We start from the raw sequence: 41,643 nt of genomic DNA on the forward strand, positions 1-41,643 counted from the left end.
AGGGCCCACCGGCGGCCGAGCCGATCGGCGATGACGCCGGCGACCAGGGCGCCGATCATCGCGCCGAGGGTGACCCAGCTGGTGATGATCTCGATGACCAGCGTGCTCGGGCTCCGGCTCCGGCTCCGGCTCCGGCTCGGCCGGGGCGGCCGCGGGGGCACCCGAGCCGATCACGGCGAGCGCGGCGCCGACCTCGACGGTCTCGTCCTCGGCCGCCTTGATCTCCAGCAGCGTTCCGGCCACCGGCGACGGGATCTCGGTGTCGACCTTGTCGGTGGAGACCTCGAGCAGCGGCTCGTCCACGGCGACGTCGTCGCCGACCTGCTTGAGCCAGCGGGTCACGGTGCCCTCGGTGACGGACTCTCCGAGCGCGGGGAGGGTCACCTCGGTGCCCTCGCCACCGCCGGTGGGAGCGGCGGGAGCGGCGGGCGCCTCCTGCTGCGCGGGCGCGGGCTCCTCGGCGGCGGGCTCCTCGGCGGCCGGCTCCTCGGCGGGGGCCTCCTGGGCGGGCGGCTCCTCGGCCGGGGCGTCGCCGCCGGCCGGTGCCTCCTCGGAGTCACCGATGACCGCGAGCACGGCGCCGACCTCGACGGTGTCGTCCTCGTTCGCCTTGATCTCCAGCAGCGTTCCGGCCACCGGCGACGGGATCTCGGTGTCGACCTTGTCGGTGGAGACCTCGAGCAGCGGCTCGTCGACGGCGACGGTGTCGCCGACCTGCTTGAGCCAGCGGGTCACGGTGCCCTCGGTGACGGACTCTCCGAGTGCCGGGAGGGGTACTTCGGTGGCCATGGATTCCTCGTCTTCGCTTCTAACTTCGTGTGGACGGATGGTGCCGTACTTCTGTAACTACTGGGTGACCTGGGTGTGGTCGGTGGCTGACGGGGTCAGCCGTGATTGTGGAGTGGCTTCCCGGCGAGCGCCAGGTGCGCCTCGCCGAGCGCTTCGCTCTGGGTCGGGTGGGCGTGCACCAGTGGCGCGACGTCGTCGGGGTGCGCCTCCCAGCCGTAGATCAGCTGGGCCTCGGCGATCAGCTCGCCGACCCGGTCGCCGACCAGGTGCAGGCCGACGACGGGCCCGTCGGTGACCCGGACCAGCTTCACGAAGCCCTGGGTCTTGAGGATCTGGCTGCGGCCGTTGCCGGCCAGGTCGTAGGTGAGGGTGGTGACGCCGTCGCCGTACCGGTCGCGGGCGGCCGTCTCGGTCAGCCCGACGGAGGCGACCTCGGGGCGGGAGTACGTGATGCGCGGGATCCCGGCCTCGTCGATCGCGGCCGGCGCCAGCCCGGCGATCTCCTCGGCGACGAAGATCCCCTGCGCGAAGCCGCGGTGGGCCAGTTGCAGGCCGGGCGTGATGTCGCCGACCGCCCAGACGCCGGGGAGGTTGGTGCGCAGCCGGTCGTCGACGGTCACGAAGCCGCGGTCCAGCGCCACGCCCTGCTCGTCGAGGCCGAGCCCCGCGGTGCGGGGTCCGCGACCGACCGCGACCAGCAGCAGGTCGGCCCGCAGCTCCTCGCCGCCCTCGAGGGTGACCGTCACGCCGTCGGTGTCGGCCACCGCGGAGGAGACCGGCGACCCGGTCCGCATCCCGATGCCGCGCTTGCGGAAGGCCCGGGCGAGCGCCTTCGAGGATGCTTCGTCCTCGGGCGGCAGCAGGCGGGGGAGCGCCTCGACCACGGTCACCTCGGCGCCGAAGCTGCGCCAGACGCTGGCGAACTCGCAGCCGATCACGCCGCCGCCGAGCACGATCGCCGAGCCCGGCACCTCGTCCAGGCGCAGCGCGTGCTCGGAGGTGATGATCCGCTCGCCGTCGACCTCGATCCCGGGGATCGACCGCGGCTCGGAGCCGGTCGCCAGGACGACGTGGTCGGCGGTGTACGCCGTGCCGTCGACCGTCACCTCGCGGGGGCCGGTGAGCCGACCCCGGCCGGGGACGACCTCGATGCCGCGTCCGGAGATCAGCCCGGTCAGGCCCTTGTGCAGCCGGGAGACCACGCCGTCGGCGTACGCCACGACACCGGCGGCGTCGATGCCGTCCAGGGTGGCGCGGACGCCGAACTGCTCCGACTCGCGCGCCGCGTCGGCGATCTCGGCCGCGTGCAGCAGCGCCTTGGTCGGGATGCAGCCGACGTGCAGGCAGGTGCCGCCGACCTTGGCCTCCTCGACCAGGCGGACGTCCATCCCGAGCTGCGCGGCGCGAAGCGCGCAGGCATAGCCGCCGGACCCCGCACCGAGGATCAGAACGTCGACCACGGCGCCCATCCTTGCACCTCGCCCGAGGAGCCGGGCAACGGCCCGCCCGACGCGGGCAAGTGACCGGCGAGTAGCCGCCGGTCGACGCCTCGGTGCGTTGCCCGTCGCAGGTCAGGGGCCATCGGGCACACTGGGGGTATGGGTTTGTTCGACCGTTTCCGCCGTGGTCAGCGGATGAGTGGTCCCGCGAAGGATGCGGCGCGGACCGGCTCGACGCGCGTCCGCGCCGCCGACCGCACCGATGAGCAGCACCTCCGTGAGTGGCTCGGGGCGCGCCGCGGCGTCGAGGGGTTCGTGGAGCCGCGGACGGCCGTCAGCGAGGTGACCCTGCTGCTCGTCGCCCACGACGGCGAGTGGACGCGGCGCCGGGTCCCCGGCGTGCAGTGGGCCCACGACTTCTGCAACCGCAACCAGGTGCCGTCCTACGACGCGGCGGTGGTCGGCGTCCCGCAGCGGATGCGGGACTACAACTCCCGGCAGCGGGCGCTCAGGAAGCAGCAGGGGCTGTAGCGGCGCCGGCGTCGCCGCCGGCCCGGGCCTTGAGGAACTCGACGAGCGTCGCCACGCCGTAGCCGGTCGCACCGGCCGTCAGGTGGCCGCTGGCCCCGCCCGAGACGAACGTGGGGCCGGCGATGTCCAGGTGCGCCCACGGCACCTCGCGCCGGAACTCCCGCAGGAACGCCGCGGCGAAGAGGCCGCCGCCCCAGCGGATCCAGTCGTGCTGGGCCAGGTCGGCCACGGTGCTCGACTTGATCCGGGAGTCCATGTAGTCGGGGATCGGCATCGGCCAGGCGTCCTCGCCCGCCGTCTTCGCGGCGGCCAGCACCTCGCCGACCACCTCGTCGTCGCCGAGGATGCCGGCCATCTTGTCGCCCAGCGCGATCACCATGTGGCCGGTCAGCGTGGCCATGTCCAGCAGCACGTCGGGCTCCCGCTCGGCCGCCCGGCCGAGGCAGTCGGCCAGCACGAGGCGTCCCTCCGCGTCGGTGTTGGCGATCTCGACCGTGGTGCCGCCGTAGATCGTGACGACGTCGCCGGGACGGTACGACGACCCGGCCACCATGTTCTCGGCGAGCCCGACGATCGCGGTGATCGCCACCGGCAGGCCGAGCCGCGCCGCCGTGAGCGTCGCCTGGACCACGCCGGCCGCGCCCGCCATGTCCTCCTTCATCGTGGTCATGCTGCCCGCGGGCTTGATCGAGAGACCGCCGGAGTCGAAGGTGATCCCCTTGCCGACCAGCGCCACGTGGGCCACGGCGTCGTCCGGGGCGTAGGAGATCTCCACGATCCGCGGCGCCGCGTGGGAGCCCTGGCCGACCGCGAGCGTGCCGCCGCAGTCGAGCTCCTCGAGCCGGTCCTCGGCGAGCACGTCGACGCTGAGCGCGGTGGCGCCCTTGTCGAGGCCCTTGTTGGTGGCCTGCACCGCCGCCTCGATCGCGTCGGCGAAGACCGGCGGCGTCAGGTCGCCCGGCGGGGTGTTGACCCAGTCCCGGGTCGCGGCCACGGCCTCGGCGAGGACCTGCGCCTCCTCGACGGCGGCGGCGACCTCCTTGCGGCGGGCCGCGGGGGAGAGCAGCACGAGCTCCGCCGGTGCGGTCTCCTCGGCCGGGGCGCTCTTGTAGCGGTTGAAGGTGTAGCCGCCGAGCCGGAAGCCCTGGGCGACCGCGGCCGCCAGCTCCGGCGTGTCCGCGGGCAGCGCGAGCGCCACCGAGGCCGCGTTGGTGACCGCGCGCGCCGCCGCGCCGGCCGCGCGGCGTACCGCCGCGGCGTCGGGGTCGGCGCCGAGGCCGACGAGGACGAGCAGCGGCGAGTTGATGGTGCCGCCGGTCGGGATCTGCGTCACCTCCCCGGGCTTGCCCTTCACCCCGAGCGTCGAGAGCAGGCCACGGAGCTTGCGTCCGTAGGCGTCCCCGACGTCCTCCCCGCCGGGGGCCAGCGACGGTCCCGGGACGACGCCCACGACCACCGCCTCGGCGCGGGTCTTGGCGGGGCTGGCAGCGCGGAGGGCGAACGACGTCACCGCCGCAGGATATCCACCGGTCACAGCCGCGCGGGCGGCGCATACGATGCCGCCCATGGATCTGCGTCGCTCTCCGCTGCATGACCGTCACGAGGCCCTCGGGGCCAAGTTCTCCGAGTTCGGCGGGTGGCAGATGCCCCTGGAGTACGCGGGCGTGGTCGCCGAGCACACCGCGGTGCGCACGGCGGTCGGCGTCTTCGACGTCTCGCACCTGGGCAAGATCGTCGTCCTCGGCCCGGGGGCGGCCGAGCTCGTCAACTCGACCCTCAGCAACGACCTCGGCCGGATCGGGCCCGGCCGCGCGCAGTACACGCTGTGCCTGGACGACGAGACCGGCGGCATCGTCGACGACATCTTCAGCTACTACCGCGACGAGGAGCACGTCCTGCTGGTGCCCAACGCCGCGAACAACGCCGAGGTGTACGACCGGCTGGCGGCCGCCGCGCCCGAGGGCGTCTCGGTCACCAACGAGCACACCGACTACGCGGTGATCGCCGTGCAGGGGCCGAAGTCGGAGACCGTGCTGCACGTGGCCGGCCTCCCGGTGGGCCACGACTACCTGACCTTCGTCGAGGCGGACGTCGACGGCGCCGAGGTGATCGTGTGCCGCACGGGCTACACCGGCGAGCACGGCTACGAGCTGATCGCGCCGGCCGCGGTCGCGCCGGCGCTGTGGGACCGGCTGATGGAGGCCGGCGAGAAGTTCGGCATCGTCCCGGCCGGCCTCGGCGCGCGGGACACGCTGCGCACCGAGATGGGCTACCCGCTGCACGGCCAGGACATCGGCCCGGACGTCACGCCCGTCGAGGCGCGGCTCGGCTGGGCGGTCGGCTGGAAGAAGCCCGCGTTCTGGGGCCGCGACGTCGTCGTCGCCGCGCGCGAGGCGGGTGCCGGCCGCAAGCTGGTCGGCCTGGTCTCCACCGGGCGCGCCATCCCGCGCCCCGGCATGGGCGTCTACCTGCACGGCATCCCCGTCGGCAAGGTCACCTCGGGCACGTTCTCCCCGACCCTCAAGAAGGGGATCGCGCTGGCGCTGACCGACGCCGCGGTGCCCGACGACGCCGAGGTGGCGGTCGACGTCCGGGGCCGCCACGAGGCGTTCGAGGTCACCCGGCCCCCGTTCGTCGACCCCTCGGTGCGCGAGGGCTGAGCGTGGCTCCAGGCTGAGGCGCTGGCGCGGCGGTCGGGAGCCGCGGGTCGGACCCGTCGGGCACACTCGGGGCTGTGAACCTCCCCGAGCCTCCGCCCACCTTCGCCCCGCCCACTCCCGCCGAGCGACCCTGGCGCTGGCGCCTGGAGGACCCGGCCGGCGCGTCGGTCACCCTGCCCGGCGCACTCGCGACGGCCTACGACCAGCGGTTCCCGACCCGCGCCGACGCCGAGTCCTGGATCGGTGAGACCTGGTCCGAGATGTCCTCGGCGGGGGTCGCGCAGGTGACGCTGTTCGAGGGCGAGCGCGAGGTCTACGGACCGATGTCGCTCTCCGCGTGACGTCCGGTACGACGGGTCCCGGCACGGCACCCCGGCCGTTCCGCCAGGTCGACGTCTTCTCCGACGAGGCCCTCGGCGGCAACCCGGTCGCGGTGGTCCATGACGCGGCGGGCCTGGGTGACGACCAGATGCAGGCGTTCGCCCGGTGGACGAACCTGTCCGAGACGACCTTCCTGCTGCCGCCGACCACGCCGGGCGCGGACTACCGGCTGCGGATCTTCACCCCGGGCAACGAGCTGCCCTTCGCCGGGCACCCGACGCTCGGCTCCGCCCACGCCTGGCTGGAGGCCGGCGGCCGGCCGGCCGGGGACCACGTGGTGCAGGAGTGCGGGGCCGGGCTGGTGCGGCTGCGCCGCCGCCACGGGCGGCTCGCGTTCGCGGCACCGCCGCTGGTGCGCTCGGGACCCCTGGAGCCGGACCTGCTGGACGGGATCCTGTCCGCCCTCGGCATCGCCCGCGCCGACGTCGTCGACGCGGCCTGGGTGGACAACGGGCCCGGCTGGACCGGGATCCGTCTCGCCTCGGCCGACGCGGTGCTGGCGCTCCGTCCGGACTTCGCCGCGCTGCCCGCCGACGTCGGCGTGGTCGGCCCCTACCCGCCGGGCGCCGAGTGCGCCGTCGAGGTGCGCGCCTTCTGCCAACCGTCGATGGGGCTGGCCGAGGACCCGGTGACCGGGTCGCTCAACGCCTCCCTGGCGCAGTGGCTCGCCGGTTCGGTGCTGCCGTCGTCGTACGTCGCCGCGCAGGGGACCGCGGTGGGGCGCAGCGGTCGGGTCCACGTCGAGACCGCTGAGGACGGCACGATCTGGGTCGGCGGCGCGACGCGCACGACGATCCGGGGCCACCTGGACCTCGGCGGGGGTCGCGCCGACTAGTCTTGGCGCCGTGCAGGCCTACCACGACCTCGTCCGTCGCATCCTCGACGAGGGCGCCGAGAAGGGCGACCGGACCGGCACCGGCACCCTCAGCGTCTTCGGCCACCAGATGCGGTTCGACCTCGCCGACGGCTTCCCGCTGGTGACCACGAAGAAGATCCACACCCGCTCGGTCTTCGGCGAGCTGCTGTGGTTCCTGCGCGGCGACACCAACGTGAAGTGGCTGCAGGACCGCGGCATCTCGATCTGGGACGAGTGGGCCGACGATAACGGCGACCTGGGACCCGTCTACGGCTACCAGTGGCGCTCGTGGCCGACCCCGGACGGCGGCCACGTCGACCAGATCGCCCAGATCGTCGAGCAGATCAGGCGCGACCCCGACAGCCGCCGCCACATCGTCTCGGCGTGGAACGTGGCCGACATCCCGCAGATGGCCCTCGCGCCCTGCCACACCCTCTTCCAGTTCTACGTCGCCGACGGCAGGCTGAGCTGCCAGCTCTACCAGCGCTCGGCCGACGTCTTCCTCGGCGTGCCGTTCAACATCGCCTCCTACGCGCTGCTGACGCACATGGTCGCCCAGGTGACCGGGCTGGCGCCGGGCACGTTCGTGCACACCCTGGGCGACGCCCACCTGTACTCCAACCACCTGGAGCAGGCCCGCCTGCAGCTCACCCGGGAGCCGCGGCCGCTGCCGACGCTGTGGCTGGACCCGTCGGTGACCGCGCTCGACGCCTTCGACCTCGAGCACATCCGGGTGGACGGCTACGACCCGCACCCGGGCATCAAGGCCCCGATCGCGGTCTGAGCCCGAGGTACGAAGAGATGACGACTCCCGCCGGACGGCGGGTCACGATGGTGGCCGCGCTCGCGGAGAACCGGGTGATCGGCGCCGGGGGCAAGATCCCCTGGCACCTGCCCGCGGACTTCACCCACTTCAAGAACACGACGATGGGCCACGTGCTGATCCTCGGCCGCACGACCCACGAGGGGATCGGGCGGCCGCTGCCGGGCCGGCAGACCATCGTGCTCACCCGCGACCCGGACTGGTCGGCGGAGGGGGTGCGGGTCGCGGCCGACGTACCGTCCGCGCTGGTGCTGGCAGACGAGCTGCTCGAGGGCGCCCCGGTCGACAAGCACGTGATGATCGGCGGCGGGGGTCACGTCTACAAGGACGCGATGCCGTACGCCGACGAGCAGATCCTCTCCGAGGTCCCGATGAGTCCGGAGGGCGACGCCCACTACCCGGAGTTCTCCGCGAAGCGGTGGACCGAGGTGCGCCGGGAGCCGCGCGAGGGCTTCACCGTCGTCTGGTGGGAGCGCGTCTTCGCCTGCGGCGGCGACTGAGGCGCGAGTCGGCAGAGACTCACCGCCGACTCGGCGCCGCGGCGGGCCGGGTGGGCGTGACCGGGGGTCTGCAAGGGTGGCCCCATGGAGCTGCGCGTCTTCACCGAACCCCAGCAGGGAGCCACCTACGACGATCTCCTCCGGGTGGCGCTGGCCGCCGAGGAGCTCGGCTTCGGGGCCTTCTTCCGGTCCGACCACTACCTGACGATGGGCGGCGACGGGCTGCCCGGCTCCACCGACGCCTGGACCACGCTGGCGGGCCTGGCGCGGGAGACCACCTCGATCCGCCTCGGCACGATGATGACGTCGGCGACGTTCCGGCACCCCGGCGTGCTGGCGATCCAGGCCGCCCAGGTCGACCAGATGAGCGGCGGCCGGGTCGAGTTCGGCATCGGCGCCGGGTGGTTCACCCAGGAGCACACGGCGTACGGCATCCCGTTCCCCGACACCAAGGAGCGGTTCGAGCGCTACGCCGAGCAGCTGGAGCTGATCACCGGGCTGTGGTCGACCCCGGTGGGGGAGACCTACGACTTCGCCGGGACGCACTACCGGCTCGCGGACTCGCCGGCCCTGCCCAAGCCGGTCCAGCTGGCCGGCCACCGCGGCGGGCCCCCGGTCCTGATCGGCGGCCTGGGGGCGAGGAAGACGCCGGCCCTGGCGGCCCGCTACGCCGACGAGTTCAACCTGCCGTTCGTCGACCTGGAGACGACCGCGACGCAGTTCGGGCGGGTCCGGGCCGCCTGCGAGGGCGTCGAGCGCGACCCCGCCGACCTGACGTGGTCCAACGCGCTGGTCCTGTGCGTCGGCTCGGACGAGGCCGAGATCTCCCGCCGCGCCGCCGCTATCGGCCGCGAGGTCGACGAGCTGCGGCTCAACGGCCTCGCCGGCACGCCCGAGGAGGTCGTGGACAAGATCGGTCGGTACGCCGAGCAGGGCGCGCAGCGGATCTACCTGCAGACCCTCGACCTGACCGACCTCGACCACCTGCGGCTGGTGGCGGCCGAGGTGATGCCGAAGGTCAGCGGCCTGAGGGCCTGAGGCGCGAGCCGGCAGAAACTTTCTGCCGACTCGGCGCGCCGGACCGCGAGCCGGCAGAAACTTTCTGCCGACTCGCGGTCGGTCGCGGGTCGAGCCGGGGCAATACGGGTGGTTTGCGGACCTCCCGCACCCGGTAGCCTGCTCGCATGACTCCTGCACCCTTCGGCACCGTGCTGACCGCCATGGTCACGCCGTTCCACGCGGACGGCTCCGTCGATCTGGACGGGGTGCAGAAGGTGGCCAAGCACCTGGTCGACCACGGCCACGACGGCCTGGTCGTCTCCGGCACCACCGGCGAGTCCGCGACCACCACCAAGGAGGAGGACGGCGAGATCCTCGCCGCGGTCCGGGACGCCGTCGGCGACCGCGCCAAGCTGGTCGCCGGTGTCGGTACCAACGACACCTCCACCTCGATCTGGCTGGCCCAGCAGGCCGCCAAGAACGGTGCCGACGGCGTGCTCCTGGTGACGCCGTACTACAACAAGCCCGGCCAGCGGGGCGTGCTGCACCACTTCCGCCAGGTGGTCGAGGCCGCCGAGCTGCCGGTGATGCTCTACGACATCCCCGGGCGCACCGGCACCCAGCTGCAGATGGAGACCTACGAGGCGATGGTCGGCTGGGAGCCGGTCGTCGCCGTCAAGGACGCCGTCGGCGACCTGGTCCGCGGCCTGCGCATCCAGCAGCTCGGCTACCGGCTCTACTCCGGCGACGACGCGCTCAACCTGGCGTGGCTCGCGCACGGGGCCGACGGCTTCGTCTCGGTGGCGGGCCACGTCCTCGGCGACCGGCTCCGCGCGATGCACGACGCCTTCCCGACCGACCCGGGCCGCGCGCGCCAGATCTTCACCGAGATGCTGCCGGCCATCGACGCCATCATGGGTGCCGCGAACTACGGCGCCACGACCGCGAAGGCCTCGCTGCAGCTGACCGGCGTCCTGGAGAACAGGCACGTGAGGTCCCCGCTCATCGAGCTCGACGACGACGAGCTCGCCGCGCTGCGGACGGGCCTGGCGGCGGGGGGCGTGCTGTGAGCCACCCGCACCCCGAGCTCAGCACCCCGCCGGAGCTGCCCGAGGGCGGCCTGCGGGTGATGCCGCTGGGCGGCCTCGGCGAGGTCGGCCGCAACATGACGGTCTTCGAGTACGACGGCCGGCTGCTCATCGTCGACTGCGGCGTGCTGTTCCCCGACGACCACCAGCCGGGCGTCGACCTGATCCTCCCCGACTTCGGGCCGATCCGGGACCGGCTGGACGACGTCGAGGCGCTCGTCCTCACTCACGGCCACGAGGACCACATCGGCGCGACGCCGTACCTGCTCCGGGAGCGGTCGAACATCCCGCTGGTCGGCTCCGAGCTGACGCTGGCGCTGGTCAACGGCAAGCTCCGCGAGCACCGGATCAAGCAGACGCCGTTCTACACGGTCAAGGAGGGGGAGAAGATCACCTTCGGCCCCTTCGAGCTGGAGTTCGTCGCGGTCAACCACTCGATCCCCGACGCCCTCGCGGTCGCGATCCGCACCGGCGCCGGGCTGGTGCTGCACACCGGCGACTTCAAGATGGACCAGCTGCCGCTGGACGGCCGGATCACCGACCTGCGCGCGTTCGCCCGGCTGGGGGAGGAGGGTGTGGACCTCTTCCTGACCGACTCCACCAACGCCGAGGTGCCCGGCTTCACCACCGCGGAGAAGAAGATCACCCCGGTCCTGGACCAGGTCTTCCGCGAGTCCGAGCAGCGCATCATCGTGGCGTGCTTCGCCTCGCACGTGCACCGCGTCCAGCAGGTGCTCGACTCCGCCGTGGCGCACGGTCGCAAGGTGGCGTACGTCGGCCGCTCGATGGTGCGCAACATGGGCATCGCCCGCGACCTCGGCTACCTCACGGTCCCGCCGGGCGTGATGGTCGAGGCCAAGGAGCTGGCCCAGCTGCCGCCGGAGAAGCAGGTGCTGATCTCCACCGGCTCCCAGGGCGAGCCGCTGAGCGCGCTGGCGCGGATCGCCCAGCGCAACCACAACTTCGTGCACCTCGAGCCCGGCGACACCGTGGTGCTGGCCTCCAGCCTGATCCCCGGCAACGAGAACGCCGTCTACCGCGTGATCAACGGCCTCGCCCGCCACGGCGCCCGGGTGGTGCACAAGGGCAACGCCCTGGTGCACGTCTCCGGCCACGCCAGCGCCGGCGAGCTCCTCTACTGCTACAACATCGTGAAGCCGCGGAACGTGCTGCCCGTGCACGGCGAGACCCGGCACATGCTGGCCAACGGCGCCCTGGCGACGGAGACCGGCGTCGAGAACGTCGTCTACGCCGAGGACGGGGTCGTCGTCGACCTCGTCGACGGCGTCGCCGCGGTCTCCGGCAAGGTCGAGGTCGGCTACGTCTTCGTCGACGGCCAGACCGTCGGCGACGTCGGCGAGGCCGAGCTCAAGGACCGCCGGATCCTCGGTGAGGAGGGCTTCATCTCGGTGATCGTCGTCGTCGACTCGGTCTCCGGGAAGGTCTCCGCCGGCCCCGAAATCCACGCCCGCGGCCACGCGTGGGACGACTCGATGTTCGGCGACATCAAGCAGCCGATCATCGACGCCGTGAACTTCCAGCTCGCCGAGGGCAACACCGACACCTACCAGCTGCAGCAGGTGGTGCGGCGCACCATCGGGCGCTGGGTGAGCGGGGCGCACAAGCGGCGGCCGATGATCATCCCGGTGGTCGTGGAGGCGTGAGGCCGCGCGGGCGGTGGGAATCACCGGTCGACCGGTGATTCCGACGCTTGACAGGCGTTGCAATGCCTGTCAAGCGCATGAATCACCTGTCGACCGGTGATTCATGGGGCCCGTGTGACGACCACAACCCACGCCCCACCACCCCCGCGTGTTGCCCCAGTGACGCAAGTTCCGCGTGATTAGGTTGTCAGCATGGCGACCCGTACGTCTTCCCCAACGGCGTCGCGCAGCCGGACCACGTCGACCAGTCGCTCCTCGAGCGCCCGGAAGGCATCCAGCTCGCGGTCCAAGACCTCCTCCAAGAACGCCCGCTCCCGTGCCAAGAAGGGCACGGCGAAGCGGCCTGCCCCGCGGGCCGTCCGCAACGGCACCGGCCCGGTCGCGGGCTTCTTCTCCGCGCTGGCCCGCGCGCTGGCCGCCGTCTGGCTGGGCATCGCCCACGGCGTCGGCGCGGTGGTGCGGGGGATCGTCGGCGGCGCCAAGGAGATCGAGCCCGAGCAGCGCCGCGACGGCATCGGCCTGCTGCTGGTCGGCCTCTCCCTGATCATCGCCGGCGCCGTCTGGTTCGAGGTGCCCGGCGCGGTCATGAACGCCACCCGGGCGATCGTCTCCGGCAGCGTCGGCAAGATCGGCTGGCTGGTCCCGCTGCTGGTGATGCTCGCCGGCTGGCGCGTCATGCGCGACCCGGTCCACAACGGCCCGGTCGGCCGCCAGGTGATCGGCTGGAGCGCGTTCGCCTTCGGCATCCTCGGCATCGTCCACATCGCCAACGGGATGCCCGAGCCGGTCGACGGCGACACCATGGCGCTGCGCCAGGGCGGCGGCGCGATCGGGTACGTCGTCTCCGCGCTGCTCCTCGACCTGCTCCGCTCCGAGTACGTGGTCGTGCCCCTGCTCGCGCTGCTCGCCTTCTTCGGCGTCCTGGTGATCACCGCGACGCCGCTCTACCGGGTGCCCGACCGCCTGCGGGACCTGTCGAACCACCTCTTCCACCACGAGGCGGACGACACCGCCAGTGCGTCGCGCAGCGACCTCGAGGACACCTTCGAGCGCAGCGGCGACCCGGCGTACGACAGCCCGGTCATCGCCGAGCCGAAGAAGAAGCGTCGTCGCGGCAAGGACGCCAGCCCGGCGGAGGAGTCGATGGAGCTGCGCGAGCCCATCGACTTCGACCTCCTGGACGAGGCCGGCGGCTCCACCCCCGGGATGACGACCGAGGGACTCTCGGCTCTGGAGGGCCGAGCGGTCGGCGCCGCCGGTGCCGCCGCGGCGGCCGCCACCGCCGCGTCGATGAAGGCCGCCGCGACCGAGGAGACCGGCGAGCTCGAGCCGCCGCCGCACGCCGAGCTCCCGCAGCGCGTCGAGCAGCTCGCGCTCTCCGGCGACATCGCCTACTCCCTGCCCAAGGGCGAGATCCTCAAGTCCGGCTCCCCGCACAAGGCCCGCTCCAAGGCCAGCGACGACGTCGTGGCCCGCCTGCAGGGCGTCCTCGAGGAGTTCAACATCGACGCCGAGGTCACCGGCTACACCCGTGGCCCGACGGTCACGCGGTACGAGATCGAGCTGGGCACCGGCGTGAAGGTCGAGAAGATCCTCGGCGTCCAGAAGAACATCTCCTACGCCGTGGCGTCGGAGGACGTGCGGATCCTGAGCCCGATCCCCGGCAAGTCCGCGGTCGGCGTCGAGATCCCGAACTCCGACAAGGAGATCGTCTCCCTCGGCGACGTGCTGCGCTCCAACGCGGCCCGCAACGACCACCACCCGATGGTCTCGGGCCTCGGCAAGGACGTCGAGGGCGGCTTCGTGGTCGCGAACCTGGCGAAGATGCCGCACCTGCTGGTCGCGGGCGCCACCGGCTCCGGAAAGTCGTCGTTCATCAACTCGATGATCACCTCGATCCTGATGCGGTCGACCCCGGACGAGGTCCGGATGATCATGGTCGACCCGAAGCGGGTGGAGCTGAACGCCTACGAGGGCGTCCCGCACCTGATCACGCCGATCATCACGAACCCGAAGAAGGCCGCCGAGGCGCTGGCCTGGGTCGTGCGCGAGATGGACATGCGCTACGACGACCTGGCCAACTTCGGCTTCCGCCACATCAACGACTTCAACAAGGCGGTGCGGGCCGGCAAGGTGGAGCTGCCGCCGGGCAGCGAGCGCGAGCTGGCGCCCTACCCGTACCTGCTGGTGATCGTCGACGAGCTCGCGGACCTGATGATGGTCGCCCCGCGCGACGTCGAGGACTCGGTCGTCCGGATCACCCAGCTCGCCCGTGCCGCCGGCATCCACCTGGTGCTGGCGACGCAGCGGCCCTCGGTCGACGTCGTCACCGGCCTGATCAAGGCGAACGTGCCCTCGCGGCTGGCGTTCGCCACCTCCAGCCTCGCCGACAGCCGGGTCATCCTCGACCAGCCGGGCGCGGAGAAGCTGGTCGGCCAGGGCGACGGCCTGTTCCTGCCGATGGGTGCCTCCAAGCCGATCCGCGTGCAGGGCTCGTGGGTCACCGAGGAGGAGATCCACCAGGTCGTCAAGCACTGCAAGGGGCAGCTGGAGCCGACGTACCGCGAGGACGTCACGGCACCCGCCGGCGGCAACAAGGTCCTCGACGACGACATCGGCGACGACCTGGACCTCGTGGTCCAGGCCGTGGAGCTGGTGGTCTCCACGCAGTTCGGCTCGACCTCGATGCTGCAGCGCAAGCTGCGGGTCGGCTTCGCGAAGGCGGGCCGGCTCATGGACATCATGGAGAGCCGCGGCGTGGTCGGCCCCAGCGAGGGCTCCAAGGCCCGTGACGTGTTGATCAAGCCAGACGAGCTCGACTCCGTGATCGCGACCATCCAGGGGGAGGCATGACCCAGATCACCGACCAGCTGGCCGGCACCGGCGACGGCGACGGCGACGGCGACGCGGAGCGTCCCGACGACACGGTGCAGGCGGAGGAGCGGACGGCGCCGCCGGTCGCCGACGACATCGAGGTACGCCGCCACGTCGCCCTCGCCGCGGCGGTCGGCGGCCTGTCGGCGGCGCTCGCGGCGGCCTTCGCGGTCCGGGCGTTCGGCGGCGGCACCACGCTCGACTGGTGCTCCTTCGGTCTGCTGACCGCCGTCGCGCTCGCCTACCTGGCCTCCCTGCTGGACAGCCGGGCACCGCTGATGGTGGTCGACCAGCACGGTGTGCGCCTGCGCAGCGGCAGCCGCTGGCAGGGCATCGCCTGGCCGGAGATCGACTGTCTGGAGCACCTCCCGCGACGCTTCCTGCGCGACGGGCACCTGCTCGTGGTCGGCTACGACGACCGGCAGCTGGTGGTTCCGCTCACGCTGGCGACGCGGGTCGTCGGCGCCTCCACCGCCACGCTCAGCGACGACCTGGCCGCCCTGGCGGCGGGCCGCGCGGACGTGGTCGAGGTGGTGCCGGGCCTGGCGCACGGCGACCTGGAGGAGTCGGCACCCGCCGAGGACCCGGCCGCCGAGGCGGGACCAGAAGCGGGACCAGAGGCCGGTGGTAGTGCGGTCGACGCGACCGAGGACACCACCCCGGTGACGTTCCACGCGCCGCCCGCGGGCGCGCCCGACGCCCCGGCGGTCGATGCGACGGCCGAGCGCCCCGCGGTCAGCTGGCAGGACGCCACCGGCCTCGGTGGGTCCGGCGTCGACCCCGTCGGCTCCGCTCCTGACGCGGCTCCGCCCGCGCCCGGGCGCCCGACGGTCTACCCGGCCCGCGTCGAGCACACCTCGGCCCACGCGCCGCGCAGCGGCGAGGCGGCGTCGTTCGGCGCCGCCGAGACGATGACGGTGGTGCTCGACGACCTGGCGGTGCGCCCCGCCGACGAGCCGGTGATCGGCCCCCAGCTGGCGGCCGCCCGCGACCGGCTCCGCCTCACCGTCGACCAGCTCTCGGAGCGGACCAGGATCCGCCCGCACGTGATCGAGTCCATCGAGGTCGACGACTTCAGCCCGTGCGGGGGCGACTTCTACGCCCGAGGGCACCTGCGCACGATGGCTCGCGTGCTCGGCATCGACGCCTCCGACCTCGTCGCCACCTACGACGAGCGGTACGCCGACGCGCCGCTCGACCCGCGCCGGGTCTTCGAGTCCGAGCTGGCCACGGGGGTCGGCGGGTCGATCCGCGGCACCCGCGGTGGCCGCAACTGGTCGGTCCTGATCGCCGCGGTGATGGCGGCCGTGCTGGTGTGGTCGCTCGCGCGGCTGCTGATGGACGGTCCGGTCCCGGTCGGCCCGACGCAGGTGCTGCGCCAGACCGGCAGCGGCGGCATCTCGGCCAAGACGCAGCAGGCGGACGCGCTGCCGCTCACGCTGACCGCGGCCGGTGGCGGCGCGCAGCTGGTGGTCCGGGACGGCTCGGGTGACATCGTCTTCCAGGGACCGCTGGCGTTCGGCCAGAGCTCCGAGCTGGACGTCGTGCCGCCGGTCCGGATCTCGAGCAGCGACGGCTCGGTCACCGCGGCCTTCGCCGGCGAGCCAGCCGAGGCGCTGGGGCAGACCGGGCGCGAGGTCACCAAGACGCTGATCGCCCCCTGATCCCCGTCCACGATCGCTCGGCCGAGGCCGCGGTACCCGCCGGGTGCCGCGGCCTCGGTTCGTCCCGGACCCGCCCAGCGCGCCATACTTCGAGGTAACCATGACCTCCACCGCCAAGCCGCCCCTGTCCGTCGCGCTGCTGACCCTCGGTTGCGCCCGCAACGACGTCGACTCCGAGGAGCTGGCGGGCCGGTTGGCCGCCGACGGCTTCGCGCTCGTGGACGACCCCGAGGCCGCCGACACCGTCGTCGTCAACACCTGCGGCTTCGTCGACGCCGCGAAGAAGGACTCGATCGACACGCTGCTGGCCGCCTCGGACCTCAAGTCCAGCGGGCGCGCGCAGGCCGTGGTCGCGGTCGGCTGCCTGGCCGAGCGCTACGGCGAGCAGCTCGCCGACTCGCTGCCCGAGGCCGACGCGGTCCTCGGGTTCGACGACTACGTCGACATCGGGGACCGCCTGCGCTCCATCCTGGCGGGCGACCGGCCCCACCCGCACACGCCCCGGGACCGGCGGCTGCTGCTGCCGATCTCGCCGGTCGAGCGGCAGGCCGTGGACGCCGGGGCGGCGCCGGTGGCGGGCGTCTCCGGCACGCGGGCGCGCCTGGACAGCGGCCCGATGGCGCCGCTGAAGCTCGCCAACGGCTGCGACCGGCGGTGCACGTTCTGCGCGATCCCGATGTTCCGCGGCTCCTTCGTCAGCCGCCGCCCCTCGGAGGTCCTCGACGAGGCCCGCTGGCTGGCCGGCGAGGGCGTCAAGGAGCTGTTCCTGGTCTCGGAGAACTCCACCTCCTACGGCAAGGACCTGGGCGACCTGCGGCTGCTCGAGACGCTGCTGCCCGAGCTGGCCGCGGTCGACGGCATCGAGCGGGTCCGCGTCTCCTACCTGCAGCCCGCGGAGACCCGCCCCGGCCTGATCGAGGCGATCGCGACCACGCCGGGCGTGGCGCCGTACTTCGACCTGTCGTTCCAGCACGCCAGCGCCACGGTGCTGCGCCGGATGCGCCGCTTCGGCGACCCGGAGAGCTTCCTCGGCCTGCTCGAGCAGGCCCGGACGCTCGCGCCCGCGGCCGGTGTGCGCTCCAACGTGATCGTCGGGTTCCCCGGCGAGACCGAGGAGGAGTTCCAGACGCTCTGTGACTTCCTCGTCGCCGCCCGCATGGATGTCACCGGCGTCTTCGGGTACTCCGACGAGGACGGCACCGAGGCCGAGACCTTCGACGGCAAGCTGGACGAGGACGAGATCAACGCGCGCGTCCAGCACGTCACGGACCTGGTCGGCGAGCTCAACGCCCAGCGTGCCGCCGAGCGGATCGGTGAGCAGGTGCTGGTTCTTGTCGAGGACCTCGCCCCGGAGGACGCCGACGCCGGTATGGTCGAGGGTCGCGCCGCCCACCAGGGCCCCGAGGTCGACGGCACCACGCGGCTCCGCGGCGCCGACGGATCCCCGGTCACCGACATCGCGGTCGGCGACCTGGTCGCCGCCGTCGTCGTGGACTCCGACGGGGTCGACCTGATCGCCGAGATCCCGGAGGGACGCCGATGACGGAGCAGACCGCCCCGAGCAACTGGAACCTGCCCAACGCGCTGACCACGCTGCGGATCGTGGCGGTGCCCTTCTTCGCGTGGGCGCTGCTCTACGACGGCGGGGAGTCGGTCACCTCGCGGGTGATCGCCTGGGCGATCTTCTTCGTCGCGATGGTCACCGACAAGATCGACGGCGACATCGCCCGCTCGCGCGGCCTGGTCACCAACTTCGGCAAGATTGCCGACCCGATCGCGGACAAGGCGCTGACCGGCATGGCCTTCATCGGCCTCTCCATCGTCGGTGACATCTGGTGGTGGGTGACCATCCTGGTGCTGCTGCGCGAGTGGTCGGTCACGATTCTGCGGCTGTCGGTCGCCAAGCGCGTGGTGATCGCCGCCAAGGACCTCGGCAAGCTCAAGACCGCCGTCCAGGCGCTGGCGCTCGGCCTGCTGACCCTGCCGCTGCGCCTGCTCGACGGCGTCCTCGGCGACATCGGCATGGTGGTCTTCTACCTCGCCCAGGGGCTCCTGGCCGTCGCGGTGGTGCTGACGCTCTGGTCCGGCTGGGAGTTCTACCGCGACCTCTGGAAGCAGCGGCACGAGCTCCGGGAGCCCGCCGCCGGCTGAGCCGCGGGCACGACGGGCGCGGAGGGGGATTCGTCACCTATCCGTCGATCCGAGTTCGCACCGAACCCTTGCGGACCCACCCCGGCTGCGGTCTAGGGTCGGGGCGTCCCGCCGGAGCGACGGAGAATCGTCCGCGCGACGGCTCTCTCGGTGTGCTGACCTCTCGGAGGAAACGCCTTGTCGCGTTCTTTTTCCCGTCGTTCCCGATCCCGGCGCATGGCTGCGCTGGCCGTCTCCGCAGCGCTCTCCGGTGGCGCGCTGGTCGCCGCGGGCTCGGCGCCGGCCCACGCCGACCCTGCGGGCACGGGCCTCGTCATCTCGGAGGTGTACGGCGCCGGCGGCAACAACGGCGCCGTCTACAACGCCGACTACGTCGAGCTCTACAACCCGACCGATGCGCCGCTGTCGCTGAGCGGGCTCGCGATCCACTACCGCTCCGCCGGCGGCGGCAGCGGCGGGTCGCCGTACGCACTCTCCGGTGAGGTCCCCGCGGGCAGCCACTGGCTGATCCAGATGGGCAGCGTCGGCACCAACGGCGCGGCCCTGCCGACGCCGGACCGCGTGGCCTCGCCGTCGTTCTCGATGGCCTCCGCGGGCGGCCAGGTGGCCCTCCAGGAGGGCACGACGATCATCGCGACCTCCGGCGACGTCGTCGGGGTGAGCGGGCTCGTCGACTTCTTCGGCACCAGCGGCGCCGCGAGCTACGAGGGCGCACCGGCCGGGGCGAGCGCGAGCTCGTCGGTCTCGCTCAACCGCGACGCCGACGGCACCGACACCGACAACAACGGCGCGGACTTCACCCAGGCCGCCCCGAGCCCGACGGCGAGCGGCACCGACCCGGAGCCGGAGCCCGAGCCGGAGGAGCTCGCGATCGCCGAGATCCAGGGCACCGGCGACACCACGCCGGTCTCGGGTCAGGAGGTCATCACCAGCGGCGTGGTCACCGCCGCCTACCCGGTCGGCGGCTTCTACGGCTTCTACCTGCAGACGCCGGGCACCGGCGGCGAGGTCGACCTCGCCACCCACGACGCCTCCGACGGGATCTTCGTCTACCAGCGCTCCTCCGCGGGCGCGGTCACCGTCGAGCCCGGCGACCACGTGGAGGTGACCGGCCTCGCCGGTGAGTACGCCGGTGCCACCCAGCTCACCGTCGACGCCCCCGAGGACATCGTCGAGCTCGCCGAGCCCGCCGACGCCCCCGAGCCGATGACCGGCGACTGGCCGGCCACCGACGCCGAGAGGGAGACCCTCGAGGGCATGCTCTTCGCGGCCGAGGACGCCTTCACGGTGACCAACACCTACTCGACGAACCAGTACGGCGAGGTCGGGCTGGCGCTCGGCGACGGCCCGCTGGTGCAGCCGACCGACGTCGCGGCGCCCGGCTCCCCGGAGGCGGACGCGGTCGCGGCGGACAACGCCGCCCGCGGGATCGTGCTCGACGACGGCTCGTCGTGGAACTACCTGAACTTCTCGCAGAACTACGACAACACGCCGCCGTACGTCTCGAACGCGACGCCGGTCGTGGTCGGCGCCGCCGTGGAGTTCACCGCCCCGGTGATCCTCACCGAGGGCGGGTCCCCGTCCTCCCCGACCTACCGGTTCCAGCCGCTGGCGCAGGCCACGGACGACACGGCGACGTGGCCCGCCACGTTCGAGGACATCCGCACCCCCGCGCCGGACGAGGGTCTGCTCTCGGCGTCCGGGACGCCCGACCTCAAGGTCGCCTCGTTCAACGTGCTGAACTACTTCACGACGCTCGGCGACCCCGACGACGACAACGTCAGCGAGGACGGCTGCCAGGCCTACACCGACCGCGACGGCGACGGGAACAACGTCCGCACCGGGTGCGACCAGCGCGGTGCGTGGGACCCCGAGGACTTCGGGCGGCAGCAGGAGAAGATCGTCGCCGCGATCAACGCCCTCGACGCCGACGTCGTCGGCCTGATGGAGATCGAGAACTCCGCCGCCCTCGGCGAGGCGACCGACGAGGCCACCGAGGCGCTGGTCGCGGCCCTCAACGCCGACGCCGGCGGCGAGGTCTGGGCGGCCAACCCGTCCTCGGCGGAGCTGCCCGACGCCGCCGAGCAGGACGTGATCACCAACGCGATCATCTACAAGCCCGCCGCGGTCGAGCGGGTCGGCGAGGCCCGCGCGCTGGGCGACCAGAGCGGCGCCGACCAGGCGTTCGGCAACGCCCGGGAGCCGATCGGCCAGGTCTTCGAGCCGGCCGCCGGCGGCGAGCCGTTCCTGTTCGTGGTCAACCACTTCAAGTCGAAGGGGTCGGCCGGCCCGTGGCCCGGCGACGTGGACGCCGGCGACGGCCAGGGGAACTCGAACGAGTCCCGGGTCCGGCAGGCCACGGCGCTGCGGGACTGGGTCGCCGCCCTGGAGTCCGAGGTCGGCGTGGAGGACACCTTCCTGGTCGGCGACTTCAACGCCTATACCCAGGAGGACCCGCTCCACGTCCTCTACGACGCCGGGTACGCCGACACCGAGTCCTACTTCGGCAATGGCGAGTTCAGCTACTCCTTCAGCGGGCTCTCCGGCTCGCTGGACCACGTGCTGGTCAACGCCGGCGCCCTGGAGCGGCTGACCGGCACCGACATCTGGAACATCAACTCCGGTGAGTCGGTGGCGATGGAGTACAGCCGGTACAACTACCACGCCACGGACTTCCACACCGCCGAGGTGTACCGCTCCAGCGACCACGACCCGGTGGTCGTCGGGCTCGACGACGAGGCGCCGGAGACGGGTGACACCCCGTCGCGGACCTCCGTCGTGGTCACCCCGGGCAGGATCGTCGCCGGGAGGACCGAGGCGACGGTACGGATCCGGGTCCGCAGCGAGCACCGCCCCGCGAGCGGCGAGGTCGAGGTGTCGGCCGACGGCGCGACGTACACGGCGACGCTCAGGCACGGTCGTGCGACCGTGGAGCTCCCGGCGTTCGCCGAGCCGGGGGAGTACGAGGTGGTCGTGCGCTACCTCGGCACGACGACCACCGCGCCGTCCGAGGCGAGCGAGTTCGTCGAGGTCGTGGCGCCGCGCCGCTGACACGTCGTACCGGAGAACGGCCGTGGGCCGGAGACCTCGAGGTCTCCGGCCCACGGGCGCGTTCGGCGCGGTCGATCAGTCGACGAGGCGGTAGGTCTCCTCGGCCACGACGTCGGCGCCGGGCACGCACAGCGTCCAGATCTTGACGTTCTCGGGGGAGACGTCCGAGGTGGCGCCGGCGTTGCCGCCGAACTGCACGATCCAGCCGTCGAGGCGGTCCTCGCGCGGGGTGTTGGTGCTCCAGTCCATCCGGCCCGGGAAGGACGAGGAGACCGGGGTGTTCCGGCTGTTGGCGCCCTCGCCGAGGCCGAGGACCTGCACGCCACCGCTGATAGCGACGTCGGTCACGTCCTTGCAGGCGACGGTGGCGATCGCACCGGCGTTGGTGTTGCCGGCGTTGTAGTTGGCCACCGAGTAGTAGGCGCCCTGGAGCACCTCGGTGACGGGGCGACCGGCCTGGGCCGAGAACTGGGTGCGGGCCCGCTCGGTGAGGTCGGCCTTGCGGATCGTGCCGTCCTTGATGTCGACCGAGCGGATCGAGTTGTCCTCGATGCTGCGCGAGTTGATCTCGTTCGCCGCGACGGCGCCACCGACGCCACCGAGGAGGGTGAGGACGGCGGCGCCGGCCACCACCGGGAGGGCCGACGACTTGAGGGAGAGCTTCTTCATGTCCTGCTTCACTGTCTGTCTTGGCGGACATCCGGGCCATAGTCCCCGGCCGGATGGTCCGAGTTGATGGGAGCGGGTGAAGAGTAAGGGGTGGTTTGGACACAAACCGATGCGGGGGTGTGGCCGCGATCACGGTGTGATGCCGGCGTGATCGGATCGTGACCGGGCGCCGGACGTGATCCGACACGCGGCGTCGGCGATACGGAAGAACCAGGCCTCAGGTAGCGTTGCACCCGCAACCCCTGATACTGGGGGTGAGGAGAGGGAGAGGAGACGGCGATGGTGTTGTTCCGCCAGCGTCTCGGCGACGTCCTGCGGGGTCGCCGCGCGGAGCTGGGTCTGACCCTCCGCGAGGTCTCCGGTGTAGCCCGGGTGAGCCTCGGCTACATCTCCGAGATCGAGCGCGGCCAGAAGGAGGCCAGCTCCGAGCTGCTGGCTTCCCTGTGCGAGGCGCTCGCCGTGCCGCTCTCCGACGTGCTCCGCGACGTCGCGGACGCCGTCGCGGTCGAGGAGGCGGCCATCGCCGCGCCCGAGCCGACGCCGATCACCGCTCGCACCCACGCGGGCGAGGTCGTCGCCTCCGCCGCCTGAGGTCGCTGCGGGTCGGTGCGGCTGCCCCCGCCGCTGGGGGTGGGGTCGTGTGCCTCAGACCCCTGTATGCGGGTGCCTCAGGCACACGAGCGGCGCGCGGTGGAGCTGGTGGCGCGCTGGGGTGGGGTCGTGTGCCTCAGATCCCCATATGCCGGTGCCTCAGGCACACGACCCACGCCACGGGCCGTGACGCCCCACGCAGGGTCAGCGGCGCCCGCCGGCCATCGCCTCGAGCCGCGCGATGCGGTCGTCCATCGGCGGGTGGGTGGAGAACAGCTTCGACACGTCCTGGGGCCGGAACGGGTTCGCGATCATCATGTGCGAGGCGTTCTGCAGCTGCGGGGTCGGCGCGAGCGGCGCGCGGGCGGTGCCGGTCTCGAGCTTGCGCAGCGCCGAGGCGAGCGCGAGCGGGTCGTTGGTCAGCTTGGCGCCGTCCTCGTCGGCGTCGTACTCGCGGGTGCGGCTGATCGCCATCTGGATGACGCCGGCGGCGAAGGGCGCCAGCAGCGAGGTGGCGATGAGGACCAGCGGGTTCGGGCGGTCGCCGTCGCGGCCGCCGCCGAAGATGGAGGCGAACGCGAGGAACTGGGCGATCGAGCTGATGACGCCGGCGATCGCTGCCGCGACCGACCCGGTCAGGATGTCGCGGTTGTAGACGTGCATCAGCTCGTGGCCGAGCACGCCGCGCAGCTCACGCTCGTCGAGCAGCCCGAGGATGCCCTCGGTGCAGCAGACGGCGGCGTTCTGCGGGTTCCGCCCCGTGGCGAACGCGTTCGGCGCCTGGGTCGGGGAGACGTAGAGCTTCGGCATCGGCTGGTTGGCCCGCGTCGAGAGCTCGCGCACGATCCGGTACATCGCCGGCTGCTGCTGCTCGGTCACCGGGTAGGCCCGCATCGCGCGGATCGCCAGCTTGTCGGAGTTCCAGTAGCCGTACGCCGTCGTGCCGACGCCGATCAGCGCGAAGATCCAGATGAAGGACGCGTTGCCGGTGCTGCTGGCGATGAGCCCGCCGATCAGCAGGAGCAGTCCGAAGATCGCTCCGAAGAGGCCGGCCGTCTTGAGCCCGTTGAAGTGGCTGTGCATACCTGGGGAACGCGCCGAGGGCCCCGCTCGTTCCCGCGCGCGACGGCCTCCCGCGTCACACCCGTCACACCGTCGCGCCTACGGCGCCGGCTGGCAGGCGGGGCACCAGTAGCTGACCCGTTCCTGCCCCGGACGGTCGCCGCTCTGGGCCGAGCGGACCGGCGTGCCGCACCGGCGGCACGGCTGGCGCGCCCGCCCGTAGACCCACGAGGGCGAGCGCGGGTCGCCGGTCGTCACCCGCCGGGGTCGGTCGCCGTTGAGGACCAGGAGCCGGTGCGCGCTCTCGACCACGGCGGCCAGGTCCGGTACGGCGGCGACCGGCGTCTCCGGGTGCAGGCCGGCCAGGAAGCAGACCTCGGCCGCGTAGACGTTGCCGATCCCGGCCAGGTCGGTCTGGTCGAGCAGCGCGCTGCGCAGCGGCCGGTCGGGGGCGGCGCGCAACCGGCGCAGCGCCTCGGCCAGGTGGTCGGCGCCCCACCCCGGGTCGAGCAGGTCCGGTCCGAGGTGGCCGACGACCGCCGACTCGTCGGCGGTCCGCACCAGGTCGACCGCGCCGAGGGAGAACCCGACCGCCTCGACCTCGCCGGCGACGAGCACGACGCGGGCCGTGTGCCCGGGACGCTCCCAGCGCGCGCCGGCCCGGTGGATCCGCCACGTCCCCTCCATCTTCAGGTGCGTGTGCAGCGTCAGCTCCTCGTCGCGGACCCGCAGCCGCGTCAGCAGGTGCTTGCCGCGCGGGACGGTGGCCAGCACCTCCGCGCCGGCCAGGTCCGCCGTCGCGTGCCGCGGCACTCGGAGGTCGGCGTGGGTCAGCTCCCGGCCCGTCAGCGCGCGGTCCAGTCGGGCCGCCGTCTGCCGGACGGTGTCACCCTCCGGCACGGCTCACCCCGGCCCGCGCCCCGCCGCCCACGTCAGCCCCGCAGCCGCAGCCCGCGCGGCGTCGCCACGAAGCCGGCCGAGCCGAGCGCGTCCCTCAGCGGCGAGGACGACCCCAGGAGCGGTACGCCGTCGGCCCGCTCCACCGTCAGGCGGCCGAGGTTGCCGCGGCGCACCGTCGTCGACAGCGCCTCCGCGGCCGGCCCGAGCAGGTCCGGCTCCTCGCTCCAGGTGAGCAGCGTCCGGCCGCCCCGCTCGACGTAGAGGACCAGGTCGCCGTCGACCAGCACCACGATCGCGCCCGCCTTGCGTCCCGGCCGGTGGCCGCCGTCCTGGGCCACCTCGGGCCAGGGCAGCGCGGCGCCGTACGGGTTGGCCGGGTCGGTGGCGGCGAGCGCCAGTGCGACGGGCTTGTCGCCGACCGCGGCGCCGGCCGACGGGCCGGTGAACGAGCGGAGCCGGTCCACGGCGCCGGTGCCGGCGAACTGGGCGGCCCCGAGCCCCTCGACGAAGTAGCCGCGGCGGCAGCGGCCAGAGTCCTCGAACGCGGACAGCACCCGGTAGACCGCGGCGAAGCCGCCCGCCACCCCCTCGCTGACCACCGCCCCGCGGGTGACCACGCCGTGTCGGGCCAGCAGCCGCTCGGCGGTGGCGTGGCCGCGGCGCGTCGGGTCGAGGTCCACCGCGGGCAGGAGCGACCACCGGCCTGCGGTCTCGGGTGGGCCGGTGCGGCTCAGCCGCCCGGGGCGGGCACCGGTGGCGCGGGTCCGGTGCGCCGCCCGGCCGGTCCGGGTCAGCGCGCGCAGGGGGGCGAGGGTGTCGTTGGTGAGCCGCCCGGCCCACACCAGCGACCAGAGTGCCGCGCTGAGCGCGTCGTCGGTCGGCAGGTCGTCGCCCGCGGCGCGCGAGGCGACCGCGACCTGGTCGGCGACCTGGCGGAAGAACCACGCGCCGCCCGGGGCCAGCGCCTCCAGCGCACGCTCGGCCAGCACCCCGTCGACCTCGCCGGGCTCGGGGAGCGAGAGCGGGGCCTGGTCGGCCAGGTGCAGGGAGACCCACCCGTCGCCGCCGGCCAGCGGTCCGTGGCCGGCCCAGACGACCTCGCCGGTCGCGGTCAGCTCGTCGAGCATCGCGGGCTCGTAGTCGCGGACCCGGCCGCCGAGCACGAGGGACTCCAGTGCGGACGCGGGGACGGGAGCGCCGCCGAGCTGGTCGACGCACGTGATCACCCCGTCGACCCCGCGCAGCGCGCTCCGGGTCGTCGAGAGGCCGTGCCACGACAGCGAGAACCGCGCGAGCGCCGCCGGCGGCACCGGTTCGATCTCGTGGCGCAGCCGGGCGAGGCTCCGGCGCCGCAGCCGGCGCAGCACCTCGGCGTCGCACCACTCGGTGCCCTCGGCGCCGGCGGTGGGCAGGAACTCGCCGGAGATCACCCGGCCCTGGGCCTCGAGGCGGAGCAGCGTGTGCCGCACGACCGCGACCCCGAGCCCGAGCCGCGCGGCGACCTGCCCGATCGTGAAGGGGCCGTGGGTGCGCGCGTACCGGCCGACGAGGTCGGCCAGCGGGTCGTCGACGGGCTCGGTGAAGGCGGCGGCGATCCCCGGCGGCGCCGGCACCCCGAGTCCGTCGCGGAGCCGGGCCACGTCCTCGACGACGGCGAACGCGTCGCCGTAGGGCATTCGGACCTCGACCGCGCGCCGGGCGCGGACGAGGTCGGCGAGCAGGCTGGCGTACGGGACCCCCTCCACCGTCCGGGCGCGCACCTCGCCCTCGGTCAGCGGGCCGACCAGGCGGAGCAGGTCGACCAGGCCCTCGGCGTCGCGGGCGCGCCGGTCCGGGGCGGTCCGCTGGAGCTCGGCCTCGACCTCGAGCAGCACCTCGGGATCGAGCAGCTCGCGCAGCTCGGCGCGTCCGAGCAGCTCGGCGAGGAGCCCCTGGTCGAGGGTGAGCGCCGCCGCCCGCCGCTCGGCGATGGGGGAGTCGCCCTCGTAGAGGTACTGCGCCACGTAGCCGAACAGCAGCGTCCGCGCGAACGGCGAGGGCTGGGTGGTCTCGACCTCGGTCACCCCCACGGACCGCTGGTCGATGCGCCGCAGCAGCCCGACCAGGCCGGGCAGGTCGTAGACGTCGTTGAGGCACTCGCGGACCGTCTCCAGCAGGATCGGGAACGCCGGGTAGCGGCTGGCCACCTCGAGCAGCGCCGCCGCGCGCTGGCGCTGCTGCCACAGCGGCGAGCGTCGGCCGGGGTCGCGGCGCGGCAGCAGCAGGGCGCGGGCCGCACACTCACGGAACCGGGCCGCGAACAGCGCCGAGCCGCCCACCTCGCGGGTGACCAGGTCCTCGATCTCGTCGGGCTCGAAGACCACCAGGTCGGCCGTCGGCGGCTCGGCGTCGGTGTCGGGGATCCGGATCACGATCCCGTCGTCGGCGGCCATCGCCTGGCCGTCCACGCCGTACCGCTCCCGCAGCCGCGCGTTGATCGCCAACGCCCACGGCGCATGCACCGAGGTCCCGTACGGCGAGTGCAGCACCAGTCGCCAGTCGCCGAGCTCGTCGCGGAACCGCTCCAGCAGCAGCGTGGTGTCGCTGGGCAGCACGCGCGTCGCCTCGGCCTGCTCGTGCAGGTAGGCGACCAGGTTCGTGGCGGCGTACTCGTCCAGGCCCTCGGACCGGGCGCGGGCGCGCGCCTCCTCGCCGGGCAGTGCGCCGACCTCGCGGGTGAACGCGCCGATCGCCTCGCCCAGCTCGGCGGGGCGGCCGGGGTTGTCGCCCTTCCAGAACGGCAGCCGTGCGGGCACCCCGGGGGCGGGGGTGACGATCACCCGGTCGTGGGTGATGTCCTCGATCCGCCAGCTGGTGGCGCCGAGCGCGAAGACGTCGCCGACCCGGCTCTCGTAGACCATCTCCTCGTCCAGCTCGCCCACCCGCCGGTTGCTGCCCTCGCCCGCCAGGAAGACACCGAACAGGCCGCGGTCGGGGATGGTGCCGCCACTGGTCACGGCGAGCCGCTGGGCGCCCGGCCGGCCGGCCAGCTCGCCGGTCACCCGGTCCCAGGTGATCCGCGGCCGCAGCTCGGCGAACTCGTCGCTCGGGTAGCGCCCCGAGAGCAGGTCCAGCACCGCCTCGAAGGCGGACCGGGGCAGGCCGGAGAACGGTGCGCTGCGCCGGACCAGGTCGAAGAGCTCCTCGACCGGCCAGGACTCCAACGCAACCGCCGAGACGATGTGCTGGGCCAGCACGTCCAGCGGGTTGGCCGGCACGCGGAGCGCCTCGATCCCGCCGGTGCGCATGCGCGACACCGAGACGGCCGCCGGCACGAGGTCGCCGCGGTGCTGGGGGAAGAAGACGCCGCGGGAGACCTCCCCGACCTGGTGGCCGGCGCGGCCCACGCGCTGCAGGGCACTCGCCACGCTGGGAGGGGAGGCGATCTGGAGCACCTGGTCCACCGCGCCCATGTCGATGCCGAGCTCGAGGCTGCTGGTGGCCACCACCGCGGGCAGCCGGCCGGACTTCAGGTCGTCCTCGACCAGCGCCCGCTGCTCCTTGGAGACCGAGCCGTGGTGGGTGCGCGCCATCAGCGGCGCGGCGCCGGCCGACGCGCCGGCCTGAGCCATGATCTGTGCGGGCGGGGCGACGCCCTGCGCGGAGACGTCGGCGGCGATCTCGTTGAGGCGGGCGGTCAGCCGCTCCGCCGTGCGGCGGCCGTTGGTGAAGACGATCGTCGAGGTGTGGTGCCCGATCAGGTCGGCCACCCGCTGCTCCACGTGGGGCCAGATGCTGGCGGCGGTGGCGGGGTTGCCGAGCTCCTCGTCGAGGTCGAACCCGGAGGGGTCCGGCTCCTGCGCGCGCGGCAGGTCCGTCATGTCCTCGACCGGGACCACGACGCTCAGGTCCCACGCCTTGTGCGCGGGCGGCGCGACGATCTCGACCGGCGCGCTGCCGCCGAGGAAGCGCGCGACCTCCTCGGTCGGGCGGACCGTCGCCGACAGCCCGACGCGCTGCGCCGGCCTGCGCAGCCGGGCGTCGAGCCGCTCCAGGCTGAGCGCCAGGTGGGCGCCGCGCTTGGTGCCGGCCACGGCGTGCACCTCGTCCACGATGACCGTCTCGATGCCGTCGAGCGTCTCGCGCGCCTGGGAGGTCAGCATCAGGAAGAGCGACTCGGGCGTCGTGATCAGGATGTCCGGCGGGCGGGTGCCGAGTCGACGCCGGTCGGCCGCGGTCGTGTCGCCGGAGCGGACGCCGATCTCCACGTCGTGGAGGCCGGCGTCGGTGCCACCGCCGAGGCGCGCGGCGGTCTGCCGGATCCCCGCCAGCGGGGCCCGCAGGTTGCGCTCGACGTCGACGGCCAGCGCCTTCAGCGGTGAGACGTAGAGGACCCGGGTGCGGTGCTTGCGCTCGGCGGGCGGGTCCGAGGTGAGCAGGCGGTCGAGCGAGGCCAGGAAGGCGCTCAGCGTCTTCCCCGATCCGGTGGGCGCCACGACCAGGGTGTGCTGCCCGCGGCCGATCGCGTCCCAGGCGCCGGCCTGCGCGGGGGTGGGCTCGGCGAACGCGGCCCGGAACCAGGTCCGGGTCGGCTCGCTGAACGACCCCAGCGGGTCGGCGGCGGGGGAGTCGGGCACGGGGCCAGTCTGGCGCACGGCTCCGACAGCCCCACCGCAGGCGCGAGTCGGCAGAAAGTTTCTGCCGACTCGCGCTACTTGGACGGCAGCAGTCGCGCGAACTCCGCGCCGCGCTCGACCCACGTCTCCAGGTCGGCGTCCTCGTCGAGGTGCTCGGCGGGGACGCGGAGCCAGCCGTTCATCGGCCGCCCGCGCATCTCCACCTGGACCGCCGGGGTGCCCGCCAGCAGCCCGGGCGCGGCGTCGGGCCCGACGCGGACCATCAGGCCGCCCTGGCCGCTCGCCACCACCGCCATGTTGCCGCCGAGCAGGAACGCCAGCCCGCCGAACATCTTCTTCTCGCTCAGCCCGGGCGACCCCTCGAGATGGTCCCGGATCCGGTCCGCCAACGCCTCGTCGTACGCCATGGTCCGACGCTAGGACGTGCCACCGACACCCACCCCGACCGCGAGTCGGCAGAAACTTCCTGCCGACTCGCGCCTCACGCGTCGGGCCGCAGCCCGGCGAGCAGGGCGTCGAGCTTCGCGTAGCCGTCGTTCATGCCCCGCTCCATGCCGCTGGCCAGCATCGCGTCCCGCGCGGCGAAGTCGTGGACGAGGGAGAGGATCTCCAGCCGGGCCCGGCCGCCCGGCAGGTCGCTCAGCGTCAGCGTGTCGAGGCTGACCGCGTCGGGCGCCTCCTCGAAGCCGAAGGTCTGCACGATCCGCTCGTTCTCGGTGACCCGGTGCACCGAGCCGTAGAAGTGGGCGATCTCCTCGCCGTCGCGGACCGCGGTGTAGCGATACTCGCCGCCGGTCCGCATGTCCCAGGTCTCGATCCGCATGTCGGTCGACCGGGGTCCGAGCCACCGCGCGATCAGCTCGGGGTCGACGTGCGCCCGGTAGACGAGCTCGCGCGGAGCATCGAACTCCCGGACGATCCGGACGGTGGGGACGCTGGGGTCCGCCTCGATGGTGGTGCCGCCGGTGGCGGTCGCGTCGGCAGTTCTCATCCCGCTGCTCCTTCGCTGAGTTCGGTGGCGCTGGGCCCGGTGAGGTCGGCTTCGCCGTCCTGGAGGTCGGCCAGGACCGCGTCGAGCCGCCGGTAGCGCTGCTCGGCCTGCTGCCGGTAGCGCTCGATCCACTTCGTCATCAGGTCGAAGACCTCGGCGTCCAGGTGCACGGGTCGGCGCTGGGCGTCGCGGGTGCGGCTGACCACCCCCGCCTCCTCGAGCACCCTGAGGTGCTTGGAGACGGCCTGCAGGGAGACGCCGTACGGCGCCGCCAGGTCGCTCACGGTCGCGTCGCCGGCCGTGAGCCGGGCGACCATGTCGCGCCGGGTCGGGTCGGCGAGGGCCGCGAAGACCCGGGAGAGCCGTTCCGCTTCCTCAACCATGTGGTTGAGTACACGCCGCGGATGGCCCGTTGTCAACCGTCTGGTTGAGGATCAGCCGCGCACCATCGGCGGCTGGATGAGCGAGGCCGGGCCGCGCCGGTAGAGCAGCGCGCGCGGGCCGCCGGACCCGGACGCCTCGCCCCGCGCGTCGGTGGGCACCACGAAGCCCTCGGTCCCCAGCACCTTGCGGCGGAAGTTGCCCAGGTCCGGCGGCGTCCCCCAGACCGCGGTGTAGACACGGCGCAGCTCGGGCAGCGTGAACGGCTCGGCCACGAACTCGGTGGCCAGGGTCGTGTACTCCAGCTTCGCCCGGACCCGCTCCAGGGCGTCGATCAGGATCGTGCGGTGGTCGAAGGCCAGCGTCGGGGTGTCCGGGCCGTCGCCGAGCAGGTCGTCGACCGCCCACCACCGCGCGCTGGCCGCGTCGGTGCCCGCGATCGGGTCCGGGAGGTCGGGCGCGAGCGCGACGTGGGCGACCGAGACGACCCGCATCCGCGGGTCCCGGTCGGGCGCCGAGTAGGTCCGCAGCTGCTCCAGGTGGCCCCCGAAGCGCTCGACCCCCGTCTCCTCGGCCAGCTCGCGCCAGGCCGCCTGCTCCGCGTCCTCGTCCGGCTCGACGAAACCGCCCGGCAGCGCCCAGGAGCCGGCGTACGGCGGGTCGCCACGCTCGACCAGGAGGACCGCCAGCGCGCCGTCGCGGATGGTGAAGACCGCCAGGTCGACGGCCACCGCGAACGGCGGGTGGGTGGTCATCCCAGCTCCACGCCCGCGGCCGCCATCTCCTCCAGCGCGGCCGCCGAGCTCTCCGGCGCGACACCGGCGTGCAGGCCGTCGAGCAGGCGGACCGCGAAGCCGGCCCTGCGGGCGTCCAGGGCGGTGGCCCGCACGCAGTAGTCGGTGGCGATCCCGCTGACCTCGACCGTCGCCACGCCGGCCGCGCGCAACACGTCCGCGAGGTGCTCGCCGCCGTCGGTGACCCCCTCGAACGCCGAGTACGCCGGCACGCCCATGCCCTTCACGACGTGGTGCGTGACCGCGTCGGTGACCAGCTCGGGCGCGTAGTCCGACCCGGGAGCGTCGGAGACGCAGTGCACGGGCCAGGTGGTCACGAAGTCGGGCTCCTCGCCGGGCTCGGCGAAGTGGCCGCCGTTGGTGTCGCCGCCGTGGTGCCAGTCGCGGGACGCGGCGATCACCGCGTAGTCGCCCGCGTGGTCGGCGAGGTGCTCGCTGATCCGGGTGGCGACCGCGCGGCCGCCGTCGACGCCGAGCGAGCCGCCCTCCACGAAGTCGTTCTGCACGTCGACCACGATCAGGGCGGTGCTGCCGGTGGCCTCGGGGCTGCTGCTCATCTGCTGCTCCTCTCGGACGGTGAGGTAGGGCTCGCCCGCGGCGACGCCGCGGACGTCGTGGGGGAGGGACGCGAGCGCGGCGGCAGCGCGGGCCCGCACCCGCTCCAGGGACGGGGTGTGGACGGTGGATCCGTCGCGGACCAGCGGCACCTGGACGGGCGTCGCCCCCTCCGGCGCCGGGCCGCCGGTGGTGAACCACTCGGCGGCGAGCGTCGCGCCGTCGTACCGGCGCCACGCGCGCTTCGCGCCGCCGGTCGAGTGCTTCGCGGCCGACCTCTTCTCGACCGGCCGGAGCGTGCCGCCGGGCGCGTCGCCGACCGCGACCAGCTTGTAGACCATGCTCGCCGTGGGGTGGCCCGATCCGGTGACGACGCGTGTGCCGACGCCGTACCCGTCGATCGGGGCGTCGGCCAACGCGGCCATCACGAACTCGTCGAGGTCGCTGGTGGCGACGACCCGGGTGCCGGTGGCGCCGAGGTCGTCGAGCAGCGCCCGCGCCTTCGCCGCCTCGTCGGCGAGGTCGCCGGAGTCGATCCGGACGGCGCCGAGGCCGGTGCCGGCGACCCGGACGGCCGTGCGGATGCCCTCGGCGATGTCGTAGGTGTCGACCAGCAGGGTGGTGCCGGTGCCCATCGCGGCGACCTGGCTGCGGAACGCCGCCTCCTCGCTGTCGTGGGCGAGCGTGAAGGCGTGGGCCGCGGTGCCGACGGTGGGGATGCCGAAGCGCCGTCCGGCGGCCAGGTTGCTGGTCGAGGCGAACCCGGCCAGGTAGGCCGCGCGGGCGGCGGCGACCGCCGCCTCCTCGTGGGTGCGGCGCCCACCCATCTCGATGATCGGCCGGCCGGCGGCCGCGTGGACCATCCGGGCGGCGGCGCTGGCGACGGCGGTGTCGTGGTTGAGCACGCTGAGGATCAGAGTCTCCAGGACGACGCACTCGCCGAGCGTGCCGCGCACCGTGAGGACGGGGGAGTCGGGGAAGTAGAGGTCGCCCTCGGGGTAGCCGTCGACGTCGCCGCGGAACCGGAAGTCGCGCAGGTAGGCGGCGGTCTCGGGGCCGACCACCCCATCCTCCTGCAGCCACGCGACCTCGTCGGCGTCGAACGTGAACGCCTCGATCAGCGGGAGCAGTCGCCCCTGTCCGGCGACCATGCCGTAGCGCCGTCCCCCCGGCAGCCTGCGGGCGAAGACCTCGAAGACCGCGGGGTGGTCGACGCTGCCGTCGCGGACCCAGGAGTCGAGCATGGTGAGCTCGTAGCGGTCCGTCAGCAGGCCGGTGCGCTCCATCCGCCGCCCCCTCCATGTTGTAGTCACTGTGACCGTAACAGGGTTGGCGGAGTGTGCAAGGTGGTACGCCGACCGGACCGGGGAACGGGGGACAACCGGTCCGGCCGGCGGGTCTGGTGACGGGCGCCGGCGGCTCGCGCCTCAGCCGGTGTGGTGCACCTCCTGGAGTCCGTAGACCGGCGTGTCGATGCCCTCGTAGCGCGCCTTGAGCTGGAGTGCCAGGTAGAGCGAGTAGTGCCGGGACTGGTGGAGATTGCCGCCGTGCATCCAGAGGTTGGTCACCTGGGTCGGCTTCCACATGTTGCGCTGCTCGCCCTCCCAGGGGCCGGGGTCCTTGGTGGTCTCCGAGCCCAGGCCCCAGCACTTCCCGAGCCGGTCGGCGGTCTCCTGGTCCACCAGGTCGGCCACCCAGCCGTTCATCGAGTTGTAGCCGGTGGCGAAGACCACCACGTCGGCCGGGAGCTCGGTCCCGTCGGCGAGCACGACGGCGTCCTCGGTCAGGTGGTCGATCTGGCCGTGGGCGAGCTTCACGTCGCCGTTCGCGACCAGGTCGGCGGAGCCGACGTCGATGTAGTAGCCGGAGCCGCGGCGGAGGTACTTCATGAACAGCCCGGAGCCGTCGTCCCCCCAGTCGTGCCAGAACCCGGATGCCTCGAGCCGGTCGTAGAACTCCTTGTCCTTCTTCGCCATCGCCTCGTAGGCGGGGATCTGGAAGGTGTGCAGGATCCGGTAGGGCAGCGAGGCGAAGATCAGGTCCGCCTTCTCGGTGGTCACGCCGGCGGCCAGCGCGCGCTCGGAGTAGAGGTCGCCCAGTCCGAGCTCCATCAGGGAGTCGGACTTCACGATGTGCGTCGAGGACCTCTGCACCATCGTCACGTCCGCGTCGTGCTCCCACAGCGCGCCGCAGATGTCGAACGCGGAGTTGTTCGAGCCGATCACCACGGCCTTCTTGCCGGCGTACGCGTCCGGCCCGGGGTGGGCGGAGGAGTGGTGCACGTCGCCGCGGAAGACGTCCATCCCGGGGACCTCGGGCATCCGCGGCTTGCCGGACATGCCGGTGGCGAAGACCAGCTGCGTCGGACGCAGCGTGAGGGGCTGGCCGTCGCGCTCGAGCTCGACCGTCCACTCGCCGGTCTCCTCGGACCAGCGGGCGCTGGTGACCGAGGTGTCGGACCAGTACGGCACCTCCATGACGCGCACGTAGAACTCGAGCCAGTCGCCGATCTTGTCCTTGGGGGCGAAGACCGGCCAGTTGTCGGGGAATTTCAGGTAGGGCAGGTGGTCGTACCAGACGGGGTCGTGCAGGCAGAGCGACTTGTAGCGGTTGCGCCACTGGTCCCCGGGCCGCGGGTGCTTGTCGACGACCAGGGCCGGCACGCCGAGCTGCCGCAGGCGGGCGCCGAGCGCGATGCCGCCCTGGCCGCCGCCGACGACGAGGACGTAGGGCTGGGTCGTCGAGCCCAGGCTCTCGGCCTCCTCCTGGCGGAGCTCCTTCCAGGTCTGGCGGTGCTTGTTGGCGCCGTGCTCGGCGCCCATCGGGCGGTGGGTACCGCGCGGCTCCTCGTGGCCCTTCAGCTCGTACAACGCGGTGAGCAGCGTCCAGGCGCGGTCCTCGCCGTCCTCCTCCTTGAGCCGGAGCAGGCCGTTGCCGCGGCCGGCGGCGGTCTCGAAGCCGATCCACGCGGTCACCACGCCGTCGGCCTCCTCGGGCGGCTCGGTGGTGGCGAAGCCGCTGGGGGCGGTCGTCGCCGCGGTGGCGTCGACCAGCCCGGCCACGGCGTCGCGGCCCTCGACGGTCTTGATGTTCCAGGTGAAGGAGATCAGGTCCCGCCAGTAGCACTCGGTGGCGAACAGCGCGGCGGCCGCCTCGCCGTCGCCGTCCCTCAGCGCCGCCTCGAACGCGGCGAGCCAGGCGTCGACGCGCTCGGCCGGGCCGGGCTCGGCGGTGTCGGGTGTCTCGGTCGTCGCGGTGCTGGGGTCGAGGGTCTGGGTCATGCCGGCTCCTTCGTGGTGTCGCTGCTGCAGTACGTCGCCGTGTGGCGTGCCTCACATGTCACTCCCGGGCGGCGCGGGTGCGCCACCGTTGCTCCGTGTTGCATTCCGGCACCCAGGGAGTGACGGGGGTCACACCCGCGCCTATGCTCGTCCTCTCACCAAGGAGCGCGATGAGCGGGGAGCCCAGCGCCCGCGTCGGCGGGCACGCGGCGGTCGGTGCCGGCACCGACCTGTCGGTCCGCGCGCGCGAGCTGCGGGTCCTGCACGACGCGATCCTGTCCGGCCTGCACCCCGACGCCCGTCCCCGTGCGGTCGTGGCGCGCTCCTGGCAGCGGGTGATGGGCATGGGCCTGGACGCCGACGCGGGCGGCAGCCGCGACCCGTTGCCCGCCGCCGAGGTCGAGCGCCGTCGCGCCGGATCGGCGCTCCACCTGGTGATCGACGAGCTGCGCCACGTCCTCACCTCCGTCGCCGACGCCTCGGCGTTCCTGATGGTCGTCACCGACGCCGACGGCGTCGTGCTGTGGCGCGAGGGCTCCAGCCGGGTACGCCGGCAAGCCGACGTCCTCGGGTTCGCCGAGGGCGCCACCTGGACCGAGGGCGCCGTCGGCACCAACGCCATCGGCACCGCGCTGGCCGAGTCCGCGCCGGTCGAGCTCTTCTCCGCCGAGCACTACGAGAACGCCCAGCACCCCTGGTACTGCAGCGCCTGGCCGATCCACGACCCGCGCACCGGCCGGCTGATCGGCGTCGTCGACGTGAGCGGGCCCGCCCTGACGCTCCACCCCGCGATCCGGATGCTGGTGGAGAGCGCGGTCAGGCTCGCCGAGGCGAGGCTGCTGCGGCTGCACGCCGACCGGCTCGAGCTGCTCCGCCGCCACGCCGAGCCGCTGCTCGCCGGCTCCAGCGGACCCGCGCTCGTCGTCGACGACCTGGGCTGGGTGGCCCACCGGCGCGGCGTCGGCGGGCACGAGCGCACCGCGGCGCCCGTCGAGGGGCAGCCGCTGGCGATCCCGGGCGTCGGGCTGTGCCTGCCGGAGCGGTTCGCCGACCACGGCTGGCTGCTGCGCCCGGGGCACACGGAGCGCCTGCTGCGCGCGCGGCTCGACCTCGCCACCGGCGTGCTGAGCGTGGACGCGGACTCCGACGGCTGGCGGCGCCAGCTCACCCGGCGCCACGTCGAGCTGCTGCGCCTGGTGGCCGCGGCCGGGACCGCGGGCGTCACGGCCCGAACGCTGAGCACGGCGCTCTACGGCGACGCCGACCACGAGGTCACCGTCCGCGCCGAGCTGTCGCGGCTGCGGAAGGCCGTCGGCGCGCTGGTGGACACCCAGCCGTACCGGATCGCCGCCTCGGTCGAGCTGGTGGTGCTCAGCGAGCAGCCTCCGGCAGGCTAGTCGCGTGCTGCCCGCCGACGCCCTCGACCGCCTCGCCGCGTCGGGGGCCGAGCCCGGCGGGGCGGTCGCCGTCGTACGGGACGGGGTGGTCGAGGTGGACCACTGCGTGGGCACCCGCGACGGGGTGGGGGCATGGAGCTCGGACACCCTGGTGATGACCTACTCGGTCGCCAAGCCGTTCGCCGCGCTCGCCGTCCTGGACGCGGTGCGCGCGGGGTCGCTCGGCCTCGACGAGCCGGTCGCCTCGGTCTGGCCGGAGTTCGGCGTCGCCGGCAAGGGGGCCACGACCGTGCGCCACCTGCTGTGCCACCAGGCGGGGCTGCCGGCGTTCCCGGAGGCGGCGGCGGAGGTCGGGTACGACGACCGGGAGGCCCTGGTGGCGCTGCTCGCCGCCGCGCCGCCGGTCCACCCGCCCGGCGCCGCGGTGGCCGAGCACGCCCTGACCTACGGCCACCTGCTCGACGAGGTGCTGCGCCGGGCCACCGGGGAGGCCCTCGACGAGCGGTTCGCGCGGATCGCGGGAGAGGCCGGCTGGGACCTCCACCTCCGGGTGGGGCCCACCGACCTCGGACGCGTCGCGACGGTCGTCGAGTCGCAGGAGGGCTGGCGGTCGGCGTACCTCGCCGATCCGCGCTGGAGCCCCGCCCTCAGCCGCCCGCCCGGCCTGCTCGACCCGGACGTGCTCAACTCCGAGCGCTTCCGCCGTACGCCGTTCCCGGCCGTCTCGCTGCACGCCTCGGCGCTCGCGCTGGCGACCTTCTACGACGACGTCCGGCGGCCCGGCGGCCTCGTCGGCCAGCGCCTCGGCGCCGACCTGTGGCGCGCCTACACCGAGCCCGCGGCGACGGGGCACGACCTGGTCATCGATCGACCCGTCACCTGGACCCCCGGCTTCCAGGTCGACGTCGAGGACGGCCGGGCGGAGATCGGGATGGGCGGCGCCGGGGGCTGCTCGGCGTGGGCGGAACCGGCGGCGGGGTACGGCGCTGCCTACGTCACGCGGGGGCTCGGCGGGTTCGACCGGGGCGAGGCAGTGTGGGAGGCCGTGCGGGCGGAGTTCCGGCCGCGAGGGGTTGGCCAACCGCGGTTCAAGGAGGGCGCCGTGGTCGCGTCGCTTTGCCCAGGCACGTCAGAGGCCCGCAAGCCGATCGTGATGCGGGAACGGATCCGCCGTGTCCATGGCGCCTGTGGCAGATCAATGCACTCCGTATTAGTTCCGAGCTATTCTTGATACATGGGCTCCTTGCTCCAGATCCGAGATGTCCCCGACGAGTCGCGTCGTGAACTCAAGTCGCGCGCCGCCGCACGGGGACAGTCACTGAACGCCTACCTGCTCGAGCTGATCGACCGGGAGGTCAGTCGCCCGACAGTTGCCGAGGTCCTCGACCGAGCAGCTCGTCGCAGCGAGCGCGCGACCGCGTCGGCACAGGAAGTGGTCGCCACTGCTCGAGCTGATCGTGACGGTGACGTCGGACGTCGGTCTGCGTGATCGTCGTCGATTCCGCCGCCGTGGTCGATGCGCTCACCATGGTCGACGGCAGCGAACGCCTGCGGGACGAGTTGGGCGCAGGCGACCTGCATGCGCCTTCCCTGCTCGACTTCGAGGTGGTCTCAGCCCTTCGTGGACTCACGCTCGGAGGCCATCTCAGCGATGCCCGAGCGACCGACGCCTTGGCCGACTTCGATGCCCTGCCCGTAGAGCGGTGGCCGAGCGCGCCCGCTCTGCGGCTGCGGTCGTTCAGCCTTCGCGCGAATCAGAGCGCCTACGACGCCGCCTACATCGCGCTGGCCGAGGCCCTCGACTGCCCGCTCCTCACCAGGGACGCTCGCTTGGCCCGCAGTAGCGGACACTCGGTCGAGGTCCGTGTCCTATAGCCGATCGGCCTCTGACACGCTCCGCGGCCGATTGCTCGGCGGTGGCACATATCGCGACATGCACTGGTCCGCCTACGGCACGTACACCAAGTTCACCGAATAGCGATAGCCGGAGTCGTCTTCGAAGACATCGACGTCAAGGACGAGGTCGCACCGGCCCTCTTGTGCAGTCCAGAGATCGACGAGGCACTGCCACCGGTCTCCTTGCCACAGACAGACCGACGTGTCCCAAGCGTCCTTCGGAAGCGGAACGAGGGTGATTCCTCCGTATTCGGCCACCGCCTCCAGGCACATCTCCGACAAAGCCTCAGACACCGGCTCCACCCCGGGCACTTCGGTCGCGACGATGACGTCCTCACGCGCTAGGGATTCGACTATCGCCGACAGGGTGGGCCGCCAGACTTCAGGCACGGGCCGTTCCCGCTCGCCGTCCTTGATTGGAGGGGTCAAGTCGCCTCGCGTCACGGGTGCCATCGAACCACTGCCGCCGACCTCATCTCGTGACAGCAGCGGCATTGGCCCGAATCCAGGCATGAGCGGACGCGCCGTAGGCCGAACGTCATTCGGGATTGGGCGGACCGAAGTCGATCGGCGCCGCCCTGTCGCTAGTGCCAAACGCCGGCGAAGTGGTCCGGGATAGGTTCCAGTCGTGCAGCACAGCATCGGTTTGTTCCTAGAACGGACGATCCCGTATGAGCCCGTGCCGCAGTTGGGTCTCGTCCAGGCGATCGAGGTGGAGCTGGGCGTTCGGTTGCCGGCTGCCTACGTCGACCTCGCGCTTGTGCACAACGGCGGTGACCTCGCGAGGGATGCCTATCCGACTCAGGTGTCCACGAGTTGGGCACCGGACCATGTGGGGGTCAAGGCGATCGCAGCCATCGGGCGTACCGCGCCCTTCAGCTTGTGCGGTGAGTTCGGCAACCGCTTCTGGATTCGCGAGTGGGGATATCCCGACATCGGCATCTACTTCGCAGACACTCCCACCGCTGGACACGACATGATCGCGTTGGACTATCGATCGCCGGGTGAGCCCAGCGTTGTGCACGTCGACCAGGAGGTGGGCTACCAGATCACGCCGATCGCACCCGATCTCGCGACCTTCATCTCCGGACTGGTGCCTTCAGCCGACTTCGAGTAGGCGTCGTCGGATACCCCCCCAATCGTTCCGATGGTCGATGGTCACGCGGAGCGTGCAGATGGCGGATCCCTTTCCAGCGCACAGTTGGCCAATCGGACACAACCACAAGGCCTCGGGGGCGTGGGCGCTCCGATGCGGGATGATCGCCGCATGCCAGACCTTGTCGCTCGGACGATCCAACGTCTGCGCGACGGTGGAGTTCGACTCGACCCGGGCCTCTCGGACAAGGAGATGTCGCGGGTCGAGGAGAGGTTCGGCTTCACATTCGGACCAGAGCATCGTGAGTTCCTCCAGTCGGCGTTGCCGGTGGGGAAGTCGTGGCCGGACTGGCGCAACGGCGCCGAGGATGGCCTGCGGGGACGACTCAACTGGCCGATCGATGGCGTCGTCTTTGACGTGTGCCACAACGATTTCTGGCCAGCTTCCTGGGGCGATCGGCCGGACGGCAAGGAAGAACGGGAGGGTGAAGCCCGCATGCGTCTCGCCCGGGTGCCTCGGCTCGTCCCGGTCTTCTCGCATCGGTACCTGACGGCAGATCCGCACTTCGCCCCCAGCCCCGTCTTCTCTGTCCATCAGGCCGACGTCGTCCTATTCGGAGACGACCTCCTCGACTACGTGGCTCGCGAGTTCCGCGTCTCGCCGCTCCATCCGTCGCCGGATCGGACCTATGTGCCATTCTGGTCAGACCTCGCCCAGGGCGCCGAGAACCGCGATCTGTAGTAGCCGTTCTCCAACAGCACCGGCGGCCCGCAAGCCGAACTTCATCCGGTCACCCGGCCCGGCGCCAGCTCATCAGTCGCTCAGCCAGACCGCTGCGTCCGCAGGGAATGGGTCTGCGACGCTCGGGCCGGTCGTGTGCCCGAGACATCGGTATTCCGGGTTCTCGGGCACACGACCCGGACCGGCCCCGCTCCGGCGCGGGGTCGTGTGCCTCCTGCATCGGGATTCCGCTGTCTGGGGCACACGACCCACCACCGGCTGCCGACCGTGCCCGGCGCACCGCACGCCGAACGGGATCCGGACACCGCGGCGACTCGGGAGCTGACGGGCATTGATCAGTCTGCGGAGTCCCGCAGGGGATCCGATTTCGGAACGCCGGCACGGCTCGCCACGAGCGTGCGACATTGCCGTCCATGATGACCCTGCTCTTCGACGAGCTCGTGCTTACCGACTACGGCCAGTTCGACCTCATCTGGAGCGGCGATCTTGGATTCGACGGGGACTTCGATCGCTTCTTCGCTGAACAGGAGAACGGATTGGCTGGCGCCGCAACGGGCGCAGGTCTGTACGTCAACCTGGCCCGGCGCTCCGGAGGTTCACGCGTTCGCATCGTGCTGCACGACACCGAACCGCCGCTCCGTGGGGACTGGGAAGATGTCGTCGAGGTCTCGGTCTCGATCCCGCGGGGCGCCGAGCCGACATGGAACACCTGGGCGAGCGAGGAAAGCGGATCGCTGCCAGTCCCCTTCGGCGCCTACCGTGTGCGTGTTGGTGCGCGCGGCCGGGACGCCGGCGCGGACGGCGAGTTCGCCGAAGGGCCGGTGGACTGGTACGAGCTCGACTTCTGGCCTGCGCCGGTCGAGGCTGACGCGATCATTCGCACGACGTCGGCCAACGCGGCCCACTGGCACCGCAAGGTCGGCTCGCGGCGATAGCGAGTTGCCCGCCCCACCCAATGCCCCGCTTCGCCAGTAGCGGATCGGTCAGCGGGCTGGCGATGTGCCACTCGTCGACGTCGTACGTCGGGCCGAGTCGTGTGCTTGAAGCATCGGGACAGCGGAGTCGTGTGCCTGAAGCATCGGAATACGGGGTTGTGGAGGCTCAGGACATCGCGGACACATTGAGTCTCACGACATCGCGGACACCTGACCGGTTCACGACCCGTCCAGCGCGCACGATGCGCAGGGTGGATCGTGGCCAGAG

Annotated in this window: 36 protein-coding genes and 2 pseudogenes; 22 read left to right on the plus strand and 16 right to left on the minus strand. The window is 72.8% G+C overall.

The window, feature by feature from the left end; all coding sequences use genetic code 11:
- The 3 genes and pseudogenes from ABLM29_RS22340 to lpdA all read right to left on the minus strand — a co-directional run.
- Positions 1-161, minus strand: a 161-nt coding sequence (locus ABLM29_RS22340) for an MFS transporter (RefSeq protein WP_502889250.1), incomplete at its 3' end; no start/stop codon positions are given.
- Positions 106-789: pseudogene (locus tag ABLM29_RS15985) on the minus strand (biotin/lipoyl-containing protein); the annotation flags it as partial. The gene ABLM29_RS22340 and the pseudogene ABLM29_RS15985, both read right to left, overlap by 56 nt.
- 95 nt (positions 790-884) lie before the next feature.
- A complete protein-coding gene (gene lpdA, locus ABLM29_RS15990; protein ID WP_349715200.1) occupies positions 885-2,258 on the minus strand; it encodes a dihydrolipoyl dehydrogenase in 1,374 nt (457 codons plus the stop codon).
- Positions 2,259-2,423: 165 nt separating this feature from the next.
- On the opposite strand from lpdA, the gene ABLM29_RS15995 reads away from it, so the two are divergent.
- Positions 2,424-2,759, plus strand: coding sequence for a hypothetical protein (locus tag ABLM29_RS15995; RefSeq protein WP_136596287.1), 336 nt, complete (start codon positions 2,424-2,426; stop codon positions 2,757-2,759).
- On the opposite strand, the gene ABLM29_RS16000 is transcribed toward ABLM29_RS15995, so the two are convergent.
- Positions 2,737-4,269 (minus strand): leucyl aminopeptidase, encoded by a 1,533-nt coding sequence (locus ABLM29_RS16000; protein WP_349715202.1) that lies wholly within the window; start codon positions 4,267-4,269, stop codon positions 2,737-2,739. The two genes, ABLM29_RS15995 and ABLM29_RS16000, sit on opposite strands and share 23 nt — an antisense overlap.
- Positions 4,270-4,324: 55 nt before the next feature.
- On the opposite strand from ABLM29_RS16000, the gene gcvT reads away from it, so the two are divergent.
- The 13 genes from gcvT to ABLM29_RS16065 all read left to right on the plus strand — a co-directional run bounded on the left by gcvT (position 4,325) and on the right by ABLM29_RS16065 (position 21,470).
- On the plus strand, positions 4,325-5,419 hold the full coding sequence (gene gcvT / locus ABLM29_RS16005; protein ID WP_349715203.1) for a glycine cleavage system aminomethyltransferase GcvT: 1,095 nt from the start codon (positions 4,325-4,327) through the stop codon (positions 5,417-5,419).
- 74 nt (positions 5,420-5,493) lie between these two features.
- Positions 5,494-5,760, plus strand: coding sequence for a hypothetical protein (locus tag ABLM29_RS16010; RefSeq protein WP_349715204.1), 267 nt, complete (start codon positions 5,494-5,496; stop codon positions 5,758-5,760).
- Positions 5,757-6,635, plus strand: coding sequence for a PhzF family phenazine biosynthesis protein (locus ABLM29_RS16015; protein ID WP_349715206.1), 879 nt, complete (start codon positions 5,757-5,759; stop codon positions 6,633-6,635). Before ABLM29_RS16010 ends, ABLM29_RS16015 begins: the two co-directional genes overlap by 4 nt.
- Positions 6,636-6,645: 10 nt before the next feature.
- A complete protein-coding gene (locus tag ABLM29_RS16020) occupies positions 6,646-7,440 on the plus strand; it encodes a thymidylate synthase (protein ID WP_349715208.1) in 795 nt (264 codons plus the stop codon).
- A 17-nt stretch (positions 7,441-7,457) separates the two neighbouring features.
- Positions 7,458-7,979 (plus strand): dihydrofolate reductase, encoded by a 522-nt coding sequence (locus tag ABLM29_RS16025; RefSeq protein ID WP_349715210.1) that lies wholly within the window; start codon positions 7,458-7,460, stop codon positions 7,977-7,979.
- Positions 7,980-8,063: 84 nt separating this feature from the next.
- Positions 8,064-9,017, plus strand: coding sequence for an LLM class F420-dependent oxidoreductase (locus tag ABLM29_RS16030; RefSeq protein ID WP_349715211.1), 954 nt, complete (start codon positions 8,064-8,066; stop codon positions 9,015-9,017).
- Between the two features lie 146 nt (positions 9,018-9,163).
- The gene (gene dapA / locus ABLM29_RS16035; RefSeq protein ID WP_349715213.1) at positions 9,164-10,048 is read left to right on the plus strand and encodes a 4-hydroxy-tetrahydrodipicolinate synthase; all 885 of its coding nucleotides are present in this window, start codon (positions 9,164-9,166) and stop codon (positions 10,046-10,048) included.
- Positions 10,045-11,730: a ribonuclease J gene (locus ABLM29_RS16040; protein WP_349715214.1), complete on the plus strand. Its 1,686-nt coding sequence runs from the start codon at positions 10,045-10,047 to the stop codon at positions 11,728-11,730. Before dapA ends, ABLM29_RS16040 begins: the two co-directional genes overlap by 4 nt.
- A 192-nt stretch (positions 11,731-11,922) precedes the next feature.
- Positions 11,923-14,583, plus strand: a complete 2,661-nt coding sequence (locus ABLM29_RS16045) for a DNA translocase FtsK (protein WP_349715215.1) — start codon at positions 11,923-11,925, stop codon at positions 14,581-14,583.
- Complete coding sequence (locus tag ABLM29_RS16050) at positions 14,580-16,268, plus strand: helix-turn-helix domain-containing protein (protein ID WP_349715217.1); 1,689 nt, start codon at positions 14,580-14,582, stop codon at positions 16,266-16,268. The genes ABLM29_RS16045 and ABLM29_RS16050 overlap by 4 nt, the downstream gene beginning before the upstream one ends.
- A 100-nt stretch (positions 16,269-16,368) precedes the next feature.
- Positions 16,369-17,811, plus strand: a complete 1,443-nt coding sequence (gene rimO, locus ABLM29_RS16055; protein WP_349715218.1) for a 30S ribosomal protein S12 methylthiotransferase RimO — start codon at positions 16,369-16,371, stop codon at positions 17,809-17,811.
- The gene (pgsA, locus tag ABLM29_RS16060; RefSeq protein ID WP_349715219.1) at positions 17,808-18,419 is read left to right on the plus strand and encodes a CDP-diacylglycerol--glycerol-3-phosphate 3-phosphatidyltransferase; all 612 of its coding nucleotides are present in this window, start codon (positions 17,808-17,810) and stop codon (positions 18,417-18,419) included. Before rimO ends, pgsA begins: the two co-directional genes overlap by 4 nt.
- A gap of 216 nt (positions 18,420-18,635) precedes the next feature.
- Entirely contained in the window at positions 18,636-21,470 is a 2,835-nt protein-coding gene (locus ABLM29_RS16065) for an ExeM/NucH family extracellular endonuclease (protein WP_349715220.1), read from the plus strand.
- Positions 21,471-21,545: 75 nt separating this feature from the next.
- Here the strand turns inward: ABLM29_RS16065 and ABLM29_RS16070 are convergent, their stop codons facing one another.
- Entirely contained in the window at positions 21,546-22,139 is a 594-nt protein-coding gene (locus ABLM29_RS16070; RefSeq protein WP_349715222.1) for a hypothetical protein, read from the minus strand.
- Between the two features lie 279 nt (positions 22,140-22,418).
- Here ABLM29_RS16070 and ABLM29_RS16075 point away from each other — a divergent pair, with 279 nt between their 5' ends.
- Positions 22,419-22,730 carry a helix-turn-helix domain-containing protein gene (locus ABLM29_RS16075; RefSeq protein ID WP_349715224.1) on the plus strand — a complete coding sequence of 104 codons (312 nt, stop codon included), beginning with the start codon at positions 22,419-22,421 and terminating at the stop codon, positions 22,728-22,730.
- A gap of 204 nt (positions 22,731-22,934) precedes the next feature.
- Here the strand turns inward: ABLM29_RS16075 and htpX are convergent, their stop codons facing one another.
- From htpX to ABLM29_RS16125, 10 genes and pseudogenes are all read right to left on the minus strand, one after another.
- The gene (gene htpX / locus ABLM29_RS16080; protein ID WP_349715225.1) at positions 22,935-23,813 is read right to left on the minus strand and encodes a zinc metalloprotease HtpX; all 879 of its coding nucleotides are present in this window, start codon (positions 23,811-23,813) and stop codon (positions 22,935-22,937) included.
- A gap of 78 nt (positions 23,814-23,891) precedes the next feature.
- Entirely contained in the window at positions 23,892-24,692 is an 801-nt protein-coding gene (locus tag ABLM29_RS16085) for a DNA-formamidopyrimidine glycosylase family protein (RefSeq protein WP_349715227.1), read from the minus strand.
- 32 nt (positions 24,693-24,724) lie between these two features.
- Positions 24,725-29,308 (minus strand): ATP-dependent helicase, encoded by a 4,584-nt coding sequence (locus ABLM29_RS16090; RefSeq protein WP_349715229.1) that lies wholly within the window; start codon positions 29,306-29,308, stop codon positions 24,725-24,727.
- A gap of 74 nt (positions 29,309-29,382) precedes the next feature.
- Entirely contained in the window at positions 29,383-29,715 is a 333-nt protein-coding gene (locus ABLM29_RS16095) for a TfoX/Sxy family protein (protein WP_349715230.1), read from the minus strand.
- Positions 29,716-29,789: 74 nt separating this feature from the next.
- Positions 29,790-30,299: an SRPBCC family protein gene (locus tag ABLM29_RS16100; RefSeq protein ID WP_349715232.1), complete on the minus strand. Its 510-nt coding sequence runs from the start codon at positions 30,297-30,299 to the stop codon at positions 29,790-29,792.
- On the minus strand, positions 30,296-30,682 hold the full coding sequence (locus tag ABLM29_RS16105; protein ID WP_349715234.1) for an ArsR/SmtB family transcription factor: 387 nt from the start codon (positions 30,680-30,682) through the stop codon (positions 30,296-30,298). The genes ABLM29_RS16100 and ABLM29_RS16105 overlap by 4 nt, the downstream gene beginning before the upstream one ends.
- A gap of 51 nt (positions 30,683-30,733) precedes the next feature.
- Complete coding sequence (locus ABLM29_RS16110) at positions 30,734-31,435, minus strand: NUDIX hydrolase (RefSeq protein WP_349715236.1); 702 nt, start codon at positions 31,433-31,435, stop codon at positions 30,734-30,736.
- Positions 31,432-31,989, minus strand: coding sequence for an isochorismatase family protein (locus ABLM29_RS16115; RefSeq protein ID WP_502889251.1), 558 nt, complete (start codon positions 31,987-31,989; stop codon positions 31,432-31,434). Before ABLM29_RS16115 ends, ABLM29_RS16110 begins: the two co-directional genes overlap by 4 nt.
- A gap of 3 nt (positions 31,990-31,992) precedes the next feature.
- A pseudogene (locus ABLM29_RS16120) lies at positions 31,993-33,315 on the minus strand (nicotinate phosphoribosyltransferase); the annotation flags it as partial.
- 141 nt (positions 33,316-33,456) lie between these two features.
- Positions 33,457-35,310 carry an NAD(P)-binding domain-containing protein gene (locus ABLM29_RS16125; RefSeq protein WP_349715238.1) on the minus strand — a complete coding sequence of 618 codons (1,854 nt, stop codon included), beginning with the start codon at positions 35,308-35,310 and terminating at the stop codon, positions 33,457-33,459.
- A gap of 170 nt (positions 35,311-35,480) precedes the next feature.
- Here ABLM29_RS16125 and ABLM29_RS16130 point away from each other — a divergent pair, with 170 nt between their 5' ends.
- From ABLM29_RS16130 to ABLM29_RS16145, 4 genes are read left to right on the plus strand one after another with little or no spacing between them, the layout of a single operon-like run.
- Positions 35,481-36,707, plus strand: a complete 1,227-nt coding sequence (locus ABLM29_RS16130; protein WP_349715239.1) for a GAF domain-containing protein — start codon at positions 35,481-35,483, stop codon at positions 36,705-36,707.
- A gap of 4 nt (positions 36,708-36,711) precedes the next feature.
- Positions 36,712-37,938 carry a serine hydrolase domain-containing protein gene (locus ABLM29_RS16135; protein ID WP_349715240.1) on the plus strand — a complete coding sequence of 409 codons (1,227 nt, stop codon included), beginning with the start codon at positions 36,712-36,714 and terminating at the stop codon, positions 37,936-37,938.
- 3 nt (positions 37,939-37,941) lie between these two features.
- Positions 37,942-38,196, plus strand: a complete 255-nt coding sequence (locus ABLM29_RS16140) for a FitA-like ribbon-helix-helix domain-containing protein (protein WP_349715242.1) — start codon at positions 37,942-37,944, stop codon at positions 38,194-38,196.
- Positions 38,193-38,582 (plus strand): type II toxin-antitoxin system VapC family toxin, encoded by a 390-nt coding sequence (locus ABLM29_RS16145; protein WP_349715243.1) that lies wholly within the window; start codon positions 38,193-38,195, stop codon positions 38,580-38,582. Before ABLM29_RS16140 ends, ABLM29_RS16145 begins: the two co-directional genes overlap by 4 nt.
- 72 nt (positions 38,583-38,654) lie before the next feature.
- On the opposite strand, the gene ABLM29_RS16150 is transcribed toward ABLM29_RS16145, so the two are convergent.
- The gene (locus tag ABLM29_RS16150; protein ID WP_349715244.1) at positions 38,655-39,098 is read right to left on the minus strand and encodes a DUF7668 domain-containing protein; all 444 of its coding nucleotides are present in this window, start codon (positions 39,096-39,098) and stop codon (positions 38,655-38,657) included.
- Between the two features lie 133 nt (positions 39,099-39,231).
- Here ABLM29_RS16150 and ABLM29_RS16155 point away from each other — a divergent pair, with 133 nt between their 5' ends.
- The 3 genes from ABLM29_RS16155 to ABLM29_RS16165 all read left to right on the plus strand — a co-directional run bounded on the left by ABLM29_RS16155 (position 39,232) and on the right by ABLM29_RS16165 (position 41,375).
- On the plus strand, positions 39,232-39,720 hold the full coding sequence (locus ABLM29_RS16155; protein WP_349715246.1) for an SMI1/KNR4 family protein: 489 nt from the start codon (positions 39,232-39,234) through the stop codon (positions 39,718-39,720).
- Between the two features lie 150 nt (positions 39,721-39,870).
- The gene (locus ABLM29_RS16160) at positions 39,871-40,440 is read left to right on the plus strand and encodes a hypothetical protein (protein WP_349715247.1); all 570 of its coding nucleotides are present in this window, start codon (positions 39,871-39,873) and stop codon (positions 40,438-40,440) included.
- A 413-nt stretch (positions 40,441-40,853) separates the two neighbouring features.
- Positions 40,854-41,375, plus strand: a complete 522-nt coding sequence (locus ABLM29_RS16165) for a hypothetical protein (protein WP_349715249.1) — start codon at positions 40,854-40,856, stop codon at positions 41,373-41,375.
- The last annotated feature ends 268 nt before the right edge of the window (positions 41,376-41,643 follow it).

Source organism: Nocardioides sp. YIM 152588, assembly GCF_040191335.1.
In the GTDB taxonomy this organism is placed as follows: Bacteria; Actinomycetota; Actinomycetes; order Propionibacteriales; family Nocardioidaceae; genus Nocardioides.

Excerpts from the sequence above, each read along its gene's own strand:
- pgsA (WP_349715219.1), top strand. The coding sequence starts at position 17,808 with ATGACGGAGCAGACCGCCCCGAGCAACTGGAACCTGCCCAACGCGCTG.
- ABLM29_RS16160 (WP_349715247.1), top strand. The coding sequence starts at position 39,871 with ATGCCAGACCTTGTCGCTCGGACGATCCAACGTCTGCGCGACGGTGGA.
- htpX (WP_349715225.1), bottom strand. The coding sequence starts at position 23,813 with ATGCACAGCCACTTCAACGGGCTCAAGACGGCCGGCCTCTTCGGAGCG.
- rimO (WP_349715218.1), top strand. The coding sequence starts at position 16,369 with ATGACCTCCACCGCCAAGCCGCCCCTGTCCGTCGCGCTGCTGACCCTC.
- ABLM29_RS16165 (WP_349715249.1), top strand. The coding sequence starts at position 40,854 with ATGATGACCCTGCTCTTCGACGAGCTCGTGCTTACCGACTACGGCCAG.
- ABLM29_RS15995 (WP_136596287.1), top strand. The coding sequence starts at position 2,424 with ATGAGTGGTCCCGCGAAGGATGCGGCGCGGACCGGCTCGACGCGCGTC.
- ABLM29_RS16065 (WP_349715220.1), top strand. The coding sequence starts at position 18,636 with ATGGCTGCGCTGGCCGTCTCCGCAGCGCTCTCCGGTGGCGCGCTGGTC.
- ABLM29_RS16125 (WP_349715238.1), bottom strand. The coding sequence starts at position 35,310 with ATGACCCAGACCCTCGACCCCAGCACCGCGACGACCGAGACACCCGAC.
- ABLM29_RS16140 (WP_349715242.1), top strand. The coding sequence starts at position 37,942 with ATGGGCTCCTTGCTCCAGATCCGAGATGTCCCCGACGAGTCGCGTCGT.
- ABLM29_RS16045 (WP_349715215.1), top strand. The coding sequence starts at position 11,923 with ATGGCGACCCGTACGTCTTCCCCAACGGCGTCGCGCAGCCGGACCACG.
- dapA (WP_349715213.1), top strand. The coding sequence starts at position 9,164 with ATGACTCCTGCACCCTTCGGCACCGTGCTGACCGCCATGGTCACGCCG.
- ABLM29_RS16150 (WP_349715244.1), bottom strand. The coding sequence starts at position 39,098 with ATGCCGCTGCTGTCACGAGATGAGGTCGGCGGCAGTGGTTCGATGGCA.
- ABLM29_RS16050 (WP_349715217.1), top strand. The coding sequence starts at position 14,580 with ATGACCCAGATCACCGACCAGCTGGCCGGCACCGGCGACGGCGACGGC.
- lpdA (WP_349715200.1), bottom strand. The coding sequence starts at position 2,258 with ATGGGCGCCGTGGTCGACGTTCTGATCCTCGGTGCGGGGTCCGGCGGC.
- ABLM29_RS16075 (WP_349715224.1), top strand. The coding sequence starts at position 22,419 with ATGGTGTTGTTCCGCCAGCGTCTCGGCGACGTCCTGCGGGGTCGCCGC.
- ABLM29_RS16130 (WP_349715239.1), top strand. The coding sequence starts at position 35,481 with ATGAGCGGGGAGCCCAGCGCCCGCGTCGGCGGGCACGCGGCGGTCGGT.
- ABLM29_RS16025 (WP_349715210.1), top strand. The coding sequence starts at position 7,458 with ATGACGACTCCCGCCGGACGGCGGGTCACGATGGTGGCCGCGCTCGCG.
- ABLM29_RS16030 (WP_349715211.1), top strand. The coding sequence starts at position 8,064 with ATGGAGCTGCGCGTCTTCACCGAACCCCAGCAGGGAGCCACCTACGAC.
- gcvT (WP_349715203.1), top strand. The coding sequence starts at position 4,325 with ATGGATCTGCGTCGCTCTCCGCTGCATGACCGTCACGAGGCCCTCGGG.
- ABLM29_RS16100 (WP_349715232.1), bottom strand. The coding sequence starts at position 30,299 with ATGAGAACTGCCGACGCGACCGCCACCGGCGGCACCACCATCGAGGCG.
- ABLM29_RS16105 (WP_349715234.1), bottom strand. The coding sequence starts at position 30,682 with ATGGTTGAGGAAGCGGAACGGCTCTCCCGGGTCTTCGCGGCCCTCGCC.
- ABLM29_RS16110 (WP_349715236.1), bottom strand. The coding sequence starts at position 31,435 with ATGACCACCCACCCGCCGTTCGCGGTGGCCGTCGACCTGGCGGTCTTC.
- ABLM29_RS16095 (WP_349715230.1), bottom strand. The coding sequence starts at position 29,715 with ATGGCGTACGACGAGGCGTTGGCGGACCGGATCCGGGACCATCTCGAG.
- ABLM29_RS16070 (WP_349715222.1), bottom strand. The coding sequence starts at position 22,139 with ATGAAGAAGCTCTCCCTCAAGTCGTCGGCCCTCCCGGTGGTGGCCGGC.